The organism is Aquimarina sp. MMG016, assembly GCF_018100805.1.
Taxonomy (GTDB): domain Bacteria; phylum Bacteroidota; class Bacteroidia; order Flavobacteriales; family Flavobacteriaceae; genus Aquimarina.
Genome location: NZ_JAGJEA010000001.1, coordinates 115,343 through 173,013, shown reverse-complemented (window position 1 = coordinate 173,013; position 57,671 = coordinate 115,343). Strand labels below are relative to the sequence as shown.

The window sequence follows — 57,671 nt, the reverse complement described above, 5'->3', positions numbered from 1 at the left end:
GGAAAGGCTTTTGAAGAAGGAAAATTAGACCTGAAGGATCTTTACGCGATTGCTCAAGAGAATGGCGAGTTATCATTACAAAGTGGAAAACAAGAACTTTTTGAAAATATAATTAATCAATATATATAATAATAGAATATGAATTCAATATTAGAAGCAGGGGATTGGTGGATTTTAGGATTATACTTTGCAGCGCTTATTGGAGTTGCGGTATGGGTAGTTCTGAAAAAAAACAAAAATACCGAAGATTACTTTTTAGCAGGTAGAAACGTAGGATGGTTTGTTATTGGTGCCTCTATCTTTGCTTCTAATATTGGCTCAGAACATGTGGTAGGATTAGCAGGAACCGGAGCAGAATCAGGAATGCCAATGGCCCATTATGAGTTGCATGCCTGGATTGTTTTGGTACTGGGATGGTTATTTCTTCCTTTTTATATGCGAAGTAAGGTGTTCACCATGCCTGAATTTCTGGAGAAACGATTCGATAGTAGATCAAGATGGTTTCTATCTGTTTTTTCGTTGGTAGGATATGTGATTACCAAAGTCTCCGTTACAATCTATGCTGGAGGAATTGTAGTTTCAGAATTAATCGGGATACCATTTTGGTATGGGGCAATAGGAATTGTAGTATTCACAGGTATTTATACTGTAATAGGTGGAATGAAAGCTGTGATTTACACAGAAACATTACAAACCATTATTCTTATTGCAGGTTCAGTTATTATTACAGTTTTAGGATTGCAGGAAGTTGGTGGCTGGGGTACATTAAAAGAAACCGTAGGATCTGATCATTTTAATATGTGGAGACCAATCAGTGATCCCGATTTTCCCTGGACAGGCTTACTGTTTGGAGGTACAATAGTTGGGATATGGTATTGGTGTACGGATCAGTATATCGTTCAGCGTACATTAGCGGCAAATAATATTAAAATAGGAAGGAGAGGAGCGATATTTGGTGCGTACCTTAAGATTTTACCAATTTTTATATTCTTAATTCCAGGTATTATAGCATTTGCTTTAGCTAAACAAGGAGTGTTAACATACGAAAAAGCAGATGAAGTATTTCCTATTTTAGTAAAAACACTTCTGCCAGTAGGGCTTAAAGGATTAGTAGCAGGAGGATTGATGGCTGCATTAATGAGTTCCCTGGCCTCAGTATTTAATTCGTGTTCTACAATTTTTACGATTGATATTTATAAGAAATTGAAACCTTATACTGCTGAAAAGAGATTACTCAACGTGGGAAAACTAGCTACAGTAATCATGGTAATAATGGGGATTATCTGGATACCTATTATGGAAAGAATTGGTGGAGGAGTTTTATACCAATATTTACAGAGTGTACAATCTTACATCGCACCTCCAATTACCGCAGTATTTCTTTTAGGTGTATTATGGAAGAGAGTAAATGCTAAAGCAGCCATAGTAACCTTGTTTTCTGGTTTGGTCATAGCTGCATTCAGAATTACAGCAGAAATATTTAAAGATAATTTATCAGGAATAGCATATCAATTTGCTACCATAAACTTTGCGCATATGGCGATTTTTATGTTTATAATTTCTGTGATGATATGTATTACTGTCAGTTTGGTAACCAATCCACCAAGTTATACTGCAATTAGTGGATTGTCTTTCGGTACGTTAACAAAAGAACATAAAATAGAGAATAAAGAAAGTATTTCACTATCAGATATTATACTATCAGTTGTATTGGTATTAGTAGTGATTACAATCCTATCATATTTTGTAGGATGATAACAAAAGGCAGTATAAAGTTTAAGGGATAAATACATGAAATTTTTTATAGATACCGCAAATTTAGATCAGATTAAAGAAGCTCAATCATTAGGGGTTTTGGATGGAGTTACAACAAACCCATCATTAATGGCCAAAGAAGGTGTGAGTGGTAAAGAAAATATATTAAATCATTATCGTAATATATGTGATATCGTAGATGGAGATGTTTCTGCAGAGGTCATAGGGACTGCATTCGATGAAATGATAAAAGAAGGTGAGGAATTAGCAGCATTACATCCTCAGATCATCGTAAAAGTACCCATGATCAAAGATGGTATTAAAGCTATAAAATATTTTACGGATAAGGGTATAAAAACAAATTGCACCTTGGTTTTTTCTGCTGGTCAAGCATTATTAGCTGCAAAAGCAGGAGCGACTTATGTTTCTCCATTTATTGGGCGATTAGATGATATATCCACAGATGGTCTAGTATTGATTCAGGAAATCAGACAGGTTTATGATAATTATGGTTTTCAGACAGAAATCCTGGCAGCCTCAGTAAGACATACAATGCACGTGGTGAATTGTGCAAAAATTGGAGCAGATGTAATGACGGGACCTCTTTCGGCAATAGAAGGATTATTAAAGCACCCATTAACGGATAATGGGTTGAAGAAATTTTTAGAAGATGCACGAATGATGCAAGTATAATATTGCAAACAAAAGGTATGGACAATCATTTAATAGCTGAAGAATTTTGGAAAAAAGGTTTTGTCGTTTTCGAAAACTTTTTTGAGGATACTTTGATGGATAAGTATAACAATAAAATACTCAATCATTATGGTGTGAACCCTGATTGGGAACATACGGATGAGTTTATCTCCAAATCTGCTGTTGAAGTGATTCCTTGGTTTCCGTATAGAGAAGGGAAACCATATTTTGATGAAATTGATAAGGATAAACATTTTAATGATATTACTGATCTAATTCTGAAAGATGGTTGGAAAAACTTATACTGTATGATGATGTTTTCTAAAGGAGGAAGTATTGGTCAGGCTTGGCATCAAGATTGTCGACCAGATAACAAAACAAAATATAATCTCAATAGACTAGTCTATACTCATGATATTACTGAAGAAACCGGTGGGGAAATAGTAATTTTTCCTGAAACACATAAAGCAGGAATGTTACCAGCTGGGATCCCTAATGAAGACATTGAAGGGCAGTTAGTATTTCGACCTAAAAAAGGAACGGTAATATTCCTTCATGGACATTGCTGGCATAAAGTGATGCCTGTAAAAAAAGATAGGATTTCATCCAATTTTAGAGCAGTGCCAAAAGGCACACCAGAAGATATAACAGACATCTGTGTGTATCGAAATATGCTGTATAAATTTTCGAGTAGTGAGGTCATAAAAGAACGTAGCTAAATGTTTAGATATTTTATTTCCTTAATAACTGTTTGCATATTTTCTATTTCTTGTGTTAAAGCTCAGAAAAGAAAGGATATTGTCATTAATACACCTTCTAAAGTAGCGGTTAAAGAAATCGATGGTCAGTATAATTTTTATGTAAATGATAAAAAATTAGAATTAAAAGGAGTAGGTATTAATTATGCTGATGGTCATGATTTTGAAGCCTTGCATCATGCAGGTGGAAATGCTTTTAGAACTTGGACTGTAAAAAATGCTGAGGAAGAGCTAACTGCGGCCAAAAAATATAATTTCATGGTAGCTATGGGCATCAGTATCGGAAAAGAATTATATGGTTTTGACTACAATGATACTGAAGCTGTTGCTCAACAATTCGAAAAAGTAAAAAAAATCATTAAAAAATATAAGAATCATCCTAATGTATTGTGTTGGGTAGTTGGTAATGAGTTGAATTTGTTGTTCAATGAAGACGGATCATTAAAGCTTGTGAACCCTAAGGTATATGATGCGATGGCAGATATTGTGGATTATATACATCAGGAAGATCCAAATCATCCGGTAACATTAACATTTGCAGGAGTGATCGATGAACATCTAAAATCAGCTTTAGAGCGTTGTCCGCAGATGGATATAGTATCAGTTCAGGTTTATGGTGATTTAGAAAATGTGGAGGAGCGTATGAATAATACAGGCATTCAAAAACCATATATGGTTACCGAATTTGGACCCAGGGGATTTTGGGAAATGCCAAAAACATCTTGGAATAGAGAAATTGAAGAAGTTAGTGGGCCCAAGGCTGATGGTATTTTACATCGAATACAAAAAGGTCTTTTAAATAATAAGTCGGGGAAATGTCTAGGAGGTTTTGCCTTCGAGTGGGGTCAAAAACAAGAACGTACACCAACCTGGTACGGGATGTTTCATAAAGACGGAAGTAAAACAGAAACCATAGACAACCTAACCAAACTATGGACTGGAAAGCATCCCGAAAACCGGGCCCCTAGAGTAGATTCTTTATTGCTGGATGGTAAAAAAGCAATCGAGAATGTATCCTTAATGCCAAACCAAAAGTATACAGCACAAGTTTTTGCTTCAGAACCGGATAATGATACATTGGTGTATAAATGGGTAATTTCTAAAGAAGTAATCACTAGAAGTCAAGGGGGAGAAATGGAAATAGAGCCTCCATCGGTTACTGTAGAGGTTTTAGATAAGCAAAAAGGAGGTTTTACGTTTGTAACTCCCTCAGAGGGAGAATACCGAATTTTTGTATACATATATGATAATAAAGGCAAAGCAGGAGGAGGAAATATTCCATTTTTGGTTAAAAATTAATTAGGTTAATGAAGGAATTAAGAAAAATACATTGGGGGATCATTGGTTTAGGCAACATTGCACATCAGTTTGCAAAAGATCTTGCATTGGTTTCTGATTCCAAATTGCTAGCAGTGGGTTCCAGAACTTTAGAAAAATCCCAAAACTTTGCAAAGCAATATGAAGCTTCAAAAGCTTACGGATCATATGATGAGTTAATGGCGGATACAGATATTGATATTATATATATTGCTACTCCACACGATTCTCATGCAGATTTGACCATAAGGTGTTTGGAACACGGAAAACATGTACTGTGTGAAAAACCAATAGCACTTAACTATAAAGAAGCCATACGAATGGTAGAGGCTTCCAGAGCAAATAACAAGTTTTTTATGGAAGCCTGTTGGACACGTTTTAATCCGTCTGTACGGCAGACCCTGCTAAAGATTAACAATCGGGAAATAGGAGAGGTTAAATATATTAATGCTGATTTTGCTTTTAATGTAGGCACTCCTCAAGGAAGAATAATAGACATAAAAACCGGAGGGGGTTCACTTTTAGATATGGGGGTATATCCATTATTTTTGGCCTATGTTATTTTAGGATCACCTGATAAAGTGCTAGCTTCTGCTAATTTTTATGAATCAGGAGCGGATAAACAAACCTCCATGATTTTACAGTATCAAAATGCTCAGGCAGTTTTACATAGCAGCTTTGTATCTTCATCTAATATGGTAGCCACGATCAGTGGAACCGAAGGAAGAATTTGTCTGAATTCCATTTGGCATGAAACACAATCCTATTCAGTTATTAAAAATAATCATAAAGTAGATTATCAATTTCCTACTAAAGGAAAAGGATTTACATATGAAATTGAAGAATGTCATCAATGCATTAGAGATCAAAAAACAGAAAGCGAAATTTGGTCACACCAAAACAGCCTTGATCTAATTAAAATTGTGGATGAGGTTAGAAATCAAACAGGATTAAAATTTCCGAAGGAAAATAGAATATAATTTAGATTAGTATATGAGAAAATCAGTATTTGTAGCATTTGTAGTTTCCTTAGGCGGTTTTTTATTTGGCTTTGATGCAGGTATTATTTCTGGAGTGATGTCTTATGCAGGTCCAGAGTTTAACCTTGATGATATGCAGGTGGGCTGGGCAGTAAGCTCGCCTTCTTTTATGGCAATGTTTGCTATGATATTTGCTGGTTCATTAAGTGATTATGTGGGTAGGAAACGAATACTGATAGTTGTTGCCTTTTTATATGCTTTATCAGCAGTTTTATCGGCATACGCTTCATCCTATGAAATGTTATATATAGCCCGAATGATAGGCGGATTGGCCTTTGGTGCGGCTCTTATTTTGGCACCTTTATATATCGCAGAAATTTCTACAGCCGAAAACAGAGGAAAGCTAGTTTCTATACAGCAATTAAACATTGTACTTGGGTTTTTTGCCGCTTTTTTAAGTAACTATTATTTTAATAGCGCTAATTCTTCGGGAGAAAGCACGTTCCTAAATGATGAAAATGTTTGGAGATGGATGCTGGGTGTTGAGTTAATTCCGGCTATTCTTTATTTTATACTTATGTTTTTTGTTCCAAAGGGTCCCAGGTGGTTGTATTTAAAGGGAAAAACCTCAGAAGCAGAAAAAGTACTCATTGGTTTACATGGCAAAGCCAGAGCAGAGATCGAAATAAGTTCAATTAAAAGTTTTAATGAAGAACAAAAGAATAAACCAAAAGTTACACTAAAAGAATTTCTGAAACCGGCTTTACGTTTTATAGCTATTGTAGGATTAGTAATAGGTGTTTTGCAACAGGTAACAGGAATCAACGCTATATATTTTTATGCCACTTCTATATTTAAGCAAACAGGAATTGGAACTGATGCCTCATTTGCTTCAGGAGTATTGTTAAGTTTGACGACAGTTCTTTTTACCATAGTAGCAATCTTTTTAATTGATAAAATAGGAAGGAGACCACTAATGTTGATAGGTATGGCAGGTATTGCAGTTAGCCTATTGCTATGTGCCTACGGATTTAATCAGGCAACTTATGAATTAACTTCAGAAGAAATTGTACAATTTGAAATTGCAGATAAAACAAAGTTAGAAACACTTTCAGGAAAGATTTATGACAATGATCTGGATTTTAAAAATGATATGAAATCCGCTCTTGGAGCGCAGACGTATGCTAAAAATGAAGGTGCCATTTTGGAAGCTGCTACTTCAATGAATGCTACATTAGTGCTGATTGGTATTTTAGGATTCATAGCATGTTTTGCATTTTCATTAGGGCCTGTAATGTGGGTAATGTTGTCAGAGTTATATCCTAATAAATATAAAGGGTTGGCCATTGGAGTAATAGGCTTTATAAATGGGCTTGCGAGTTGGTTTGTACAGCAGGTATTTCCTTGGGAGTTATCGAATTTAGGGAATGCTATGAGTTTCTTCATATTTGGAGCAATTGCACTGGTAGGTTTCTTTGTGTTACTAAAAGTATTACCGGAAACCAAAGGAAAATCATTAGAACAGTTAGAAAAAGATGTCATTACAAGCGAATGAGTATGATTCAGAACCCAATATTAAAAGGTTTTAACCCTGATCCATCGATTATTAGGGTTGGAGAAGACTATTATATTGCTACTTCTACGTTTGAGTGGTTTCCAGGAGTGCAAATACATCACTCAAGAGACCTCAAGAACTGGAAGGTTATTGCTCAACCTCTTAATCGATTATCTCAGCTAGATATGAAAGGTAATCCGGATTCTTGCGGAGTCTGGGCACCGTGCTTATCTTATGATAATGGAACCTTTTACTTGGTATATTCTAATGTCAGGTCTTTTGATGGAGTATGGAAAGACACACCCAATTATCTGGTGACATCAGATGATATTACCGGAGAATGGTCAGAACCGATTTATTTAAGTTCCAGGGGATTTGATGGGTCTATGTTTCATGATAGTGATGGGAAAAAGTACTTTTTGAATATGCTTGTTGACCACCGAAAAGGTAAATTCTTTGGAGGCATCGAATTACAAGAGTATGATGTTGATCGAAAGCAGTTAGTAGGAGAAGTACACTATTTACATTCGGGGACATCATTAGGTTGTACTGAAGGGCCGCATATTTTTAAAAGAGACGATTATTATTATTTATTACTTGCTGAAGGCGGTACAGAATATGGTCATGCAGAGTCCATAGCCAGATCAAAGTCCTTATTAGGACCATACGAGTTACACCCTGATACCTCTATTATTAGTTGTTCTGATGCTCCATCACACGGACTTCAGAAATCAGGGCATGGAGATTTCGTAGAAACATCGGATGGACAATGGTATTTTGTGTTTTTAGTGGGTAGGCCTCTAACAGAGCGAGGAAGATGTATTCTAGGCAGGGAAACCGCTATTGAAGAAATAGAATGGAAAGCCAATGGTTGGCCGTACCTTAAAAGTGGATCAAAGTTACCACGGTTAGAAGTTCCAGGATTAGACGTAGAGGATTTTACATTTAAAAAACCTGATGAGCGAAATGATTTTGATGCAGAAGCGTTAAGCTTGGATTTTCAGTCTTTACGGATTCCTAAAGAAGAAAGCTGGATAAGTCTAAAAGAAAGAAAAGGATTTCTTAGGCTTAAAGGAAAAGAGAGTCTTAGTTCCACACATAAACAAGCTTTAGTTGCCAGGCGAGTGCAACATTTTAAGGTTGAAGCATCAACTTCAATTGAGTTTGATCCAAAAGATATTCTCGAAATGGCAGGATTGGTATTTTATTACAATACAGGTCATTATCATTATCTACATGTAACCTCTAATTACAAAGGAACAACAAAGTTATTGAGAATCATTTCATCAGACTATTTTGAGATGTCCGAACAGGTTCAGGAAGTTGATATAACAGGTCAAGATAGTATTGTTTTGAAAGGAATTTTAGATCAAAATATATTACAGTTCTATTATAGTGTTGATAGAGGAGATAAATTCTATACGATAGGAGAAATGCTAGATGCTAGTATTTTATCAGATGATTATGTGAGAGATCGTGATGAGCGATATAGGCCAGCATTTACAGGAATGTTTGTAGGAATGTGTTGTCAGGATTTGGCATATAACAGAAAACATGCAGATTTTGATTGGTTTGAATATAAGGAGATAGACTAAAAAAGATAGATGATTATGTATAAAAAGATAATCTTAGGATTGACATTTCTAAGTGTTTTAGGTTGTAAAAATAAAGTAACACCAAAAATCACTTCTGTTCAAGAAATTAAAAAAGAAGAAGTAGAAACACCAAAAAGAAAACTAGCCAAGTTTGAACCTGAAGAAGGAAAAGTGATACTTTTTGTAGGTCAGGAGCTTGAGGCTGTTGGTGGATTAGAGAAATATAATGATGGGTATTTAGATCATTTTGATAGACCTGCTGGTTGGACTACATATACTAATATAAATCCGGGAGAAGATTCCTTTGGAAGAATTCAAGAAGGTCTGGATGGTATATGGGAAACCCATGATTGGGGTGATAACGATTATAATGTAAGTCTACAATTGGCGGATGATGATTATAAAGATATGGCTTTGGCAATTGGGCTTCAGTTTGTAAATCATGAAGAAAAAGTGGCTGATGGAACACATGATAAATACATCAATAAACTAGCAGATTTTTTACTGACTTTAGGAAGAAGGCCTGTATTTCTTCGTATCGCTTATGAGTTCGATGGAGAACCCTGGAATCATTATGATCAGGAAAGTACTATAAAAGCATACAAGAGAATGGTAGATATGATTAGAGCTAAAGGAGTAACTAATACAGCTTTTGTCTGGCAATCCACAGGGTTTATGTCTCCAGAGGAAGGGCAACTAGAATCTTGGTATCCTGGTGATGATTATGTGGATTGGTTAGGTTTTTCATTTTTTAACCGTTGGGAAGACCAAAAAATGATTGAATTTGCGCGTAAAAAAGGAAAACCTGTATTTATAGCTGAAGCTTCTCCAACCATCTCTGATGTGGATGCCAAAACAACAGGAAATACCATAGAAACACAGCTAAGTAACCCTGAACAGGCTGAGGAAGCTTGGCAAAAGTGGTTTATTCCTTTCTTTAAAACTATTGATGAAAACCAAGATGTTGTAAAAGCTGTTCACTATATCAATTGTCATTGGGATTCACATCCTATGTGGTTTGATAATCCAACTTTTAAGAAAATTGATGCAAGATTACAGTTAAGTGATTCTATAAGTGATCGCTGGAAAAAGATTACATCAGATCCTAAATATATTAAGTCTTCTCCTGATTTGTATGATAAATTATGGAGAGAAGCTAAATAAAGAAAAGTATTTTGAAGACATTTAAACGAAAAGTAAAACAAAAATCCTTTGGTTTTCATCACCAAAAAGAATTAATCATACTATATCTGAAAAATGATAACGGGGCAAGATTATGCATCACCAATTTTGCTGCAACAGTTATGAGCCTAGAAATTCCTAAGAAGAATGGTGATCTTCTTAATGTTGTAGTTGGATTTGATTCGTTGCAAGATTATATAGAAAAATCTAAAACTAAGGAATCTAAGTTTTTAGGAGCTTCTATAGGAAGATATGCAGGTAGAATTTCTAATGAAAAGATTAATATTAACAATGTAGATTATCCACTTTACCATGAAGACGGGGTACATTTACATGGAGGTAGAAAAGGTTTTGATGAAAGAGTATGGGATATTGATTATATCGACGAGGATGAATTATTAGTTTCCCTTTCCTATCTAAGTGAGCATATGGAAGAAGGATACCCTGGGAACCTTAGGGTTAAGGTAACGTATCAATTGACTACTGCGAATGAGTTAAAAATTACTTATCAAGCAGTTTCTGATGAAGATACCGTGGTGAATCTTACAAATCATACATATTATAACCTTAATGGCAAAAATACAATTACAGATCATACTCTTCATCTAAATTGTACAGACTACCTTGAGGTAAATGAAAAACAACTACCAACAGGAAAGATATTACCTGTTAAAGGGACAAAGTATGATTATTTAGATCCCCAAAAGCTAATTAAACTTAGTGAATCAGGAATTATAGATGATACTCTAATTATTAATTCTGAAAAAAATAACAAAGCAGCCGCTATTACTTCTATGGAAAGTGGTATCAAGATGGAAGTTCATACTAATCAACCAGCAATAGTTATATATACTCCAGAAAAATTTCCGGATTGTAATTATAGAAAAGGTGCAGAGTATAACAGATTTCCTGCAATATGTTTCGAAACTCAGAATTACCCTGACGCACCTAATCAGACTCATTTTCCATCCGCTCTTTTAAAAGCTGGAGAATTGTATGAGAATAAAACTATAATTAAGTTCTGTTACCTGGATTAATATGGTAACGATATAGTAGTTTCTCTTTCTATAAGATTTGTCTTTATAACTTTAGTGGTATGCGAAGTTTCAGATTCTTCCTGCTCAATTCTTTCTATGAGCATTTTTGTAGCTGTCTCTCCTAAATAGATTCCGTGTTGACTAATAGTAGTAATAGCAGGAGTTACATATCTTGGTAAAACACCATTGGTAAAACCAATTATAGAAATATCTTCAGGAACGTTATATCCCTGGGATTTTACCATAGTCAATGTACTTATAGCAGAATCTTCTTCTAGACATAACATCGCATCTACCTTTCTTGATCCCAATAAAATTTTTAGTGATGTGTCTATATCATTAAACCCATTAACTTTTAGAATTAATGCATCGTCAATAGGTATATCGGCTTCTTTTAAAGCTTTCTTATAACCTTCTAAACGTAGTTTACCAACGCTTAAATTATGTATTGTAGAAACTATAGCTATATTTTTACAACCGCTTTCAATGAAATGATTAGTTGCATTATAAGCTCCTTCTTTATCATTAACGATGACTTTATCACATTCAATTTCTTCTGTTACTCGATCAAACATAACCATAGGAATTCCTTGATTAATTGCATTCTGAAAATGACTGAAGTTTTGCTTAATTTGAGTCTCTTCTGCTATAGAAAGAATAAATCCATCCAGCACAGAATTTTTAAGAAGTTCCATAGCACTTACTTCTTTTTCGTGAGATTCGTTAGAAATACAAGTAATAAGGTTGTAACCTTTTTCGGTAGCCACTTTTTCTATACCAACAAATACTTTAGTAAAAAAATGGTTCAGGATGTTAGGAATAATAACTCCAATAGTTTTGGTTTTTCTATTCTGTAGATTTAAAGCAATACTATTAGGTTTGTAATGATGTTCTTTGGCATATTTCTGAATTTTCTCTTTAGTTTTAATACTGATTTCATAACTATCATTTAATGCTTTAGAAACCGTGGCAATAGAAACGCCAAATTCATTAGCTATATCTTTTAAAGTTATTCTTTTCTTTTTTTTCATGCCAAAATATAATTTGAAGAAAAGGGTTTGATAGACAATGTTTATCAAACCCTTTTGCAAATTTCAGGGCAAATTATACCCAATAAATAATTACTTCACTTACTGTAAATTATTATTTATTTGAGTTATATCTCTGGGATGCTGCGTTTACACCAGGTTGCCAAGTTCTAGTAAAGTTTGCCATATTGTCTTGAACTAGCTGAGGTAAGTCTCCTGCATATTTATCTAGTGCACCATCACCTAGGTATAATCCAACATATGCTAATACATCATCTGTAGCAAGTCCACCATTGATGGTAAAGATTGGTTCAAGGTTTAAAATTTGACGAGGGTCAGAACCTTTAGCTTGACTAGCTTCATTTCTTGTTAAAATACCATCATTATTAGTGTCAAGTAAATTTGTGAATTCAATAGCAAATTCATCACCTGTTTTACCATTAATATTAATATTTATGAATAGTGCTTTCATATATATAAGGAAATCACTTTTTGTCATCGTAGGGTTAATAGATGGAACATTTCCTTGATAACCACATTGAGCAATAAATTGATCGTCAATATTGATACCTAAATTTCTTTCAATATCTAGAACAGCTTCTTTTGTGTTACAAGGGTTACTAACAACTCCTTTAGAACTTACAAATAGGCCATCACTGTTCATACATCCACTCCCGTTAGCGACAACAGTTACACAAGCCAAATTGTTGGGGTTGTAGTTGTAATCACCACAAGGTGTTCCTCCACCGTCGTTTCCACCGCCATTATCATCTCCGCCATCATTTCCGTTGCCGTTTCCATCTTCATTACAACCACCGGATTGAGCCTGATTAGCATCTGCCCAACACTGACCACATGCAGAATAAGGGTGAGAAGAAGGACAATTGTTATTTTGATTCCCTCCATTATCGTTTCCTCCACCAGTATTACCACCTGTATCACCACAACCACCAGATTGAGCTTGGTTAGCATCAGCCCAACATCTTCCACAGGCTTCATATGGGTGAGAGCTAGGGCAACTGGCTTTTCCTTCGGAATTAATAACTTTAGATACTGATGTATCTAGTAAAATTTCTTCATTTTCGCAAGAAACTACCATTGAGACTAATAATAGTAGCGCTGAGAAAACGGTTAGATTAAGTACACGTTTCATTTCTATCAATTTTTAATGTTTACTAAAAAATTCGTTTATTTTTGGCCGTAATAGTTTATGACTATAACGTTTGAGCTAATTTCAATAAAAAACTTCTGCAATTAACAATTAATAATACTTTAGCAGTTCTTTGTCGCTACACTTTTACCACGCATTTTGGTTAAAACGCAGTTTTACAGCATTTTTTTTAAATTAAAAACTGTTTTTTTGCTAAAAACATACGATAAATGAGATCAGTGTCAAATAGTTTAGTATCATTGTTCCTTCTTACATTCTTGTTAAATTGTAACTCTGAAACGAACGTAAAAAAGTATTCTGAAGTACAATTAGGGTTAAAAAAATATGTCAGTACAGGAGGAGAAGTTAGCGGAAAGCTGATTTGTCCTAAAACCGTAAATGATGTTATTGTAAAATTGAATAGCTTGGATCCAGTTGCTAAAGTTGGAGAACCAGAGATGACTATTAAAGGGGTAAAGAAGTTTATTGACGAAAATAATATTATAACAATTACTGAATTACTAAATAATCTTCCTGAGCATTATAGAAATAATTTTTCTTTAGTAGAGACTACTAAAGGAGAAGGGCAGTCAAATTTAAAGTTTCCTAGAATTGTTTTATTTGGTCCAGATGGTAAGTTTTTAGCAAATATTAGTACTAAAGCAGATGATCCTAAATATGATCTATTAGATGTTGCGGAGTTAGATGATGAAACCGGTGTTTGGGAGTTCTCACAATTCGATTTCACTGATAAAAAACCTAAACTTCATACTAACCCAGAATCTTGTATTAGATGTCACGGAGATAAGCCTAGGCCTGTCTGGGGCACAAATATGGATTGGCCGGGAGTTTTTGGAGATAATGAGGCAGCAGGGCCTAATGGTGAAGCTTTGTCCTATAAACACGTATTAAGAATGAGAGAGATCATAGAGGGTAAAACATTTTCTGATCGATTCGATTTTCTTACTTGGACTGATCAAGAGTTAAAGTCTGGGGGTATTCGACGTATTGCTAATAATGCTTTTGGAGCTGAGTTACTCATTTCTAATATGGCCATAGGTACTGCTACTGCAAAAGGAGTTTTTATACGAATGAAAAAAGAAAATCCAAAAAAATATCTAGCCATTAGAGAAGAATTGTTACTGCTAGGGTATGAATATATGGTTAATGGTATTTTAAGTGATCAAGAAAAAGAAGATTTAGAAATATTGATTAGCAGTTATGGAAGTTCAGGGAATGATATTGATAGTATGTTACGAGTTTTAGGAATAGATACAAAAGAGGCTTTTTCTCTAAGTACTCTGGCTAAAGAAGAAAAACCAAAAACAGACTGGAGTCTGGGAGCTGGAGATTTGTATGAATTGGTATTGCTTCAGGTATTAAATGATCTGGCTCAAGAAGATGCAGAGGTAAATACAATATTAGAATCGACACCTAATACTCCCCAAATTTTTGGATGCGAAAACCTGGGTGAGAATATAAAGGAAGTAGTAGAATTTAAAATGTTACATATGTTCTATCTATCTGGTAGTGCGAGATATGAAGTTAACAAGGTCTATTATCCTCAGGATGTTGAAAATATTAAAGAAAAGGTATTTATACCAGTTTATGAAAAGCTATTACCTTATCTAAAGAAGAAGGCTAATATCGACCATAACTCTTAAAAAGATTTCTTCATTACATTATAATTGAAAAGGGCCTTGAAATAATATCAAGACCCCTTTCGTGCAGATTAATATAAACCATAAAACACTTTTAAAATAGCATAGTTGAGTTTGGCTTTCTTTTTAGTTAATAATTAATCGTTCTACGCTTTTGGACTTCCCCTTATTTAATGTGGTTATTAAATACATTCCTTTTTCAACTTCATTGATATCTATTTTGATTTCTTCATCAGAAGAATCCATCGGGATAGATTTAATAATCCTTCCGTTAAGGTCACTAATCAATATTCTAGAAACATTTTCACTTTTTATAGTAAACATTCCTGATGAAGGGTTAGGGTATATTGATATTTCCGCAACATTGTTTTTAATCAATTGGTTACTTGCAGAGAATCGCGATTGTAATAATTGACTGTTAAGATTACTACTACCGTGTAACCATACGGGTTTGCTAACTTCTGTGTTCCAGTTATTGGCAATTGTAGTATTTACATGAACACCGGCTCGACCCCAATATCCATTTGCCCTATTTCCTTGTCCGAATAATGCGGTATCATCTTCCCAATTAGCGTTAATATAATGTACTTGTCTGATAACATCCTTATTATTGTATATATACTCAAAGAAAGGAGCAAACCACTCATTCCAGATCTGACCTGCAGACATGCTTATACAACCTTGAGCAGCAGTGCCATCCCATACATTAGAAATGTTACAATCGGTTGTGTTTACAAGATCATAGCCTTGCGGTGTAGATTCTGCAATATACACCGGTTTGTTTTTGCTTCGTGCAAAGGATACTACCTCATTAGCTTTTTCTCTTTGAGTGGGAATTCCGGGTAATACGGTCGTGCCTTCATCAGGAGTTACGAACCAAGATATCCCCATCCAGTCTACATAATCATCGCCTGGATACCAGCTTTGTATATCTCCAAAATTACCTTCTCCAAACTGAATATCTAATACATCATCAATAGGAGAAGCTGAAGATTGCCATACATAAGCAACATTGGTTACACCTTCTGCTCTCATAACATCAACTACACGTTTATAAGCATTGATATAATTACTTCTGTTTTCATAACCAACATTCCAGTTACCATCGAATTCGTATGCTATTCTGAGATAAATGGCTCTGTCGCTATATTTTTTGCAGAAGGAAGCTAATCTTTTAATATGATTATCCCACTGCCCTTGTCCTACTTGCGCAAGACAACCTTGACACCAGTAGTTAACTCCATCAGCAGTAGCTTCTCCTTCTGTCATACTTAACCCAATAGATAAACTAGAGTTTGGGTATGCTAAGATAGAACTACGAGCATTTAGCGGACCTGCTCCCCAATCTACATCAATCGTAGAACCATTACCATGTGTTGCTGTTCCTCCATTAGCAGTTTCTCCAAGAGCACCATATTGCGGAAACTGGGTGTCCAATAAACTATAAAAAGCAATATAGGTAGTTGTTCCACCCATTTCTGGGAATCCACGATCTCGCACACCACCATCATTATAATCTTTTACTGTTTTAAGATCCTGTCCTAGAGTTAGTAAAATTTTATCGTTAGGAGGAAGAAGTTTAGCACTAAGGTTGCTACTTGGTGCACAAGGTTGACAACTACCACCACAATCTACCCCTGTTTCATCTCCATTCTGAATGCCATCATTACAAGTTGGAGTACTGGTATTATCTATAATTCTTACATTTCTAAAATAACTAGTATTACCAGATCCATTATCAAAATCATTTACCAATACCAGATACATATCATCGCCTGTATAATAATCACCAATAGGAATACTGAATGATACATAACCGCTAGGAGTATAGTTATCAAAATCACGATTACCCCAGTTTTGTGTTCCATACACTTGGAATATCTGAGATGAGGTTAATGAGTTATCACTATCAAAGCCTATTCCGTGTATTTCACCTTGAGAAGTGCTTTGAAATTCAAATTCTAAAATGGTGTTTGCAGTAATAGTATATTTTGTATTTGTTCTTCTCCAGGTATTATCTGTAAGAACTGCGGTAGTTCCTCCATCTCGAATAGAAATATTAGCTGCATTATCTTGATTAGAAAAAGAAGAAGTGTCAGTTTGTTCAAAATTTATACACTCTGAGCATCCTCCGGTATCACAGCTGTTAGTACAAGACCCACCACAATCTACACCAGTTTCATCCCCATTTTGGATACCATCATCGCAAGTCGGAGGAGTAATGCAAGGTTCGCAGTCACCACCACAATCTATTCCTGTTTCGTCTCCGTTTTGTATACCATCGTCGCAAGTTGGCGAGGGGTCATTACAGGTTTCTGTGCAACCTGCTGATTGAGCCTGAGCTTCATCAACCCAGCATCTATCACAAGCAAAAAATGTAAAACCATCAGGGCAATTTCCAGAACAGTCAGTGCCACCTCCACCGTTACCGGCATTTATAGTTACTACTCCGAGATCTTGGGGACATTCATTATTACCCCATCGTACATATAGTTGGTAAGTTCCAGGTGATAAATTAGACACTGTAGTCGATCCACTATTGTCAGGGACGTTATATGGGTATGTAGAGCCTCCATCAATACTAAATTCTATATTTGTTCGGTTTGCAGTATTTGGAAAACTAAAGGTTATACTGCCATCATTTGCTCCCTGGGAACTTTCGTTAGTTTTGCTTACTGTTGCGGTTGGGATATCATCTCCTGTACATATCCCGGGGTTAGTAGTTCCAGTTGTTATAAAATTTAGATAATCCACGTTTAGTGCTACATCTCCATTTTTGTTAACTACTTTAAATGAAGCTCCAGAAGGAATATTTATATTAATTGTTGCTGTGGTATATGATCCTACCCAACTACCGTTTGATGTGAAATTAAGGTCTCCTACATCTTGTCCATTAACTTCAATTGAAATTTTTCCGGAGTTTTGAGAGGTGTAAATTAATTCTACCTTTTCAGCTTTAGGGCTACTAGAAATAGTAAACCCATTTCCGGTACCATCTAAATATGCAACTCCATTTCCACCACTGGCGGCTCCATCACTATAATATTGTGCTTGACCAGAAAGGGTTCCGGCCTCAGCCTCAATTTTTACAGTTACATCACCATCAGGTGTTGGACAAGGAGCACAGGTTCCACCACAATCAACCCCTGTCTCATTACCATTTTGGATGCCATCGTTACAAGTTGGAGTTGTTGTGCATGGCGAACAGCTGCCCCCGCAATCTACTCCGGTTTCATCGCCATTTTGTATGCCGTCATTACAAGTTGGAGTAGGAGGTCCACTAGTGATCCCAAGGTCATTTAAAAGATTAGGCCCACCGTGAAGAAAATTCCCATTGTTGATATAATTATTCCAGCTGTTAGAAATTGTATTATTGGCTTCAATTCTGGTGTCTCCCCAGAAACCGTTACCAGCATCTGGCCATCTCCACTGAGGTTGAGATTGCCAATCAGCATTAATATAAGCTACAGACCGAATTACATCTCTGTTATCATCGATAAAGGGAATAAGCTGATCTCTGAAGAATTGATTCCATATCCCTTGACCACCTATCTGTTGTGGTGATCCAGGGTTGTCAAATGGATGGAATGTTCCTTGATCAAATTCATGATACTGTGCAGAAACTTCTGCCATCATTATAGGTTTGTTTCTAGTTCTGGCAAAATTTAATATGTAATCTAAGTTGTTTCCGTTAAAATTAGCATCATAAAAGAAAAAAGAGAGTCCTACATAGTCAACGTATTGATTTCCGGGATAATAATTGTCTATTCCGTTAGCAGGAGTAGCCCCCCAAGTTGCAGATTGCCATACGTAAGCTACGTTGCTCACCTGCTCTTGATTCAGATAATCAACAATATATCGATATGCGTTTTTGTATTTATTAGCATCATAATTGTTCCAAGGCCCATCAAATTCATATCCGATTCTTAGATAAATTGGCCGAGGAGCATTTTTTTTGGCAAAAGCAGCAAATTTATCCAGTTCATTGTCGTGTTGACCATTTACAATTTCGGTTAGACCGTTTGGATGATCTTCACCCTGGCCATCAGCTTCTTCTACCATCCATAACCCAATGGCAAGTACAGAATTAGGAAACCTATCCAATGCAGCTTGGGAACCTATATCTCCAGCACCATAATTAGTAATGCTATTAAGTCCTGCCATAGAGTATATATCTGTGTACATGGTTACTCCAGCTGGTGTTGGAAACCTTCCGCTATTTACATAACCAGCTACAGAACCTAGATCCTGACCTATGATCAACATAGTTTTGCCATTAGTAGGAGCAAATTTTCCTGGGATGGTACTTTGTGAGGATAAATTTGCGTACCCAAATAGTAGAAAACTAGATAAAAGTAGTACGCTTTTTAGTTTGGTAGGCCTAAACATAATATTGAGTTTTAATTGGTATTAATTCAGATAAATGATCGATTTTTTGACGACACAATAAAATTATGGCTCATTTATTAGAAACTAAATAAATAGAATACTTTAGAAACACCAGTTGACTACATTTTTACTACGCAAAAATGCATTTTTAATGTTTTAGATTTGAATTAGAAGTTTTTTGTTTAGAAACGTATAATATAATCGGTAAGATTTATGGAGGTGTCTAGATTCATTTTTTTTCTTAATCTAAAGCGTAAGGATTCGACTCCTCTATAAGAAATTCCCATTAGCGGTGCAATTTCTTTGCTAGAAAGATTTAATTTTAGATATGCACAAAGCCTAAGTTCTCTATGATTTAAATCAGGATATTCGTCTTTTATTCTTTCTAGGGAATTATCGTGGATTTGATTAAAATGAGTTTCAAAATGTTTCCAATTACTATCACCATTAATTTGATCCTCCAGAGATTTTATAACACTTCTTAGATGCTTTCTGATTTCTCCGTTAGAGTCTGGATAAATTTCATCCAGAGATTTTTTCATTTGTAACAACTGGTTGTCCATCTGTACCATTTGCATGGCTGAAGAAGCTAATTCTTTGTTTCTGGATTCTAGATTTTCTTTAAGAAGCTTATTGTGTTTTTTTATTTTATCATTTTTGGCTTTCAAACGTTTTTCTTCAAATTTGATTTCCTGAAGTTCAATTTCCTTTTGATGAGCAATTTTTAGTTTTTCAATACCTTTTCTTCGTTGTTCATTTTTAATTCGTAAAATGGAATAAATTATCAATATAGTCAGGATTCCATACACAAAATACATGGGAAAAGATTTATACCAAGGAGGACTAATCTGAAATTTATATGAAGCTTCTTTACCAATTTTATTATAAATGTTTTTTGCTCTAACCTTAAAAGTATATGACCCAGCTGGCAAGAAATTATATTCTTTTTGCACTTCTGTTCCCCAATTACTCCAGTCTTCATCAAGTCCTTCGAGATAGGTTTGGTATTGTACCGAATTAGGGGATTCATAAAATAGAGAAGCAAATGAAAAACTTAATTTGTTCAAGTGAAAAGGGATTGGTTTCGGTACTGAATCTTTTCGGATGCCAGTAGCATAATTTTCTACATTACCATAAACAATGGAGTCTTTGATTTTGATATTTCTGAGTAAAGTATTGAATTCCTTATTACTATTAGAATTAAAGTCTTTACGGTATACAATCAATCCGTTTTTTGAAGTAAACCCCAAGTCTCCATTGTTAAATTCTATAAATTTTTCAAAAGCAGGTATGAGTTGAGTTTTTAATCTTTGGAATGGTACTCTTTGGATTGAATGGGAACCATTTGCTTTAAAGTCAATAATTCCGATATCATCATCTCTGTCATACCCTTGAACAAAAAGCACCTTGTTATCTGCAATATTTTGTAATCTTCTGACAAGGTTATGATTGGTGAGTATACTGGTGTATTTACTATTAACTACCATTGAATCTGTTTTTTGATTATAGTTATATACTCCTAATTGTGTACCAAATAATTGAATGTCATCTATATTCAACAGACTAATAAATAGATTGCTAGGAAACCCTTTCTGTTGATCATAAAGAGTAGTTTTTGTTACTTCGGTATAGTCTGAGTTGATTTCTAACCTGTAAACACCTTTATAGCCGTGAGATATCCATATGTTATTATTTTTATCAATAGTAACTTCACGTGCAGTTTCATCAAAACCCTTAATTTTATTTCTTACGTTCCAAGTTTCATCTTCTTTTTCATAGATGATAATTCCATTATATGTACCCTGAAGTAAAAGATTTTCTTGACTAGGAAGCTTTATAAAATTCCATCCACCACTAACCTGACTAATAGGAGTGGCTTTATTATTTTTTATAACGAAAGATCCATTGTGAGACCCAATAAACAATTCATCATCTATAATTGATAAGTTCCATATTTGGCCTTCAATACCTTCTACTCGTTTAAACTTATCTTCATAGTTTGATATTGGCCATTTATTATAATAAAGTCCATTAGATGTAGCTACATACACCGTGTCTTTAATTTTTTTAGTATCATAAGTAGTTCCATAAATACCATCATTTTCTGATAAGGTATAGAATGGTGATTTTAGTTCTATATAACTAATACTTCCTTCTAATGTTACCCATAGGTTTTCGGATTCATCTAAAAATAAATCGATAACATTATTACTTAACAACTCATTGTCTCTATTTAGTTTTTGTAATACCTTGCCTTTTTTATCAATGAATAATAGTCCATTATTAGTCGTCCCTACACAATAGACTCCATTAGGTAATACTATTGCAGATGATATATTGGTGTTCAGGAAATCAAAATTTTCTCTATTTCCCCATGGTTGGAGCGTATTGTTTTCTAATACATGAATTCCATTTTTATGAGTGAAAACTAAAAAGGAGTTTTTATTATATGGAAGAATACGTTCTATGGTATACGTCGAAGAAAATATTCTTGATGTTTGATCATCAATAATTATACTTATACTATTCGAATTATCAATAAAGTAAACAGTGTTATTAATTTTGGTGGCATATTTAGCCCCTTTGTCATTATGGATACATTTTATGGTGTTTTTGGAGATATCATATTTGATAAAGAAATTATCAGTACAGAAGTAAATATTATTTTGAATTTCAAAAACTCCCCATACTTGCGAAAAATCCATACATGATTCGGGTAATATGGAGTTTAAAGAGTTGTAATAAATCTGATCAAAGTTGTTTTTTTGAGTATAACCTATCTCATTATTACTCCCTATATATATCCTAGAGCCATAGGATAATAAAGAATTGATAGATGAGCGATTCTGTGGTTGTAGTAATATTTTCCAGGAATTACCAGTATATTCCAATAAACCATACTCGTTAGCAAAGTATAGTAAACCTTGCGTATCCTGAGTAATATCAAATGTTTTTGGAGCTGCTTTTCCAATATCATTATTAGAATAATTTCGTACTTCAGAAACCTTTTTCCATTGTTCCTGAGTTAAAACAGATGATAAAGGAAAAATTAGAAAATAAAATACAATCTTAAAATATCGTGCTTTTATGTTTGAGGATAATGACATGTTTATCTATAATACTTATGGGTTATCAAGCTGGGGTTTATAAACAGATTTTTAAGAGATAAACTTTTGTTTTGAGTGATTTCTAATATTAGATAATAATAATTTTTAAACCTTGTTTTTTATTAAAATAATATGAATTTAACAAAAAATTAGTGAATTGTAAAAATGATAGGATAAAGTTTATCTAAGTCCAAAAGGCAATAATATCTTGTTTAATTCTTTAAAACTTAAGCATGATCTAGTATTCAGTATAGTTAGAATGGCACGAAAACGTTTTAGTGATTTAACAAAATAAACTAAAATCTATGATTCTAAGATCAGTATTAAAACCTGATGATGATTTGTTTATTATGTTTTTATCGGTAAAAGAATACTTTAATCGAAGATTAACCTTTTTAATAAATTACATTTTGTTCTTTAATAAGGATGGAATCATAATTTCAGTCATATTCTTTTAATGTTTTATTTGATAGATATTTTGTTATGAAAGAAGGTCTGGATGTTTCTGATATAAAATTGATTATACATAATCTAGTTACTTTTATCGTAACTGAAGGAAAAGATTATGTTGACGATAGTAAGAAACGTGATTATGTTTTAGCATATATCCAGGTTTTGTATAAAACGATAAACAGTATAGACGAAGAGGAGAAAATTTCTATAATAGAACATATTGTAGATGATATTTCTAAGTATTTGCGCTAAAGAAAGTAAAACATTTTAAATGTGAATAGTTCTTCGATCAATTAGAAGGACTATTTTTTTTGCTATAATAACTTTTATATATTAACCGTTTATATTCCAAATCTATTTAAAAGTGAATGAGCAAGAACATATTGATCGTCTGAAAAGGGAAAATAAGCTTCTACAAGACCAACTAGATAAGATAAATAAAGGGAAACAGAAAAAAAGAAAGTTTCGCTGGTGGTTATTAAAAAAATCCAGTACTCCAATTCTGGGCAATCGTCTTAAAAGAAGTATTAATAGTGCTATTACTGAGTATAAAGAATATAAGACGGTGTCTGTAGATACAGTATCTGATGTGTCTTCAAATATTATTTGGAGAATTACCCGTATTGGGTTGTTTGCGTTTTTCTTTGCGGTATTACCATCTACGATACTTGTTGTTCAAACATTATTACTAAAGAATCAAAATGATTTAGTAACCAATCAAAGTGATTTGGTAGAATCACAGCGTAGATCATCATTGGTTTTTGTAATGGATAATGTTTTAGGAGATCTAAATGAAGAACTGAAGTATAAAGGCGTTAATTCTAAGAATAACATAAGTAATACATTACAAGCAAGGATAGTAAGTCTTTCTCTCGCAATGAAACCATATAGATATAGTGAAGAGGGTAAGCTTATTAAAAAGAAGATTAGTCCTGAACGAGGTCAATTATTATATAGTTTAGTTAAGAGCGACCTAGGGGAACAATCTTTGAGTGACGTTTTTTATGCAGGAGATTTTGAATACAGCGATTTAAAAGGAGTAACCTTGGGAAGAGGATTGTACTTAAAGTACGCTCGTTTAAATCACTCAGACCTTACCGAAGCTAATATACCTGCAGTAAATCTAGAGAGTAGCGAGCTTAGAGAAGCTGAAATGCATAAGGTTAATCTTTCGGATGCCAATCTAAAAAGGTCTAGATTAATTAGAGCTAACTTAAATAACGCTGAGTTAGCTGGAGCCGATTTAACTAATGCTAATTTATCGGGTGCAGATTTATCCGATGCAGATCTTTCTGAAGCAAAACTTTGGGGTACCAAATTAATTGATACAGATCTTTCTGATGTGATATTAGATAATGCTATTGTACATCGACAAGATTGGATTGCTTATGTAGCAGATTCTCTGGACCTAAAAGGTTCCGGTAGAATAGAAGACACCTATAGGGTCAAAAAACAAGGTAAACAGCAGTTCATTTTGGTGGCTAGGTAGTACTTATCTTTTTTTGGCCAAAAATTAATCCATGGATTTTTGTTACTAACCAATTTCCAGCCGGGAAATAGATCGCAAAAAACAAAGCCATTCCTAAACTAAAGTTTTGAGGATTAAAAAATTGATCAAGAATATTATTTGGATAGACATATGATGATTGTATCCAATACCCTAAAAACTCCAAAATTCCCATCGCAACTAGTCCGTAGGCATATTGATCAAAGAAATTGTATTCTCTAAGCATTATCGAAATAGGAACCATATAGAGAATATAACAAGTGATAACCTGCCACCAATAGGTAAATCTAGCGATTTCCATTTCGGCACCAAATTGATTCATACCGAGCCCCCACAGAAAATAAATTATAACATATGTAATAATCAAGGTTTTTGGAGTCTCTTTGAGTTTGCTTAGGTTTGTTAATACAATTTCTTTCATTTATGCGGCTATTTTAACAATCATACGAAACCAAGGCTTCTTAATAATTTCATATTTTGAGATATTACTTTTTTGTATGATATTTTTTAATTCGTCATCAGTAAAAGCTCTTTGAATCGCTATTAACCCATCTTTTTTTGCTATTTCCGATATCGGTAATGTAAAGCTGGATATTCTAAAAAGATAGTATGGTATTTTACTCCTTCTTAATTCACTAAAAATAACATGTTTTATCTTTTCTGATTTTAATTTATCCAAAAAAATATGTAAACCCTGATTCGTAAAGTGATACATAAAATGACTGCTGATGATTAGGTCACATTGCGGTATCATAAAATCATTGCTTAGTATATTTTTTGTAATAAAATTAATATGTTTTGGATCCGGATTATTTTGGGAAGCATATGCGATGCTGTTAGGATTACCATCTATACCTGTAAAAGTTACATTTATATTATGTTTTTTTAGTTTTGATGAAATCTTATAAATACAATCTCCACCACCACATCCTAGATCTACAATATGAATATGTTTATTATTAGGCTGTGCTTTGCAATATTTTAGTACGGCTTTACTAAGTTGCCTGTGATTTCCAAAAATAGAATTAATTAATTTTAGACTTGATAAGGTGTTTTGTAGAACTTTTCCTGAAAGGGATAAATTGTCAAGTTGTTCTAGAGTATGAAGACGAATTTCCGGGTTCAAAATGCTTTATAAATTAACTTTTCAAGTGTTCTTAGTCTTTGTAATAATAATAACTTTACAACAAATAAGGAAATTAGATAGTCAATTATGAATATTAACGAAGTTATAAGAAAGAGAAGATCGGTTTTTCCAGCACAATATAATGGTAAACCTATTGCTAAGGAATTTATCAAAGTGTTATTAGAAAATGCGAATTATGCCCCTACTCATAAATTAACCGAACCTTGGAGATTTAAGGTTATTCAGGGAGAAGCTAAAGATAAATTAGGAAAGTTTTTATCGGATACTTATACAGATATTACTTCTGATGAAAAGTTTTCTCCTTTCAAGTATAAAAAAATAATTGATAATTGTAAATCTGCTAGTGCAATTATTGCGATATGTATGCAACGTGACCTAAAGGAACGTATTCCTGAGTGGGAGGAAATAGCTTCTACTGCAATGGCAGTTCAGAATATGTGGCTTACCTGCACAGCAAATCAAATTGGATGTTATTGGAGTAGTCCTAACTTGATTAATTATATGGATGACTTTTTTGAATTTGATGAGGGAGAGCGATGTTTAGGGTTTTTCTATTTAGGAACCTATACTCTTGATGAAGAAATACCTGATTCTAAACGTAGCTCTATTGACGAAAAGGTAGCATGGATGCAATAAAAAATAAAAACCATACGCCAAGGACGTATGGTTTTGTTTAAGTCTGTTATGACTTGATAATTCCTATGGATATTACTGCTGAGTCATTTTAGCAGTTAATTCCTGAATTTTCTTAGACTTCTCAGTCATATATTCAGTCCATTTTTGAGCATCTTCTCCAGTTAATTTTCCTGAAATCTCCTGAGCTTTAGTTGCTAGCTCTTGACCTTTTGTGCTAAGTCCAGCAAATGCAGTCATATCTTTACTTTCTACGATTTTTTCGTATTCAGTAAGATACTCTTCGTATGCATTTACATACTCTTGGACAGCAGAGTCACTAAAGTTAGGTATACCGTTTTCGGCAACTTCTTCTACTTTTTTAGCAACTTCTTCTGCTTTTTCAGCTACTTTCTCAGCAACTTCTTCTACTTCTTCAGCAGTTTCTTCAGTCTTTTCTGAAGCTTGTTTACAAGAAATAACCGTTAAAAACATTAGAGCTAGAGCTCCTAAAAAAAACTTTTTCATAATTGATAGATTAGTTATTGGATATTAAAACGTTAAAATACATACTTTATTTCATAATTGTATTTTTTCTATAAGATATTTCCAATAACGTTTTGGAAGGTGTTGTTTATGAAGTTTAATGTTTTTTCTAGACTTAATATTTACATTATGATAATAAGCGCTCCATAGTTTTTGAAAGTCTTTTTCATTCTCGGCATATATACCTGAACTAACTTTGGTAAAGTTTTCAATAACTATAACTTCTACTGTTTTTAGATCATAATAGATACCATAATTTCGTTTTACATCATAGATTAGCCATTTTTGATCTGCATATCTGTCCTTAAAATGACTTATAATAAGGGGTAATACATTAAAATCAGGTTCTACTGTAGCCACATATAAATTGTCTGTAGTTAGTTGAAAACGTACAAATGCTTCCATTCTATGTTTTTCTCGACCCACCATTCGACCTACTTGGCTAATTTTTAGAATATCTTTATTACTAAAATCTATATTCCTGTTCGTTTCTTTGGTAAAAATGGTTTGCATATAGCTTAAAAGAGTGTTTTCTACACCTTTGATTTCGCTTAAAAATGCTTTAAAAAGCTCTCTTTGCTGATTAGAAGAGGTTTTTAGTTTAAATCCTTTCCATACACGTTGTGCCTTGTGTTTTTCTGTGATAACAAGTTCTGTTGTAGAAAATAATTGATTGTCTTTTTGAGATTCTTTTTTAATGTTAGGGTATGATATTTTTAGATCATATACCATAAAAACGCAGCATAAAAACCCATCAAAACTTCCATCATATAATAAAACGGTTTGAGGATTCATAAATGTTGAATTTTAAGAAAAAAGACTTAGTTGGTTACTGAAATACTTTTTGTATTTGCTATTGGAAGTCTTTAATATTTTGTTCTTTAAATGAATAGGGGATATGTCTTTTTTATAAAAATCTTTAGAATTACAAGTAATGAAATATTGAGCTCTATTTAGTGATATGCCTATTGCTTTAAGGTGAGTCCAATCTAGATTTCTGAATTTTCTTGCATTCAGTATTTTATAGACTGATTGCATTCCGATACCGGGAACTCGAGCAATTGTTCTTTTATCAGCCTTATTAATATCAATAGGGAATAAATGAGGGTTCCGTAATGCCCAACTCAGCTTTGGATCAATATCTAAATCAAGATTCTTATGTGAGTCATTCAATATTTCGTTAACAGAAAATCCGTAAAAACGAAGTAACCAATCTGTTTGATATAATCTGTTCTCTCGTAACATTGGCACTTCTGTGCCTAGAGAAGGGAGACGATTATCTGATAATACAGGTACATAACCTGAATAATATACTCTTCGCATATTAAACTTTTTATAATAATATGTTGCTGAATACATGATATCCCGATCACTTTCTCCTGTTGCTCCAATAATCATTTGAGTACTTTGCCCAGCTGGAGCATATCTAGGTGTACTTTTGATAATTTTCTTTTCTGATGTATACCGTATGATTTCGTTTTTAACCTTTTCCATAGGTTTGATGAAATCTTCATGTTTTTTATCTGGAGCTAAGAGTTTTAGACCTGAAACAGTGGGAATTTCGATATTTACACTTAAGCGATCTGCATATAACCCAGCCTGTCTCATCAGTTCATCACTAGCACCAGGAATAGATTTTAGATGGATATAACCATTAAAATTTTCTTCTAAACGAAGCTTTTTAGCAACGGCAACAAGCCGTTCCATGGTAAAGTCTGCATTTTTAAATATTCCTGAACTTAAGAATAATCCCTCAATATAATTTCTACGATAAAAGTTAATAGTAAGATCTACAACCTCCTGAATTTTAAAAGCAGCTCGTTTAATATCATTACTTTTTCTAGTAACACAATAAGCACAATCATAAATACAATGGTTAGTAAGTAGAATTTTTAACAAAGAAACACATCGGCCATCTTCTGTATAGCTGTGACAAATACCCATACCGGTATTGTTACCAAGTCCTTTATTGGGATTTGATCTCTTACCTCCGCTGCTAGCGCAAGAGACATCATATTTTGCAGCATCAGCAAGAATAGAAAGTTTTTCTCTAATTCGATCAAACGACATAAGGGTGTTCAACTGAAGTTTTGATATGATTTTTAACAGCTCTAATGATTTCTTCGATATCTGTTAAAACTTGGTAGTCTGTGAACCTGAAAACAACAATCCCTAATGAATGAATGTGAAGCTTTTTTGGCAAGTCTTTACTATATACATCAGAAAATTCGTGTGCATATCCATCGATCTCTATAGCAATTTTATGTTTAGAGCAGTAAAAGTTAAAATTGTAATTCCCAATTTTCTGGTTTTGAAGAAACACAAAACCTTTTTCTATTAGTTTTTGTTGTAGAATTTGAACTGTAGAAATAGAATTGTCAAGAGAGTGTTTAATTACTTTTTCGGGGATAGGTTGATGCAAAATGATTGTTGAAGACATATTTTGGCTGATTTTGATTAGTAATTTTTCCAAATTTATGGAAATATTCCATTAAAATAAAAATCAACAACTGTTAAAATTGGAAATATTCCAAAAAAATGTATCTTTGTTAGGTAATTATCCCAAACAATCGTTAAATAATTATTATCTATCTATGATTAAAAATTAAATTGGAATTATATGGATAATTTAACTGACCAAACCATTAAGCGATTTAAACAAATTCGCGAAGAGAACCATTATACCCAATCTGATTTTGCAGAAGTTTTGCAGATTAAGAACTCGACTGCAGATATTGAGAGAGGGAAGACAAAGATTTCCGGTAAAGTTGTTACTCGATTATTACAGGAATTTAGCATCAATCCACTATGGCTATTTGGCGAAAGTGAACAAAAGAATATAGAGCTTCATAACGGTAATGTAGCCCCAAAAGTTGTTACAGTAAATTCTGAGAACAATGAGAATATAATTTTGGTTAACGTTAAGGCTGCTGCAGGATACCCACATAATGTACAAGATTTAGATTGGTACCAGCAGTTACCGGCGTTTGATATTCCTTTGCCGGAATATAGAAATGCAACGTATAGAGGTTTTCAGGTAGAAGGAGATAGTATGTTGCCTGTACTAGAGCCACAAGAGTGGGTTATAGGGAAGGCTGTTAATAATCTTTCTGAAGTGAATAGCAATACTATTTGTGTAGTAGTACTAGAGGATAGTGTAGTGGTAAAAAAAATCAGAAAGAATGAAGATGCCTCTGTTATTACACTAATCTCTCTGAATTCTGAATATTTACCATTCAATATCAATGCTCATCAAATTGTTGAACTATGGGAGGTGAATAGTAAGCTAAGTTTTAATATTGATGCTAATTCTGATATGACAAGTATCAAGCAATTACAGGAAGCTATGCAGGCTTTGACTTCTGAAGTAAGAAGTTTAAAAAACTAATCTATAAAACCTGATTTTCTTGCATGATCAATTGCTTCTACTGAAGTATTGACTAATAAAATAGGTGTTGTAGTAAAGGAATCTATAATTCTTTTGATACGTTTTTCTTTTCTGCGATGCTGAACATTTCTTAAATATATAGCTAAAATTTGATCTGGATATTGACTTGCGATTTTGGTGTATATGTCTGCGTCTTTTTCTCCACTATCTCCGATTAAAATAAATTTTAGATTAGGATACATTTCTAATAGACTTAAGATCTCAGATTGCTTATGAGGAAGTTTGGGTTTTGGTGTTTTGTCAAATGGTGTTCTAAAATCCCTCAATAGAATAGGACCTTTTGGAAAGCTATGTTTTTTTAGAAAAGCATTTAAGTAGTCATAAAGATTCCAGGGGCTGTTGCTAACATAAAAAAAAGGGTTTATAGGCATACCATTTTTACCCAAATGTAATTTCTTATAAAAGTCTACTGTGCCTTCAATAGGAAGGCGTTTGTCATAATTTTTAAAAAGTGTATTCGCAACTACTCGCCATTTTAGAACAGAAGCTACACCGGTATGTAATATGGTATCGTCTATATCACTTATGATACCAAATTCAGCCTGATTTGATGGGATTAGCATTTGACTTGGAAAAAGGTTTTGTTGACTTATCTTTTGAGATATTTGATTTTCTTTGTATGAAATGGTATAAGATAACCAACCTTCATAATCTACGAATTCATTAAGGTTGGGGATTTCCAGGTCAAACTGATAATATCCCTCTTGATCAGTAGTGGTTTCGAATTTTCTTCCATCGGATAATTGTAATTCTATTTCCGCTTTACGAATTTCATCACTTTCTAATTGTTTGTAGATATTTCTTAGGGTTTTAAAAGTCCCCTGATTTGTACTAAAATCTACATTTTCATCTTCCAGAGCTCTTCCTGTAGCACGAAAAAGTGTTTTGGTGCCATAACCAAGATATGCATTGATTCGTAAAGCTTTTTTCCTGAACATGAATTGTTATTATTTCTTAAAAATATAAAACCTCGCTCGAAAGAGCGAGGTCATATACTAAAAAATAGTGATTTTTTTATTGAATAGAAGCTTTGATGGCTTCAATCTCTGCTTTTACGTCTGCTTCTGAACCTTTTAATTCTTTAACCACTTGTTTCGTTTTTCCGTTTTCAGAGGTTTCTATGGTTACTGTCGCAGTAGCGATTTCATTTTTCTTACTCATCTTAACTTCTATTTTTCTTTCAGAAGTTTTTTCAGCAGATTGTACAACTTCTATCTCGTTCGAAGCTACAGCTGTTTCTTCAGTATGCCCGCCTAAAATTGGAGCAATTACTAAACCTATCAAACAGGTAAGTTTAATCAAAATATTCATAGATGGCCCTGAAGTGTCTTTAAAAGGATCTCCAACGGTGTCCCCTGTTACTGCAGCCTTATGAGCATCAGAACCTTTATATGTCATTTCTCCATTAATCTCTACCCCGGCTTCAAATGATTTTTTAGCATTATCCCAAGCACCACCAGCATTATTTTGAAAAATAGCCCATAATACACCACTCACAGTAACTCCGGCCATATATCCTCCTAACATTTCGGCAATTGCTAATGTGCTCATTCCAAATAATAATGGAACGAATGCTATGACTAATGGAAACCCAATAGTTAATAATCCTGGTAGCATCATTTCTTTTAAAGATGCTTCAGTAGAGATGGCAACACATTTGTCATATTCTGGTTTTCCGGTACCCTCCATAATTCCTGCAATATCCTTAAACTGGCGACGAACTTCTTGTACCATTTCCATAGCAGCCTTTCCTACAGCATTCATTGCTAAAGCAGAAAATACAACTGGCACCATACCTCCAACAAATAACATTGCTAATACAGGCGCTTTAAAAATATTAATCCCATCAATTCCTGTAAAAGTTACATATGCTGCAAATAAGGCTAAAGATGTTAATGCTGCTGATGCTATAGCAAACCCTTTTCCTGTTGCTGCTGTTGTATTACCAACAGAATCTAAAATATCTGTGCGTTCTCTAACGATAGGTTCTTGCTCACTCATTTCTGCAATTCCACCTGCGTTATCTGAAATAGGTCCAAAAGCATCAATTGCTAGCTGCATTGCTGTAGTAGCCATCATTGCAGAAGCTGATAGTGCAACTCCATAAAAACCTGCAAAAGCATAAGATGCCCAAATAGCACCTGCAAATAATAATACAGAAGGGAATGTAGAAATCATACCAGTCGCTAAACCAGCAATAATGTTGGTTCCGGCACCTGTGCTCGATTGTTGTACAATTTTTAGAATAGGTGACTTACCTAATCCGGTATAATATTCAGTTACAGAAGAGATCACAGCTCCTACTACCAAACCGACTAGAGTTGCATAGAAAACACGTATAGCAGATATTTCTATTAAACCTTCACCAAAGAATTCCATTTTCATAGTCTCAGGAAGCATCCATTTACATAGCGCAAAACAAGCTGCTGCTACTAGGATGATTGATGTCCAGTTACCAATATTAAGTGCTCCCATTACTTGAGCTTCTTTAGCATCGTTGCTTTTAATTTTTACCAACATTGTACCAATGACTGAGATGATGATCCCTGCACCAGCAATAGCCATGGGTAATAAAATAGGCCCAATACCTCCAAAAGCATCAGAGATAGCACCCCCCATATCTTTAATTACATAATTTCCTAACACCATAGCTGCAAGTACTGTAGCTACATAAGAACCAAATAAATCTGCTCCCATACCTGCAACATCACCTACATTATCCCCTACGTTATCTGCAATAGTTGCAGGATTACGTGGGTCATCTTCTGGAATACCTGCTTCTACTTTTCCTACTAAATCTGCTCCTACATCTGCAGCTTTAGTATAAATACCTCCACCAACACGAGCAAATAGTGCAATTGACTCAGCTCCTAAAGAGAAACCAGCTAGTGTTTCAAGTACAATAGTCATATCCATTGTGCTAGTCCATTCTCCACCCATAAAGAAGTAAAAAAAGAATATAAAGAATGCTGTTAGGCCTAGTACGGCCAAACCAGCCACTCCAAGTCCCATTACTGTACCTCCACCAAAAGAGATTTTAAGTGCGTTTGGTAAACTAGTACGAGCTGCTTGTGTAGTTCTAACATTAGTTTTGGTAGCAATTTTCATTCCTATGTTTCCAGCAAAAGCAGAGAATACAGCTCCAAAAATAAAGGCTATTACAATTAGCCAGTGGGTCGTAGGAACCACAAAGGAGACTATAGCAAGTAAGATGCTTACTATTACAACAAATATCGCAAGTAATTTATATTCTGCGCTTAAGAAAGCTAAGGCACCTTCATAAATATGATCCGAAATTTCTTTCATTTTGCCATCACCGGCATCTTGTTTCATTACCCAAGATTTTTTAATAAGCATATAAACTAGCCCTAGTAATGCCAAAGCAATTGGCATATAAATCATATTTGATTCCATTAAAAGTGTTTTAAGTTAATTAGCTGCTAAAAGTAGTAAATTCATCTAAATATAAAAAGCGCAATATTTTTGAATAAATATTGCGCTTTTTTAAGATTTTTAGAACTTAATTTAGTATATACTAAATAATCCTTTAGGTTTATCTTCTAATTCATCAAATCGCTTTACACAAGCTTTGATAATTTCTTTAGCTTCATCAATATTACCCCATCCACCAACGTCAACTTTCTTTTCTTCTAAATCTTTATAAACTTGGAAGAAATGTTCTATTTCTTTAATTAGATGTGGATTCATCTCTTTTAAGTCAGCTAATCTATTAGCTATTGGATCGGCTACAGGAACACAAATAATTTTTTCATCAGGCCCTTTTTCATCTGCCATATGGAATACTCCAATTGGTTTTACCTCTATCACACAACCAGGAAAAGTAGGTTCTGTAACCAACACTAATACATCTAACGGGTCTCCATCAAGTGCTAGGGTTTCTGGAATAAAACCGTAGTCTGCGGGATACATCATAGACGAAAAAATCATACGATCATAACGTATTTTTTTAATGTCAAAATCGTATTCGTATTTATTTCTACTCCCTTTAGGTATTTCTATTAGTACGTCAAAGCTGTCTTTAGTAGCTGCACTCATAATTTGTTTTCTTTTTAATGGGCGGCAAAGATAGGTATTACAAGGGGTTAGTAAAAATTTATCAAAGGAAATTATTAGATTTTCACTTAATTCTTAATTTCTAGATAAACTATAACGTTTTCAGGGAAACGATACTTACAAAAAGATAAAGTTTTTTTAAAAATAGAACCCAAAAGATCCGGTTACTCCAAAATCTCTAGCATCAGGATTATCAAAATAGTTTCCTCTAAAGTGAAAATCTATTCTGAAAATCTTGAAGATGTTTCCAACACCTAGACTATACTCCCAATATATTTCTTCATTCGGAGTTAGAAGCAGCTCTTCAGATGGAGCACTTAGTATTCTGTTTGCATCAGATAATTCACCCCACGCTCCTCTGATACCAACCAATTCTCTTAAATTTAATTTCCGCAGTAATGGTATTCTTGAAAATATCCTTCCATTGAAGTTGTGTTCCAAATGTAATGTGGCATAGGTATCAGTTACAAATTCATAGAAATTAAGTAAGGGGAAGGTGTTGTAAATAGATAAATAAGTTTGATTACCAGGGATAACACTTAATAATCCGAGTGGGACATCACCAAATGTTTTTCCTAATTCCAGAGTACTGTTTAATCTTCCAAAACCACCAATATTCCATGGTTGCTGATATAAGAATTGTACTTTTTGATACTCAAAATCACTCTCTATAATATCTTTTAAACCTACACTATAATTAAGGAATAAAGTAGCGAAATCACCATCATTCACGGTTATTTTATCTACACCATAGCCTGTGGTCTTTCTTCCGGGAAAATAAGCAATAGAAGTTGCTATTTCTGTTTGTTTTATTTTTTGTTTTAGTTCTCCGGTTTCAGGATCAATAAAATCTAAACTAAATCGAGATCGATCCGCAGGTTTTAATGTTCTAAATGATCCTGTAACTCCTACTGTTAGATTTTTTCGGGGCTCTAATTGCATAGAGAGCGCAGAAAGATTGATTGATGTTAAGCGGTCATTATCTCCTGTGGCAATAATAGAAGAGGATGCAAGACTTCGACCTTCTACATCATTGGTATTCGTTAGGCTGGCTCCAAGCTGTTCTACATCTCTTCGGTTTCCAGCAGAAACAATAAGTCTAGATTTTCTATCCACTAAATATTTTCCTGATAGCCCATATTTAAACTTATTATCTTTAAAACCGTAAGCTCCATACCCTTCAATTCGCCATCTATCATTAGCAGTAAAATACGTTCTTCCACCAGCTCGTAGTCTCCATCCTTCAATATCATTAAAACCAACAGTAGAAAATAATGGTCCGAAATCAAAACCATTAAATTCTATATATCCTGTAGCTAATATGGTGCCTATGTTGTAAAGGCGTTTAAAGGCTTTTACCGTTCTTAAAGTATCCAGTAATTTATAAACCTTTTTCTCGTCTTTATTTAATTCTTCCATTCGTGCATTTTCCCAAAAAGCATCGGCACGATTATAGATATCCTGATCATAAGGGTCTACCTGACTTTGGTAGAATTTTTTACTCTTTTTGATATCAAATTTATAGTTGTCATATAAGGTAGTACGTTTTCCATATACCCCACGAGATTTTTCTTTTTTGCTAAATGCAAAATCAGATTGAAAATAATCTTTAGTGATTAAGAATATAGAATCATTCAATACATCAAACTCTTGTTCAATATATAAGTCTTTTACCCAGTTGATGTTAGCGCTTTTAGTTACTTCTAGATTGATATCTTTGATTGCCCAAGTAGAATCATTTACCCAAAAATCTCCTTTAAAAGTAAGTTCATTCTTTCTTCGGGGATAATAGACAATATTATAACACCATTTGTTGTCGATATAAGCACTATCTGTAAGCACATAATTATATACGTCAATACCTGTACGCGATAATGGGCTAGTGAAACTTTTGTCAAAGAATTTTAGATAATTATTATAAATATCATAGTCAGAATACAAATCCTTTATAAAGGCTATTAGTGTTTGATTATCACTAAAACCTGCATTTTTGTTACCTGTTAATACTTCTTTAAGCTCATTAGCTTCATTGTCACCATACACTTTAGAAATGGCTTCATTAAGGAATATAGGAAGGTATGTCTTTCCTGTAATTCTGGAAGTGTCTATATCTTCAAAAATAAATTCCATACCATTAAAAATCCTGCTATTTACCAAAGCACTATCAATGGTATTCAAGTCAAATTCTAGTTTTTCGTACTTATCATATTGATATTGCTTGAATTTTTTTACCCCGTTTTGTCGTCGGTTTTTCCAGATTTTCCTAAGTATATCAATGGCTGGATTATTCTTTTTAGAAGTTTTACCTTTAAATATAACGACTTCATCTAATGCAGCAGCTTCTTCTTCAAGAATAACCTCCATGTTATAAGTAACACGTTTGGTAAGATTAACGGTTTTAGTTTCAAAACCTATAAAAGAAACTTTAATACCATTATGGTTTTGATCAGATTCCATATAGAATCTACCATTTTCATCGGTAATTGTACCGACTGTAGAATTTACAAAAATGATATTTGCAAATGGTATGGGTTGTTTATTGCTATCGTATACTTGACCTCCTGCTTTGGTTTGCGCAAAAATTGATATATTTCCTAAAATAAATAAAACTCCTAAAACCCAATATCTCATCTAATAATTTTATAAATGTATAATAATTGATGTAAAGCTCATATGGTTCATGCAATTTTCAGACCACTTTTTTCTTTTTGAAAATTAAATCTGCAAATTAATGAAACGCAAAGAAATAGGCTTCATTATTATTTATACATTACTTTTTTGACAGCTTTAACAACATCTACACTATTAGGAAGCCACTCTTCTAATAATACCGGAGAATATGGAGTGGGGGTGTCTGCAGTATTAATTTTAATGATGGGGGCATCTATATAGTCAAAAATGTTTGACTGAACCTGATATGTGATTTCTGAAGCGATATTGGCAAGTGGCCAAGCCTCTTCTAATATGATAAGTCGATTTGTTTTTTTAACCGAAGTAAAAATAGCTTCAAGATCAAGCGGGCGAACCGTTCTAAGATCAATGATCTCACAAGAAATATTTTCTTTGGCTAATTCATCTGCAGCTTTATATGCCTCTTTGATTATTTTTCCAAAGGAAACAATAGTAACATCATTACCTTCTCTTTTAGTTTCGGCTACACCTAATGGTATAGTGAATTCTCCTTCAGGAACTTCACCTTTGTCACCATACATTTGCTCACTCTCCATAAAAATTACTGGATCGTTATCTCGTATAGCAGATTTTAGTAACCCTTTTGCATCCTTAGGATTAGAAGGGATGACTACTTTAAGACCAGGTGTGTTTGCAAACCAATTCTCAAAAGCCTGAGAGTGTGTCGCTCCTAATTGACCTGCAGAAGCCGTTGGACCTCTGAAAACAATTGGGATATTAAATTGACCTCCACTCATCTGCCTCATTTTTGCCGCATTATTGATGATTTGATCAATTCCTACCAAAGAGAAGTTAAAAGTCATAAACTCTATGATTGGTCTATTGCCATTCATGGCACTTCCTACACCTATTCCAGAAAACCCCAATTCAGATATAGGAGTATCCAGAACACGATCCGGGCCAAACTCATCTAGCATTCCTTTACTAGCTTTATATGCTCCATTATATTCTGCTACTTCTTCACCCATTAAATATATGGATTCATCTCTTCGCATTTCTTCACTCATTGCTTCGCAAATCGCTTCTCTGAATTGTAGTGTCTTCATTGATATAAATTATTTTGTGCTACACGAAAGGCAAAAGTAGCAATTAATAGTCTTTACTGATGGTTGAAAATTGAAAAATTTATTATGCGTGCATAGTAAATTTGACTTTTTATTTGTACCTTCGCATTTATTATTAAATTCTCAAAAAATACCTATATAAAATGAAGATATTAGTTTGTATTAGCCATGTGCCAGACACTACTTCCAAAATTAATTTTACGGATGGGGATACTAAATTTGACACTAATGGAGTACAGTTTGTGATCAATCCTAATGATGAATTTGGGTTAACACGAGCAATGTGGTTTAAAGAAAAACAAGGAGCATCTGTAGATGTTGTCAATGTTGGTGGAGCAGAAACCGAACCTACACTTAGAAAAGCGCTTGCTATTGGTGCGGATAATGCTATTAGAGTAAATGCAGAAGCAACTGATGGTTTTTTTGTAGCTAAGCAATTAGCAAAAGTTGCTCAGGATGGAGGATATGATTTAGTAATTGCAGGGAGAGAGTCTATTGATTATAATGGAGGTATGGTGCCGGGAATGTTGGCAGCTTTGATAGAGGCTAATTTTATTAATACATGTATAGGACTTGAAATTGAAGGTGATACAGCTACTGCAATTCGTGAAATAGATGGAGGAAAGGAAACTTCTACAGCTAAATTACCTCTTGTAATTGGTGGGCAGAAAGGATTAGTAGAGGAGAGTGATCTTCGTATTCCTAATATGCGAGGAATTATGATGGCTCGTAAAAAACCGCTTAGTGTTGTAGAGCCTGTAGATACAACAGCAGAGACTAAGGCAGTACAATTTGAGAAACCAGCTCCAAAAGGAGATGTGAAATTAGTTTCTCCGGATAATGTACAGGAACTTATAGATTTATTACATAACGAAGCAAAAGCTATTTAAAAAAATATAAAAAAATATGTCAGTTTTAGTATATACAGAAAGTGAAGGAGGGAAATTTAAAAAAGGAGCCTTCGAAGTAGCGTCTTATGCCAAAGGAATTGCCGATATGCTTGGTACATCTGTTACTGCGGTAAGTGTTAACGGTGGCGATAGTAATGAACTGGGAGCCTATGGAGTGGATAAAGTACTAGAGGTTAAGAATGATAAATTAAATACTTTTAATGCAAAAGCTTATGCGGATGTTGTAAAACAAGCAGCAGAAAAAGAAGGTGCAAAAGTGGTAATTGTAAGTTCTAGTGCCGATAGTAAGTTTATGGCGCCTTTATTAGCAGTGCATCTTAATGCTGGGTATGCAACCAACGTTGTAGCATTACCACAAAGTGCTTCACCATTTACTGTAAAACGTACAGCATTTACAAATAAAGCATTTAATATTACTGAAATTTCTACAGATATAAAAGTAATAGGATTATCTAATAATGCTTTTGGACTTAAAGAAAATTCTGGAGCCGCTTCTGCTGAAGCGTTTGAGCCATCTCTTTCTGATGCTGATTTTGGAGTTAACGTAACCTCTGTAGATAAGGCAACAGATAAGGTGTCCATTGCAGATGCTGATATTGTTGTTTCTGGAGGTAGAGGTCTTAAAGGACCAGAAAATTGGGGGATGATTGAAGATCTTGCAGAGGTACTTGGTGCAGCTACAGCTTGTTCTAAACCAGTTAGTGATATGGGGTGGAGACCACATGGTGAGCATGTAGGGCAAACAGGTAAGCCAGTAGCAACAAATCTTTATATCGCTATAGGGGTTTCTGGAGCTATTCAGCACCTAGCGGGAATTAACGCTAGTAAAGTTAAAGTAGTCATTAACAATGATCCTGAAGCGCCTTTTTTTAAAGCCGCAGACTACGGAATCGTTGGAGATGCCTTTGAAGTTGTTCCTAAACTTATTGAAAAATTAAAGGAATTTAAGGCGAATAACGCATAATTTTCATAAATTGTGCCCAATCAAGGGCTGTTTGAACCTAGGAAAAAGTCCGATTGTTCAAACAGCCTTTTTTTATTGAAAAAATATGAGTTTAGTTCGTCTGAACATAAAAGGAATATCGTATAGTCAAACCCAAAATGGAGCATACGCACTAATTTTAAGTGAGGTAGATGGGGAAAGAAAATTACCAATTGTAATAGGTGCTTTTGAAGCGCAATCTATTGCAATTGCTCTAGAAAAAGAAATCAAACCTCCAAGACCATTAACTCATGATCTTTTCAAGAACTTTGCAGATCGGTTTGATATTGTGGTGAAGCAAGTAATTATTCATAAGTTGGTTGATGGTGTATTCTATTCCAGTATTATTTGTGAAAGAGATAATATAGAAGAAATCATCGATGCTAGAACTAGTGATGCTATTGCGTTAGCTTTACGTTTTCAAGCACCTATTTTTACGTATAAAAATATTTTGGATCAAGCAGGAATCTATCTAAAAGTAAATCCTAAAAAGGAAGACGAAGATGATCCTGAAAGCTTATTGGTAGATGAATTGGTCTCAGAGGATTTAGAAATGGTCGGAAAAGAGACAAGTTACAAGGATTTATCTCTTGAAGAGCTCAATCGCATGCTTGATCAAGCTGTTGCAAATGAAGATTATGAACTTGCAGCAAGAATTAGAGATGAGATTTCTAAAAGAGAATAACCTTCCTCATCCTATGATTTACTTACCTTATTTTTAATGATTTTTAGTTTTATGAAGAAAGGATTACTTACCTCACTGTTCGCAATATTCTTGGTTGCAACGATATCTGCACAGTCCATAGAAAAGAATTGGATGTTAGAAGAGGTTAAAGGAGAATCTCAAGGGATTTTTGATGCAGGAGAAGATGATTATTTGCATTTAGACAAAGGAATATTTTCATATTCTTTTGATAATAATAAGAGGGTGTTAAAAGGTGATTATATTAAGCAAAATAATGTCCTGATTTTTTTTCCTGAGATAGCGGAAGATTCTTTAATTAAATATAAAATTAATAAGATAACAGATTCAACTTTGGTGCTGACTAAAAAAGGAATCTCTTATGAGTTAAAGGCGAGTAAAAATGCTGCAGAGACTGTTGTCGTTAAAACAGAAACTAATAAAGAATTAATTCCTAATCAAGGATTTTCTTTTAATAGTTTGTGGAGAGGAGTGTTAGGAATGATTGTACTTTTGATTATAGCTTATTTATTTAGTAGTAATCGAAAAGGGATTAATTGGAAAACAGTTGGGTTAGGTATTGGGTTTCAATTAATAATTGCCATTGGAGTTTTAAGAGTGCCGTTTATTCAAACCATATTTGAATGGGTTGGAAGCCTATTTGTTAGTGTTTTAGATTTCACTAGAGCAGGAAGTAAATTTTTGTTTGAAGGTTTGGTTGTAGATATGGATACCTTTGGTTTTATATTTGCTTTTCAAGTATTGCCAACTATTATATTCTTTTCAGCCTTAACCTCTTTATTATTTTATTTAGGTATTATTCAAAAAGTAGTAAAAGGTTTGGCTTGGCTGTTAACGAAAGCACTAAAGATATCTGGAGCAGAAAGTTTAAGTGTAGCAGGGAATATATTTTTAGGGCAAACAGAAGCACCTCTATTAATTAAAGCGTATCTAGAAAAGATGAATAAGTCTGAAATGCTATTGGTTATGATCGGTGGCATGGCAACTGTTGCGGGAGCTGTATTGGCAGCTTATATAGGGTTTTTAGGAGGAGATGATCCTGTTTTGAGACTACAATTTGCAAAACACCTATTAGCTGCATCAGTTATGGCAGCTCCAGGAGCAATTGTTATTTCTAAAATACTATTTCCTCAAACAGAAGAAATTAATACAGACGTATATGTTTCTTCAGAAAAAATAGGATCTAATATTTTAGATGCTATAGCAAACGGAACAACCGAAGGCTTAAAACTAGCTGTAAATGTTGGCGCTATGTTATTAGTGTTTGTGGCTTTTATTGCTATGCTGAACGGTATATTAAGTTGGGTTGGAGATATTACTTCTATAAACACTTGGATAGTATCAAACACAGCTTATCCAAGCTTATCTCTTGAGCTTATTTTAGGCTATCTTTTTGCTCCATTAATGTGGTTGATTGGAGTCGCCAAAGAAGACATAGCTTTAATGGGTCAACTTCTAGGAATTAAGCTTGCAGCTAGTGAGTTTGTTGGTTATATACAATTAGCAGATTTAAAGAATGTAGCAAATACAACACATTTAACTTATAACAAATCTGTTATCATGGCTACATACATGCTTTGCGGTTTTGCTAATTTTGCATCTATCGGAATTCAAATTGGAGGAATAGGTTCGTTAGCGCCCGGTCAGAGAAAAACACTTTCTGAATTTGGTATGAAAGCTTTACTCGGAGGTACAATAGCCTCTCTTTTATCTGCTACTATAGCAGGAATGATAATAGGGTAGCTATTTTTTTACTAATAATATAATTTAATAAAATGGTTTATAACTATTTTATAATCTTTAGTTTATAACAGATCTCAAAACCTATTTTTTGTATATTTGACTTTAGCATAATTTTTTGTTAACAAACAGTCAAAATAAATTTGTCAGAGAAATATGAAGCAATATCTTGATCTGGTGCGTCATGTGCTAGAAAATGGAAATGAAAAGGAAGATAGAACAGGTACAGGTACAAAAAGTGTGTTTGGATATCAAATGCGGTTTGACCTAAGTGAAGGTTTTCCCATGGTTACTACAAAAAAACTTCACCTTAAGTCAATTGTTCATGAATTACTTTGGTTTTTAAAAGGAGATACTAATATCAAGTATTTACAGGATAATGGTGTTAGAATCTGGAATGAATGGGCAGATGAAAATGGAGATCTTGGCCCTGTATATGGTTATCAATGGCGTAATTGGAATGGTGATGAAATAGATCAGATAAAAGAAGTTGTAGAGGCGTTAAAAAACAATCCGGATAGTCGTCGTATGATGGTTTCTGCCTGGAACCCAAGTGTATTACCAGATACGTCAAAATCGTTTTCGGATAATGTAGCTAATGGAAAAGCAGCACTTCCTCCTTGTCATGCTTTTTTTCAATTTTATGTTGCAGATGGTAAATTATCTTGCCAATTATATCAGCGTAGCGCAGATATATTTCTGGGGGTTCCATTTAATATAGCATCTTATGCTCTGTTTACAATGATGATGGCTCAGGTGTGTGGATATGAAGCAGGAGATTTTATTCATACATTTGGTGATGCACATATCTATAATAACCATATAGAACAGTTGAATTTACAGTTGTCCAGAACTCCTAAAAAATTACCGAGAATTATATTGAATCCAGAGGTAAAGGATATTTTTGGCTTCGTTTTTGATGATTTCAGGTTAGAGGACTACGATCCGCACCCACATATTAAGGGTATGGTGGCAGTCTGACTTAAATTTAATACGATACTATGAAGAAACTATTACTAATCTTTACAATAATGATTTCCATACCTTCTTTTGCTCAGGGTGATATAATTCTGGCTAAGGAAAATGCGAATGATAAAGGTATTACGCCAATATGGCCAAAATGTGATAGATCAAGATTTTCACCTGCTAAATGTTTTGATAACAAACTAAGAGATCATATTGTAAGAAATTTCCAATATCCTGATGTAGCGGTAAGTCAAGGATTAAGCGGAACAGTTACCGTTGAATTTATAATTAATAAAAAGGGTAAAGTCGAGGTTCTTGAAGTTACAGGAGGGCATAGATATCTTCAGAGAGAAGCAATTAGGATTATTAGGGCAATACCAAAGATGGAACCTGGTAAATGGGGTAAGAAACCCATAGCAATAGCATATACTGTTCCTATTACATTCGAAAAGCCAAGATAGATAACATTATTTAACATTGGATTAACTTCGTTTAAAGTTAATAAAATATAAAAATTAGTAAATTTGAGTGTATTCGTAAACCGATTACACTTTTTTTTTATGATCATTACTGATAATTTAATTGCTTCATTTTTACAAACACGCTCTCATACTGAAGAAATTTGCGCTCCTCTAGAAACAGAAGATTATGTAGTTCAACCCGTGGTTGATGTTTCTCCTCCTAAATGGCATTTAGGACATACTACCTGGTTTTTTGAAGAATTTATTTTGGATAAGTATGCAAAAGGTTATCAAAGATTCCATCCCGAGTATGCTTTTGTGTTTAATAGCTATTATGAAAGTATTGGTAAACGAGTGGTGAGAACAAATCGAGGAAACCTTTCTCGTCCAACCGTTAGTCAAGTGTATGAATATAGGGATTATGTAACATCTCATTTACAATCTTTTCTAGAAGAAAACGAAAATAATGAAATATGGAAATTAGTCGAGATTGGTATTCATCATGAAAAACAACATCAAGAATTATTACTGACAGATATTAAATTCATATTGGGTAATAATCCACTTCTTCCTAAATATAATGACACCTTCTCAGAAAATCCTGTTTTTGGAAAAACTACAGAATATATAATTATTGAAGAAGGTATATATAAGATTGGGTATTCAGGAAATGATTTTTGCTATGATAATGAATTAGGTGTGCATAAAGTATTTCTTCAAGAATATGCTATTGCTAATGCAATGGTAACCAATGAAGAATATCTTGAGTTTATTAATGATGGAGGTTATAGCGACAACTTACTTTGGCATGCAGAAGCTTGGGATTGGATTAATAACGAGAAGATTAGTGCTCCTTTATATTGGCATTTGGTTGATGGAGAATATTATCAATATACTATGCAGGGATTAAAGCCTTTGCTTTCGCATGCTCCTGTTACGCATATATCATATTATGAAGCCTTTGCTTTTGCGCAATGGAAAGGAGAACGTTTACCAACTGAATTCGAATGGGAAGCTGCAAACCAATTTTTTGATTGGGGAAAGCGATGGGAATGGACAGAAAGTGCATATCTTCCTTATCCTAATTATGAGAAGGCTCCAGGTGCACTCGGCGAGTATAATGGTAAATTTATGGTAAACCAAAAAGTACTTCGTGGAGGATCAGTAGCCACACCTCAAAATCATACAAGACCAACATATCGTAATTTTTTTCACCCTAACCTTAGATGGCAATTTACAGGATTGCGATTGGTGAAAGATATATAACTCTATTTTTAGATGAATTGTAAAGACCAAAAAGTTTCTGTGTCCACTTTTGAAAAAGAAGTGTGCGAAGGACTATCTGCATTCCCAAAATATTTATCGTCCAAATTTTTCTATGATGAGGTAGGAGATGAACTTTTTCAGCAAATCATGGAATTACCAGAATATTACCTTACTCGAGCAGAGTATGAAATATTTGAAACTCAAAAATCTGAAATCATTAGAGGCTTTGATTCGGATAATGAAGGTTTTGATCTTATTGAACTTGGCGCTGGTGACGGGAAAAAAACTAAGATTTTACTCAGAGAGTTGTTAGATAAAAATCACGATTTTACGTATAACCCAATTGATATTAGTGAGAACGCCATTGAAGGATTAGTAAAGAATCTGGATCTGGAAATGCCTAAGGTTATAGTGCAAGGTCAGATAGGAGAGTATTTTGAAGTTTTAGATCGATTGAAGCATATCAGTGATCGCAAAAAGGTGATTATGGTATTAGGTTCTAATATTGGTAATTTATTACACCCTAGGGCTATTCAATTCCTAAAGAAATTATGTAATGCCATAAATCCCGGAGATTTACTTTTTATGGGATTTGATCAAAAGAAACACCCTCAGAAAGTTTTGGATGCTTATAACGACAAAACTGGTGTAACGGCAGCTTTTAATAAAAATATTCTGGCAAGAATCAATAAAGAGCTTGATGCTAATTTTGATTTAGACAAATTTATGCATTGGGAAACGTATGATCCAGAAAGTGGAACCGCCAAAAGTTATTTGGTAAGTAAAGAGAAACAAACAGTAGATATCAATAGTTTATCTTTAGAAGTTCATTTTGAAGCCTGGGAAAGCATCCATACTGAGATTTCTCAAAAATATGATGATGATATTGTTAAATGGCTGACAGAAGAATCCGGATTAGAAGTTGTACAATCTTTTACAAATGAAAATCAAGAGTATAAGGATTATTTAATTACAAAGGCTACTAAGTAGTTACAAAGTAAAAACTTTAAAAAAAGAACAGATGAAAGCAATATGGAATGGGCAAGTAATAGCTGAAAGTAATGATACTAAAGTGATTGAAAACAATCACTATTTTCCTCCTGAAACTATTAAAAAAGAATTTTTTAAATCTACTGACACGCACACCAATTGTCCTTGGAAAGGTGTTGCGTCATATTATACTGTAGAAGTGAATGGTAAAGAAAATAAAGATGCAGCTTGGTACTACCCGGAAACGAGTGATTTGGCAAAACAAATCAAGGGTTATGTTGCCTTTTGGAAAGGTGTTGAGGTTGTAGACTAAAATCCTGCAACCTCAACATTTTCTATTACTTTTTATAAAACCAATAAACTGTTATCAGCAGCTGCATAGTCATTCCACTGATATCCGTCAGCTTCAGACTCATTGGTCCATTCACCGTCCACTACGTATTTAAATTCGAATTTATTATCTTTTGGTAGATCAACGGTTCCTTTAAAAGTTCCGTTTTTTAGTTTTTTTAATACTGTAGCCTCTGTACTCCACTCATTAAATTCTCCGGCTACGCTAACACTATTTGCTTCTTTTGCTGGAACTGTAAAAGTAACTTTACAAACAGGTTTTGATTTTAAGTATTGCTTGGTAATTGCCATAATTTAGTTTAAAATTAATTATTGGTTAACAAAATTCAAAACTAAATTACTACAAAACATTAAATCTGAAAAGCGTGAAATGTCGGATTATCAGTAATTTAATCAACATTTAACAAATAGATATTAACGATAACGATGTAGTGCAGAAAGTAATTTTTCAACATCTTCTTTTGTGTTATAAAAATGAAGACTAATCCGAATTCCAGAACCTCTTACTGAAGTGGTAATATCATTTTCTGAAAGGTAGTTGAATAATTTTTGATCACCTTTTATATTAAAAATTGAACTATTATTTTGTCTTTGTACAACATCTTCTTCAAGTAGATCTAACTTGCAAAGTTCCGTTTTAGCATAATCAGCTAATTTTATTATTTTTTCTTCAATCGTTGATAGCCCAATTTTGGATAAAAAATTTAAAGAAAATTCCAAACTTCCAAAGTTGAAGGTGTCTAGATGTCCACACTCAAATCTTGCTTGTAAACTAGTGTATGAAGGATCATAATCTGCTTCATTTGCAGCGTTTTTATACGAATTAGGTGTGATCTGATCTAGTATTTGATCTTTAAATAATATAAAACCATTACCATAACCTCCTAATAACCATTTGTATCCGCTACATCCAAGAATATCAATTCCTGAACTGTCAAAATCAAATACTCTTGTACCACAAAATTGAGTTGCATCGGCAATTATTAAGAGATTAGGATTTTTAGATTTTAATTTTCGAAGGAAATCTAGATCTATCACTATACCATTTACATATTGAACCAAACTTAAAGCGAGTATATTAGGTTTGTGTTTTATGATAGCTTCTTCAATATTTTGTTCTAAAGTAGCATTGACTTTTGCATAGCAAACGGCATAACCTTTATTAGCAAATGCAAAGTTTACCGATGGATAATCCTCGTCTAATAAAAGTACTTTTTTATTTTTTTCAATACCATTTAATATAGTATTTAAACCTAATGAAAAATTAGGAGTTAATACGGTGTTGTTTTGTTTACTACCAAAGAATGCTGAGATAGTCTTGCGTATACTATTTAGAAATGCCTGTTGCTTATTCCTAAATAAGCTACCTCCAATTAAAAAATCAAGATCGTGCTCTTGTCTGAAATCTAATAAAGAATTGTATAATAATCCGGATGAAGCAGTGTTAAGGTATGTGTTCTTGGTTAAAATCGGGAATTCTTTTCTTAAATTCTTCATATGTTATATTTGGCTTTTTTACAAAACCTTTATATTTACTCGGATATAATAATTAGACATTACTAAGGTACTATTAATATGTTTTCAAAGAGAAAAGATACTCCTCAAATCGATCCCTTACAAAGGGAATTATATGAGCATGCCCGAAAGAGAGTTATCCAGAAGAAGCGTTTATTCAATCACTTCATTGTCTTTGTTGTGGGGTCTATCTTTTTCGTAGTTCTTAATTTGATATTTGGATTAGGTGCAGAGGTTACTTTTTTTGGTGCTAAATGGTCTTTTATAGCTATTATTTGTTGGGGGTTTTTATTTGTATTGCATTTTTGTAATGTATGGCTGTTTCATTCTTTTATGGGTCAGGAATGGACAGATCGACAGATGGAACGCCTGATTGTAAAGCAGAAAGAGGAAATTGCATTAATTCAAAGAGATGTCGATCTAATGTATCCAAAAGAAGAATTAATCAAAAAGAAAGAAGAATTTATCAAAGCAAAGCAGCCAGTCACTATAGAAGAAAAGAAAAAACCTAAGCAGATAATTACTATGATTGCCGCTGCTGGAGAGAATAATGCTTTAGGAAAAGATAATGATCTGGTATGGCATTTGCCAGATGATTTTAAACGATTTAAGCAATTAACTACAGGTCACCATATTATTATGGGTAGAAAGACGTTTGAATCTTTTCCAAAACTATTACCCAATAGAGTTCATATTGTGATTTCACGTAATAAAGACTATCAAGCAGAAGGTGTAATTGTGGTGCAAACTATGGAAGAAGCTTTAGAGAAATCAAAAAGCGATACTAATCCCTTTATCATAGGTGGAGGTGAAATTTATACATTGGGGTTAGAATATGCTAATTGTATTGAGCTAACCAGAGTTCATGGGGAATTTGAAGCAGATGCATTTTTTCCAGAGTTTGATGCTGAGGTGTGGGAGTTAGTTAAGGAGGAATTTCATGATAAAGATGAAAAGCATCAATATCCTTTTACGTATTTGACTTATAAGAAGAAGTAATGATTTCTTCTGAACTCATAAAACACTTCGAAACACTTCTTTCAGAAAAAATTATATCTACAGCGCCATTATCGGGTGGAGATATTAATGAAGTATATATATTGGTAACGTCTACACAGAAGGTAGTTGTTAAAATCAATAGCGCTTCTCAATTTCAAGGAATGTTCCAGGCTGAGGCCATCGGGCTAAGAGAACTCAAAGATTCTAAAACTTTTATTATTCCAGAAGTACTGCATTATGGAGAATTGGATGACGTATCTTTTTTGTTATTGGAATATATAGATTCAGGAATGCAAAGTAATGACTTTTGGAAAGTATTTGGACAACAATTGGCAGCTTTACATCAAAATAGTAGGCCATATTTTGGTTTAGAAACCGATAATTATATCGGAAGCTTACCACAATATAATACAAAGCAGGCTTCTGCTTCAGAGTTTTATATTACTCAGAGATTAATACCACAATTTAAGCTGGCAATTCAGAACGGATTCTCATTTTCTGATGTAGATGTTTTTTATAGAAATATTGAAAATGAAATCCCTAATGAAAAGTCAAGTTTAGTACACGGAGATTTGTGGAACGGTAATTTTATGGTTGATGCTTCAGGAAAACCTTCTTTGATTGATCCGGCAGTTGCATATGCTCCTCGGGAAATGGACATTGGGATGATGCATTTGTTTGGTGGTTTTGATAATGAATTGTTTGAGGTGTATCATGAAGTTTTTCCGCTTGACGGAAATTGGAAAAATCGATTGCCGATATGGCAACTATATTATTTATTAGTACATCTTAATATATTCGGAAGTTCTTATTATAAAAGAGTGAAGAGTGTATTAGATCTTTACTCATAACAAAATCTTTACAACTTTGATTCTTTGTGACTTTATAACTAAGAATCACTACTTTTGTTAAAATTTTAAACACACAGTACATGAACGCATATGTATTTCCAGGTCAGGGGGCTCAATTCTCAGGAATGGGGCTGGATCTATATGAAAACTCAGAAATTGCTAAAGAGTTGTTTCATAAAGCTAATGAAATTTTAGGTTTTGAGATCACTAAAATTATGTTTGAAGGTTCTGCGGATGAGCTGAAAGAAACCAAAGTTACACAACCTGCTATATTTTTACATTCGGTAATATTAAGTAAAGTATTAGGTGATAGTTTTAAGCCTGATATGGTTGCAGGACATTCTTTGGGAGAATTTTCTGCTTTGGTAGCTAATGGGACATTAAACTTTGAAGATGCACTTCGCTTAGTATCTAAAAGAGCTTTGGCTATGCAACATGCATGTGAATTGAAACCTTCTACGATGGCGGCGGTTTTAGGATTAGAGGATGCGGTTGTTGAGCAAGTTTGTAAAGAGATTGATGGAGTAGTGGTAGCTGCAAACTATAACTGCCCCGGACAACTAGTGATTTCTGGAGAAGTAGAGGCTATTGAAAAAGCTTGTGAAGTAATGAAAGAAAAAGGTGCTCGTAGAGCATTAGTCTTACCAGTAGGAGGGGCGTTTCATTCTCCTTTAATGGAACCTGCAAGAGAAGAGTTGGCCGCAGCAATTGAAGCAACGACTTTTAATACTCCAAGTTGTCCAATATATCAGAATGTAACTACCACAGCAGTCACAGATCCAGAGGAGATTAAAAAGAATCTGATTGCTCAGTTAACGGCTCCAGTAAAATGGACACAGAGTGTGCAAAATATGATTAAAGATGGAGCGACATCATTTACAGAAGTTGGCCCTGGAAAAGTGTTGTCCGGATTAGTGAAAAAAGTAGATCGTTCTATGGAAACGATTTCTGCTTCTATCTAGAATACATTATCTTATAACATAAAAAACCTCATAGGTCTAACTTATGAGGTTTTTACTTTTTTTCTCAAAGTTATTATTCTTTAACTCTCAATTCACCTTTCATGAATTTATCGATATAGGTAGCTATTTCTTCACCTTTTTCTTCTTGTAAAAAGTGCCCTGCATCTTTGATTGTAATTTTTTGTTGCTTATTACTCGATGGAATTAGTCGGTAAAAGAATTTTTCAAGTCCGCCTAATACTTTGTCTTTATCAGAGAACATAATCAATGCAGGTTTATTCCAAGTTGAAAGTACATCTCTAGCTTTTTGAATAGGTTTGACCGCTGGATCATTTGGGGTCGATGGAACCAATAACGGAAAAGCAACAGCTCCGCCTTTATGTTTTTTGTTGGGAAACGGAGCGTTGTATGCATCAATTATGTCTTTTGATAGTTTTTTATAAGAAGCATATTGTACAATACCTCCAACAGGTAACGAAGGGTGATATTTTGCAAACATTCTCCATAACTTAAAAGGAAATGACATTTTCTTTCCCGTAGGAAGAAAAGTATTTAAAATCACCACTCTTTTAAACAAATCAGGATATTCTGCCAATAACGGTAGGCCCAATAATCCTCCCCAATCTTGCACTATAAGTGTAATATCTTTGAGCTCAAGCTTATGAATAAAATTGTCTAAAGATCTAAAATGAAGATCAAATGAGTAGTTTTTTCGTCCCACAATTTTATCCGATTTGCCAAATCCAATGAAGTCCGGAGCTATAAATCTATAATCTTTAAGGATAGGTATAAATTTTCTGTAAAGATAGGACCAGGTAGGTTCGCCATGAAGTGCTAAAATTGTTTCTCCTTTTCCTTCATCGATATAATGCATTTGCATCCCTTCAAAATCTATAAAATTCTCTTTGTATGGAAAATCTTTAATGAACTCAAAACGATTGAGGTCAGGTTTTACAATCTGCATAACTTTGAACTATTAATTTTTGTAAATATGATAACTTATGATGAACTATAAATGATAGTTCAACTAGTTTTGTTTATCATTATTAGCGTAGATAAGGTCTAAAAAAGAACTTTCTATCTGCCATTATTTTCAGTTTGCTCAGCCTTAAACTGTGTTTCTAAATAGATTTGTTTCCATTTCCCATCTATATAACTGCCGACTTTAAAATTATAAGTGTTTTCATTTACATATTCCCACATATCCGTAACCAAAGATTCACCATATTGATATTGGTAAATGATATTTTTACCTTCAGCTTTGATAGTACCTTCGGTAACACCTCCAAAAATATCAAACTCCCAGAATTTAATGGTTTTGGTTTCTGCATCGTATTTCCGGATTCCATGATTACGAAAATCATACTCAGTTTGTTCTTTATTGGTAAAGCCTTTGGATTTTGCAATAACCAAAGTATGATTTAATTCATATAAAAAGATGATTTCTTGCTTAAACTTGCTGTCATCACCCCATTTGCCTTCGGCTTTCCATAATTTACCAGTAAGGGGTTCGAATATTGAAAGATCTGATTCTTGACTCCAGGATGAAAAAGAGATTAAAGTCAGTAGTATATATATGGCATATGTTTTCATATAATAACTTTTTAAGATTATGATTTGAACAACCATAGTATGGCAGTGGGGAAGTGTTTTTTCCAAAATGCCTCATTATGTTCTCCTTCAGGATCAATAAGAACGCTAATGTTTTTTTTAGGATGGGTAGCGGTAACAATCTGGTCATACATTTTTTGGGTATTGGTATGCATGTTAGGACCTTCTTTTTTGCCAACAAGCAAATATAATCGACTGTCATGAGGTACAGGGTTATCTTTTGTAAAACTGAATACTTCTTCTGAAAACCAGTAAGATGGGGAGAAGATTCCAGCTTTGCCGAATATCTCAGGATATTTATAAATGGCATAGTGCGAAATTAATCCCCCCATAGAACTACCCAGTATAGCGGTATGATCCTTATCTGTCAATGTTCTATAGTTTGAATCAATATAAGGTTTGATGGTTTTAACAATAAAATCCATATAGGCTTCACCCTCAGGGTTGCCAAACTCTTTGTTCTTCCAGGGACTTAATTCATTCATTCGTTTTTCTCCGCCATTGTCAATGCCTATGACAATAAGTTCTAAATTTTGGGTTTTTGCAAGCTTGTTTAAACTCTCATCTATTCCCCATTCTCCTGCATAGGCAGTTGCGTCGTCAAACAAGTTTTGGGCGTCGTGCATATAAAGTACAGGATATTTAGAGTCCGATTTTTCATAATTAGGTGGCAGATAAATCCTGATTTGACGTGAACGATCTAATCCCGGCATTTCGAATTCTTTTTCTAATACAGTAACATTGGGTTGTGCTGTAGCTTCTTTCTTTGTTGTTTTTTTTGTTTCAACTGTTGAAGCAGCTTCTGTTTTTTCTTTTTGTGGTTTGCAGCTTAATATTGTGATAGATAAAACGATTAATAGGAAGTGTCTGATTTTCATTTAATTTAATTTTGATTGAAGACTTTATTTTATAAGGTAATTTAATCTTTATTTTTAAAAACTAGATCAGTGTTCACGTTATGATTTTTAAAAACGACTAGTAACATTTTGTTAGCTTTATCCCAAAACTGACCAGACTCTTCTTGCTCAAGTTCTGTGATAGACGAAACTACTTTTAGCTCTTTGTTATTTGACACTAAATTCTTAGGTGATTCGATTCCATGAAAAAATAACTTATAGCTTTTCTTTGAAATTGCTCCTTCATAACTTCCTCTGACTTTATGTATCACAAGTTTATTGTCGATTTCGGAGTATTGGATATTAGTTTTCCTATGTTCGCCTTTTGTTCTATATTTTTCACTTACACTATCATCTTCATATAATGTAAATTCAGAATCTTTACCAGTATATATATGAATACTTAATTCAGATGGGTCTAAAGTAAATGTGCTCTGAGCATAGTTGTATTTAGGGATTATAGATCCTTCTTTTACAAATAGTGGCAACTCTCCAAAAATTGCTTTGTGTTGAATAACTTGACCACCACCTGTAATATTATCTGTCCAGTAATTATACCATTTTTGACCAGGTGGTAACCATATATCTAGAATAGAATTATTAGGTGAATATGATGGTGCTACCAAAAGTTCATTTCCCCACATATACTGTAAATCGTATTTCCACGCTTCGGGTGTGTTTTGATAATCGATTACCATAGCTCTTGACATTGGAGTTCCTGTTTGGTGAGCATGATATGCATATGTATAAATATAGGGTATCATTTCATATCTCATTTTTCCGTATTTGAGTGCTGCATTTTGACCTGTTTTTGATCTGTCTAGTGGCCAACGTTTATTTTCTCCCATACCGTGGGGTCTCCAGATTGGTGTAAAACTGCCAAAAGCCATAGCCCATTGCACATAAAAACTATCGTCCGGTCCAGGAGGTCTAAAACCTCCTGCATCATGATTAAAATATGGAAAACCTGCTAAACCAGATGTTTGTAATGATCTTATGGTGGATTTCATCCAATCCCAATCACATTTGATATCGCCTATCCAATGTGTTGCATACCGCTGTGCTCCGGCAGACATAGATCTTACCCATACATAAGGTCTTTTTGATTCACCAATTCCGGGAGTTGTTGTATTATTTTTGTTGTCCCACCCTTCTTGTACTATAGCTTTAGAAATAAAATATGGGTAATAGTTTTCATTTTCTGCCCAACTTCTTCCATTGGCACAGATAATACTATCGTTTAATTCCCATAAATCATCAGTTTCATCAATCCATAAAGCATCTCCAGGATATCCTAATTTAGGATCAAATGTCTTTTTCCAAAATAATCCCCATATCCACTTACGAGTTTCCGGATTAGAATAATCCGGGGCGCTATTACCATAATGTTCAGTATACTTTTCTGCTTCCGGAATGTTGTATCTTTGTTTCCACCCTTCACATAAGGCAGCATTATTTCTGTTGAAATCAAGGGTTACAGTGACATTGTTTTCTTTACACCAGGTTGCAAATGCCTTAGGATCCGGAGTTCGATTAGGATCCCACTCGAACCAAGAGTCAGACCAAGCACCTGAACCAGCTCGCCATCTATTATCATTGACTAAATGATCCAGAGGGAATCCGGCATTGCGATGTGCTGTGATTTTATTTTTCCACCATTCAACTCCATTGTGTTTTGGATCTCCTTTATCCGAAAGTTGTAGTCCAAATATCGAGCGCTGAGGTAATCTAGGTCTACCGGTCAATTGTGTATAACTGTTCAGTATGCCTTTGAATTCTGGTCCAAAAACGAAGAAATAATCCATTTGTCCTTGAAACCCTTTGGTGTCAATATTGAATTGATATTCATTATCTTTTCCAAAATTAAAGTCGTGTTGAAATGTGCTGTTTAAAAAAATACCATACCCTTTATTAGATAGATAAAAAGGCACTGTCAATACACCTTGTGGAGCTCCCCAATCTACCAGCCCATCTCCATAATTGCAACTAACCCTTTTCCCCTTCAGGTCAATCGACTCGACTCTCCCAAATGATTGATACCCCATCCCACAAAAGTGTTCTATGTTATCCAGTTTAAAATCATTAGATATCTTGTTTTCTTTCCAGGAAATTCCATTTTTCTCGGATAGTAGTTCTCGATTTGACTGGTTGTCAATAATTTTAAACTTCATCGGAGATTTCCGCAATTCGATCAGAAGTTTCTTTTTTGATCCAACGTTGATTAGGAATAGATTGTCCTTTTCTTCTATTTCATAAGTACCTTTACGATTATGATACTCTACCATTTCATAATGATCATCAGGAAAAAAGGATTCATCTTTTTTTACCCATTGAATTCTAATGATATCATTAGCATAAAATTGAAATCTTAATTTAACACCAGTATCTGACTCAAACGTTAATTCGTGATTACTTTTCTCATAAGTTTTAAAATCTCCGCTTTGAGCTTTTGATTCATTAGTTAATGAGCAGGTAATAAATGAAATTATTAATAAAAGGTGCTTGGTCTTCATTTGGATTTTTTGATAAAGTAATTTTTATTAAGAATATTGGTATATTTTTATTCTTTTTTTATTTCATACCAAAGTTCTACCATTCCATCTTTATATGCAGTTACGTCTTTTAAGTGTAACCTCTGTTCTTGTCCAATGTAGTCAAAGAAAAGTGTTCCGTCACCTAGAATAATTGGCATGATAGATATTATTATATCATCTGCCAAGCCTAAGCGGATAAAATCCTTGGTAACCTTGGCACCTCCTACTAACCAAATATTCTTGTAGTCTGGTTTTAGCTTGTTATTTATTAGATTATGAAGATTACCGGAATACAGTACGACACTTTCTCTATCTACATGTAAGCTTCTATCCGTTAATACAATTACCGGAACGTTACCATAGGGCCATCCAAGTTGCAATGCATGTTCATATGTCTGAGATCCCATGACATAACAATCTATTTTTTTGAGAAACTCATTTATATCTTCTTCTGATAGAGTGACTCCTTTCTCATAGTTATCTGCTGATTGAAGCCAGGAAACACTTCCATCTTTTTTAGCTATAAAGCCGTCAAGACTTGATACCATATGAATTGTTACTTTGGCTGGAGCTTTCGTCATTTCTCAATGGGTGATAATAGCTGTGTGTTAATCCTCTAAGTCTACCTCTTATATATTTTCCCTTCTTTCATTACAAACACTACGTTTTCCATAGTATTAATCTTTTGCGTGGGGTCATCATTTACTGCAACAATATCAGCTATGAAGCCAGGCGAGATTTGTCCTAGCTCATCTTGTATATTTAGGATTTTAGCGTTAGTAGTCGTGGCACTTTGAATGGTAGCCATAGGTGGCATCCCTGCTTCAACCATAAACCCAAATTCTTTTCCGTTTTGACCGTGTTTAAATACTCCTGCATCGGTTCCAAAAGCAATGCCCACCCCTTTTTTATAGGCTTTACCAAAAGTGTTCTGGATTTTAGGACCAATATCCAATGCTTTAGGCACAATAATAGCTGGATAATATCCATCAATTTTGGCTTTATCCGTTACTTCTTTTCCTGCAGTGATGGTTGGTACTAAATAGGCATCGTGTTGCTTCATCAGATCCATAGTTTTTTCGCTCATCAATGTTCCGTGCTCTATTGTTTTTACACCTCCCAGGATTGCACGTTGCATTCCTTCGTCTCCATGGGCATGTGCAGCAACATGAAAACCATAGTCTTTGGCAGTTTCACAAATAGCTTTGATCTCCTCTACTGTAAATTGTGGGTTAGATCCACTTTTAGCAACACTAAGTACTCCACCGGTTGCAGTAATTTTAATTAGATCAGCACCATTTTTATAACGTTGTCTTACCGCTTTTTTGGCATCTTCCACGCTATTTACAACGCCTTCTTTTGGCCCAGGGTCTCCTATTAATGATTTTTTACCTCCATTTGTGGGATCTGCATGTCCTCCGGTAGTTGCGAGGGATTTACCAGCTGTAAAAACTCTTGGGCCATCAATCTTACCTTGTGCGATTGCTTTTTTTAAAGATATATTTACTCCACTTCCTCCTAGATCTCTTACTGTAGTGAATCCGGCCATGAGTGTTTTTTTTGCAAAACCGACTGCATCAAAAGCCAGATCAGCTTCATTATCAGTATATTTTTTTAGATAGGCCTTCGGATTAGTTTCACCCTCAAGGTGAACGTGCATATCAATTAACCCTGGCATTACAGTTTTGTCCTTAAGATCGATCGTGATATCATCTTTTTTACCATCGACGTAACCGTTTTCGATTTTCAGAATTTTATTTTCGGTTACCACCACAGTTTTTTCTGTAAGAACCTTTCCGTTTTTGGTATCAATTAATTTTCCGCAATGTAGATATGTGTCTTGTGCAAATAGAGTAGTGCTTATCAATGCGAAAAGCAGCGCGTAAAAGAATTTCATCATGATTTGTGTAAATGTTTAGGCTAAATATAGCCTAATTGGGTGAGTTGTTCAAGTTTCCCTTCTAAAAAGGAAGTTACTTTAATAATTCCTCCAAACCTTCTTCAATATACTCTGGTATGGCATTTACTTCTATAATCTCATCAGATAAATGTTTTTTCTTTTCCTGAAGCTGAATAATTTTTTCTTCAATACTATTTTTAGTGATAAATCGAGTAACCATCACGTTATTGGTTTGACCAATACGATGCGAACGGGCGATGGCCTGTTTCTCAATAAATGGGTTC

Annotated in this window: 51 protein-coding genes (2 of these 51 running past the window's edge); 27 read left to right on the top strand and 24 right to left on the bottom strand. The window is 34.0% G+C overall.

The genetic code is table 11. The features are described from left to right. The 10 genes in view from xylA to J8M14_RS00675 are tightly spaced (at most 36 nt apart) and all read left to right on the top strand, a layout consistent with a single transcriptional unit that may run on beyond the window. A protein-coding gene (gene xylA, locus J8M14_RS00720) for a xylose isomerase (protein WP_211072429.1) crosses the window boundary here: on the top strand, nucleotides 1-129 show its end. Its footprint begins 1,197 nt before the window's first position; the window shows 129 of its 1,326 coding nt (coding positions 1,198-1,326); its start codon lies beyond the left edge, outside the window; it ends in the stop codon at nucleotides 127-129. A 9-nt stretch (nucleotides 130-138) separates the two neighbouring features. Continuing rightward, nucleotides 139-1,755, top strand: coding sequence for a sodium:solute symporter (locus J8M14_RS00715; RefSeq protein ID WP_211072428.1), 1,617 nt, complete (start codon nucleotides 139-141; stop codon nucleotides 1,753-1,755). A 36-nt stretch (nucleotides 1,756-1,791) separates the two neighbouring features. Continuing rightward, nucleotides 1,792-2,448, top strand: a complete 657-nt coding sequence (fsa, locus tag J8M14_RS00710) for a fructose-6-phosphate aldolase (protein ID WP_211072427.1) — start codon at nucleotides 1,792-1,794, stop codon at nucleotides 2,446-2,448. A gap of 17 nt (nucleotides 2,449-2,465) precedes the next feature. Continuing rightward, nucleotides 2,466-3,167 carry a 2OG-Fe(II) oxygenase gene (locus J8M14_RS00705; RefSeq protein WP_211072426.1) on the top strand — a complete coding sequence of 234 codons (702 nt, stop codon included), beginning with the start codon at nucleotides 2,466-2,468 and terminating at the stop codon, nucleotides 3,165-3,167. Beyond that, nucleotides 3,168-4,505, top strand: coding sequence for a glycoside hydrolase family 2 TIM barrel-domain containing protein (locus J8M14_RS00700; protein ID WP_211072425.1), 1,338 nt, complete (start codon nucleotides 3,168-3,170; stop codon nucleotides 4,503-4,505). It begins immediately after the preceding gene. A gap of 8 nt (nucleotides 4,506-4,513) precedes the next feature. Beyond that, nucleotides 4,514-5,503 carry a Gfo/Idh/MocA family oxidoreductase gene (locus tag J8M14_RS00695; RefSeq protein WP_211072424.1) on the top strand — a complete coding sequence of 330 codons (990 nt, stop codon included), beginning with the start codon at nucleotides 4,514-4,516 and terminating at the stop codon, nucleotides 5,501-5,503. 13 nt (nucleotides 5,504-5,516) lie between these two features. Continuing rightward, entirely contained in the window at nucleotides 5,517-7,058 is a 1,542-nt protein-coding gene (locus J8M14_RS00690; RefSeq protein ID WP_211072423.1) for a sugar porter family MFS transporter, read from the top strand. Between the two features lie 2 nt (nucleotides 7,059-7,060). Then, a complete protein-coding gene (locus tag J8M14_RS00685) occupies nucleotides 7,061-8,653 on the top strand; it encodes a glycoside hydrolase family 43 protein (protein WP_247672516.1) in 1,593 nt (530 codons plus the stop codon). A gap of 15 nt (nucleotides 8,654-8,668) precedes the next feature. Then, on the top strand, nucleotides 8,669-9,817 hold the full coding sequence (locus tag J8M14_RS00680) for a glycosyl hydrolase (protein ID WP_211072421.1): 1,149 nt from the start codon (nucleotides 8,669-8,671) through the stop codon (nucleotides 9,815-9,817). Between the two features lie 11 nt (nucleotides 9,818-9,828). After that, nucleotides 9,829-10,872: an aldose epimerase family protein gene (locus J8M14_RS00675; RefSeq protein WP_211072420.1), complete on the top strand. Its 1,044-nt coding sequence runs from the start codon at nucleotides 9,829-9,831 to the stop codon at nucleotides 10,870-10,872. On the opposite strand, the gene J8M14_RS00670 is transcribed toward J8M14_RS00675, so the two are convergent. Together J8M14_RS00670 and J8M14_RS00665 are read right to left on the bottom strand one after the other, a co-directional pair. After that, nucleotides 10,869-11,903, bottom strand: coding sequence for a LacI family DNA-binding transcriptional regulator (locus J8M14_RS00670; RefSeq protein ID WP_211072419.1), 1,035 nt, complete (start codon nucleotides 11,901-11,903; stop codon nucleotides 10,869-10,871). The two genes, J8M14_RS00675 and J8M14_RS00670, sit on opposite strands and share 4 nt — an antisense overlap. A gap of 112 nt (nucleotides 11,904-12,015) precedes the next feature. Further along, on the bottom strand, nucleotides 12,016-13,053 hold the full coding sequence (locus tag J8M14_RS00665; RefSeq protein ID WP_211072418.1) for a hypothetical protein: 1,038 nt from the start codon (nucleotides 13,051-13,053) through the stop codon (nucleotides 12,016-12,018). A gap of 227 nt (nucleotides 13,054-13,280) precedes the next feature. Here J8M14_RS00665 and J8M14_RS00660 point away from each other — a divergent pair, with 227 nt between their 5' ends. Continuing rightward, nucleotides 13,281-14,714 (top strand): hypothetical protein, encoded by a 1,434-nt coding sequence (locus J8M14_RS00660; protein WP_211072417.1) that lies wholly within the window; start codon nucleotides 13,281-13,283, stop codon nucleotides 14,712-14,714. Nucleotides 14,715-14,837: 123 nt separating this feature from the next. On the opposite strand, the gene J8M14_RS00655 is transcribed toward J8M14_RS00660, so the two are convergent. Together J8M14_RS00655 and J8M14_RS00650 are read right to left on the bottom strand one after the other, a co-directional pair. Next, nucleotides 14,838-19,100, bottom strand: a complete 4,263-nt coding sequence (locus J8M14_RS00655; RefSeq protein ID WP_211072416.1) for a glycosyl hydrolase — start codon at nucleotides 19,098-19,100, stop codon at nucleotides 14,838-14,840. Nucleotides 19,101-19,282: 182 nt separating this feature from the next. Next, nucleotides 19,283-22,207: a triple tyrosine motif-containing protein gene (locus J8M14_RS00650; protein WP_211072415.1), complete on the bottom strand. Its 2,925-nt coding sequence runs from the start codon at nucleotides 22,205-22,207 to the stop codon at nucleotides 19,283-19,285. A gap of 483 nt (nucleotides 22,208-22,690) precedes the next feature. Between J8M14_RS00650 and J8M14_RS00645 the strand changes: the two genes are divergently transcribed. Both J8M14_RS00645 and J8M14_RS23350 read left to right on the top strand, forming a co-directional pair. Beyond that, entirely contained in the window at nucleotides 22,691-22,912 is a 222-nt protein-coding gene (locus J8M14_RS00645) for a hypothetical protein (protein ID WP_211072414.1), read from the top strand. Nucleotides 22,913-23,024: 112 nt separating this feature from the next. After that, nucleotides 23,025-24,149: a pentapeptide repeat-containing protein gene (locus tag J8M14_RS23350; protein ID WP_211072413.1), complete on the top strand. Its 1,125-nt coding sequence runs from the start codon at nucleotides 23,025-23,027 to the stop codon at nucleotides 24,147-24,149. On the opposite strand, the gene J8M14_RS00635 is transcribed toward J8M14_RS23350, so the two are convergent. Together J8M14_RS00635 and J8M14_RS00630 are read right to left on the bottom strand one after the other, a co-directional pair. Continuing rightward, nucleotides 24,142-24,588, bottom strand: coding sequence for a hypothetical protein (locus tag J8M14_RS00635; RefSeq protein WP_211072412.1), 447 nt, complete (start codon nucleotides 24,586-24,588; stop codon nucleotides 24,142-24,144). The two genes, J8M14_RS23350 and J8M14_RS00635, sit on opposite strands and share 8 nt — an antisense overlap. Continuing rightward, nucleotides 24,589-25,293: a methyltransferase domain-containing protein gene (locus J8M14_RS00630; RefSeq protein WP_211072411.1), complete on the bottom strand. Its 705-nt coding sequence runs from the start codon at nucleotides 25,291-25,293 to the stop codon at nucleotides 24,589-24,591. 87 nt (nucleotides 25,294-25,380) lie between these two features. Between J8M14_RS00630 and J8M14_RS00625 the strand changes: the two genes are divergently transcribed. Beyond that, nucleotides 25,381-25,950 carry a nitroreductase gene (locus J8M14_RS00625; RefSeq protein ID WP_211072410.1) on the top strand — a complete coding sequence of 190 codons (570 nt, stop codon included), beginning with the start codon at nucleotides 25,381-25,383 and terminating at the stop codon, nucleotides 25,948-25,950. Nucleotides 25,951-26,022: 72 nt separating this feature from the next. Here J8M14_RS00625 and J8M14_RS00620 read toward each other — a convergent pair whose 3' ends face one another. From J8M14_RS00620 to J8M14_RS00605, 4 genes are read right to left on the bottom strand one after another with little or no spacing between them, the layout of a single operon-like run. Beyond that, nucleotides 26,023-26,454 (bottom strand): hypothetical protein, encoded by a 432-nt coding sequence (locus J8M14_RS00620; protein WP_211072409.1) that lies wholly within the window; start codon nucleotides 26,452-26,454, stop codon nucleotides 26,023-26,025. A gap of 51 nt (nucleotides 26,455-26,505) precedes the next feature. After that, nucleotides 26,506-27,267 (bottom strand): TIGR03915 family putative DNA repair protein, encoded by a 762-nt coding sequence (locus J8M14_RS00615; protein WP_211072408.1) that lies wholly within the window; start codon nucleotides 27,265-27,267, stop codon nucleotides 26,506-26,508. Nucleotides 27,268-27,279: 12 nt separating this feature from the next. Beyond that, a complete protein-coding gene (locus J8M14_RS00610; RefSeq protein ID WP_211072963.1) occupies nucleotides 27,280-28,542 on the bottom strand; it encodes a putative DNA modification/repair radical SAM protein in 1,263 nt (420 codons plus the stop codon). Further along, on the bottom strand, nucleotides 28,532-28,912 hold the full coding sequence (locus tag J8M14_RS00605) for a DUF559 domain-containing protein (protein WP_211072407.1): 381 nt from the start codon (nucleotides 28,910-28,912) through the stop codon (nucleotides 28,532-28,534). The genes J8M14_RS00610 and J8M14_RS00605 overlap by 11 nt, the downstream gene beginning before the upstream one ends. A 180-nt stretch (nucleotides 28,913-29,092) precedes the next feature. Here J8M14_RS00605 and J8M14_RS00600 point away from each other — a divergent pair, with 180 nt between their 5' ends. After that, nucleotides 29,093-29,860, top strand: a complete 768-nt coding sequence (locus tag J8M14_RS00600; protein WP_211072406.1) for an XRE family transcriptional regulator — start codon at nucleotides 29,093-29,095, stop codon at nucleotides 29,858-29,860. Here J8M14_RS00600 and J8M14_RS00595 read toward each other — a convergent pair. The 5 genes from J8M14_RS00595 to J8M14_RS00575 all read right to left on the bottom strand — a co-directional run bounded on the left by J8M14_RS00595 (nucleotide 29,857) and on the right by J8M14_RS00575 (nucleotide 37,731). Next, nucleotides 29,857-30,858, bottom strand: coding sequence for a phosphatase domain-containing protein (locus tag J8M14_RS00595; protein ID WP_211072405.1), 1,002 nt, complete (start codon nucleotides 30,856-30,858; stop codon nucleotides 29,857-29,859). The genes J8M14_RS00600 and J8M14_RS00595 overlap by 4 nt on opposite strands. 76 nt (nucleotides 30,859-30,934) lie before the next feature. Continuing rightward, a complete protein-coding gene (locus J8M14_RS00590; RefSeq protein WP_211072404.1) occupies nucleotides 30,935-33,334 on the bottom strand; it encodes a sodium-translocating pyrophosphatase in 2,400 nt (799 codons plus the stop codon). A gap of 111 nt (nucleotides 33,335-33,445) precedes the next feature. Further along, complete coding sequence (locus J8M14_RS00585) at nucleotides 33,446-33,976, bottom strand: inorganic diphosphatase (RefSeq protein ID WP_211072403.1); 531 nt, start codon at nucleotides 33,974-33,976, stop codon at nucleotides 33,446-33,448. A gap of 156 nt (nucleotides 33,977-34,132) precedes the next feature. Further along, complete coding sequence (locus tag J8M14_RS00580; RefSeq protein ID WP_211072402.1) at nucleotides 34,133-36,625, bottom strand: DUF5686 and carboxypeptidase-like regulatory domain-containing protein; 2,493 nt, start codon at nucleotides 36,623-36,625, stop codon at nucleotides 34,133-34,135. Between the two features lie 128 nt (nucleotides 36,626-36,753). Then, nucleotides 36,754-37,731 (bottom strand): pyruvate dehydrogenase complex E1 component subunit beta, encoded by a 978-nt coding sequence (locus tag J8M14_RS00575; protein ID WP_211072401.1) that lies wholly within the window; start codon nucleotides 37,729-37,731, stop codon nucleotides 36,754-36,756. Nucleotides 37,732-37,892: 161 nt separating this feature from the next. On the opposite strand from J8M14_RS00575, the gene J8M14_RS00570 reads away from it, so the two are divergent. The 9 genes from J8M14_RS00570 to J8M14_RS00530 all read left to right on the top strand — a co-directional run bounded on the left by J8M14_RS00570 (nucleotide 37,893) and on the right by J8M14_RS00530 (nucleotide 46,081). Then, nucleotides 37,893-38,639 (top strand): electron transfer flavoprotein subunit beta/FixA family protein, encoded by a 747-nt coding sequence (locus tag J8M14_RS00570; protein ID WP_211072400.1) that lies wholly within the window; start codon nucleotides 37,893-37,895, stop codon nucleotides 38,637-38,639. Nucleotides 38,640-38,655: 16 nt separating this feature from the next. Continuing rightward, nucleotides 38,656-39,624 carry an electron transfer flavoprotein subunit alpha/FixB family protein gene (locus tag J8M14_RS00565; RefSeq protein ID WP_211072399.1) on the top strand — a complete coding sequence of 323 codons (969 nt, stop codon included), beginning with the start codon at nucleotides 38,656-38,658 and terminating at the stop codon, nucleotides 39,622-39,624. Nucleotides 39,625-39,709: 85 nt separating this feature from the next. After that, nucleotides 39,710-40,327: a bifunctional nuclease family protein gene (locus J8M14_RS00560; protein WP_211072398.1), complete on the top strand. Its 618-nt coding sequence runs from the start codon at nucleotides 39,710-39,712 to the stop codon at nucleotides 40,325-40,327. A 51-nt stretch (nucleotides 40,328-40,378) separates the two neighbouring features. After that, nucleotides 40,379-42,088, top strand: a complete 1,710-nt coding sequence (locus J8M14_RS00555) for a nucleoside transporter C-terminal domain-containing protein (protein ID WP_211072397.1) — start codon at nucleotides 40,379-40,381, stop codon at nucleotides 42,086-42,088. A 153-nt stretch (nucleotides 42,089-42,241) separates the two neighbouring features. Next, complete coding sequence (locus J8M14_RS00550; protein WP_211072396.1) at nucleotides 42,242-43,066, top strand: thymidylate synthase; 825 nt, start codon at nucleotides 42,242-42,244, stop codon at nucleotides 43,064-43,066. Nucleotides 43,067-43,086: 20 nt separating this feature from the next. Further along, nucleotides 43,087-43,512 (top strand): energy transducer TonB, encoded by a 426-nt coding sequence (locus J8M14_RS00545; protein ID WP_211072395.1) that lies wholly within the window; start codon nucleotides 43,087-43,089, stop codon nucleotides 43,510-43,512. A 99-nt stretch (nucleotides 43,513-43,611) separates the two neighbouring features. Further along, the gene (gene egtB / locus J8M14_RS00540) at nucleotides 43,612-44,778 is read left to right on the top strand and encodes an ergothioneine biosynthesis protein EgtB (protein ID WP_211072394.1); all 1,167 of its coding nucleotides are present in this window, start codon (nucleotides 43,612-43,614) and stop codon (nucleotides 44,776-44,778) included. A 12-nt stretch (nucleotides 44,779-44,790) separates the two neighbouring features. Next, nucleotides 44,791-45,768 (top strand): L-histidine N(alpha)-methyltransferase, encoded by a 978-nt coding sequence (locus tag J8M14_RS00535; protein ID WP_211072393.1) that lies wholly within the window; start codon nucleotides 44,791-44,793, stop codon nucleotides 45,766-45,768. 31 nt (nucleotides 45,769-45,799) lie between these two features. Further along, complete coding sequence (locus tag J8M14_RS00530; RefSeq protein WP_211072392.1) at nucleotides 45,800-46,081, top strand: DUF427 domain-containing protein; 282 nt, start codon at nucleotides 45,800-45,802, stop codon at nucleotides 46,079-46,081. Nucleotides 46,082-46,113: 32 nt separating this feature from the next. Here the strand turns inward: J8M14_RS00530 and J8M14_RS00525 are convergent, their stop codons facing one another. Both J8M14_RS00525 and J8M14_RS00520 read right to left on the bottom strand, forming a co-directional pair. Then, on the bottom strand, nucleotides 46,114-46,410 hold the full coding sequence (locus J8M14_RS00525) for an isoamylase early set domain-containing protein (RefSeq protein ID WP_211072391.1): 297 nt from the start codon (nucleotides 46,408-46,410) through the stop codon (nucleotides 46,114-46,116). Nucleotides 46,411-46,533: 123 nt separating this feature from the next. Next, on the bottom strand, nucleotides 46,534-47,616 hold the full coding sequence (locus J8M14_RS00520; RefSeq protein ID WP_211072390.1) for an aminotransferase class V-fold PLP-dependent enzyme: 1,083 nt from the start codon (nucleotides 47,614-47,616) through the stop codon (nucleotides 46,534-46,536). Nucleotides 47,617-47,694: 78 nt separating this feature from the next. Here J8M14_RS00520 and J8M14_RS00515 point away from each other — a divergent pair, with 78 nt between their 5' ends. The 3 genes from J8M14_RS00515 (at nucleotide 47,695) to fabD (ending at nucleotide 50,446) form a co-directional block, all read left to right on the top strand. After that, nucleotides 47,695-48,633, top strand: coding sequence for a dihydrofolate reductase (locus tag J8M14_RS00515; RefSeq protein WP_211072389.1), 939 nt, complete (start codon nucleotides 47,695-47,697; stop codon nucleotides 48,631-48,633). Next, nucleotides 48,633-49,484 (top strand): fructosamine kinase family protein, encoded by an 852-nt coding sequence (locus tag J8M14_RS00510; protein ID WP_211072388.1) that lies wholly within the window; start codon nucleotides 48,633-48,635, stop codon nucleotides 49,482-49,484. The genes J8M14_RS00515 and J8M14_RS00510 overlap by 1 nt, the downstream gene beginning before the upstream one ends. A gap of 80 nt (nucleotides 49,485-49,564) precedes the next feature. Continuing rightward, nucleotides 49,565-50,446, top strand: a complete 882-nt coding sequence (gene fabD, locus J8M14_RS00505) for an ACP S-malonyltransferase (protein ID WP_211072387.1) — start codon at nucleotides 49,565-49,567, stop codon at nucleotides 50,444-50,446. A gap of 73 nt (nucleotides 50,447-50,519) precedes the next feature. Here fabD and J8M14_RS00500 read toward each other — a convergent pair whose 3' ends face one another. The 7 genes from J8M14_RS00500 to J8M14_RS00470 form a co-directional block, all read right to left on the bottom strand. Next, nucleotides 50,520-51,410, bottom strand: coding sequence for a haloalkane dehalogenase (locus J8M14_RS00500; protein WP_211072386.1), 891 nt, complete (start codon nucleotides 51,408-51,410; stop codon nucleotides 50,520-50,522). Between the two features lie 113 nt (nucleotides 51,411-51,523). Then, nucleotides 51,524-52,039, bottom strand: a complete 516-nt coding sequence (locus J8M14_RS00495; protein WP_211072385.1) for a hypothetical protein — start codon at nucleotides 52,037-52,039, stop codon at nucleotides 51,524-51,526. A gap of 17 nt (nucleotides 52,040-52,056) precedes the next feature. After that, entirely contained in the window at nucleotides 52,057-52,935 is an 879-nt protein-coding gene (locus J8M14_RS00490) for an alpha/beta hydrolase-fold protein (RefSeq protein ID WP_211072384.1), read from the bottom strand. Between the two features lie 41 nt (nucleotides 52,936-52,976). After that, on the bottom strand, nucleotides 52,977-55,466 hold the full coding sequence (locus J8M14_RS00485; RefSeq protein ID WP_211072383.1) for a TIM-barrel domain-containing protein: 2,490 nt from the start codon (nucleotides 55,464-55,466) through the stop codon (nucleotides 52,977-52,979). A 47-nt stretch (nucleotides 55,467-55,513) separates the two neighbouring features. After that, entirely contained in the window at nucleotides 55,514-56,068 is a 555-nt protein-coding gene (locus J8M14_RS00480; protein ID WP_211072382.1) for a dihydrofolate reductase family protein, read from the bottom strand. 41 nt (nucleotides 56,069-56,109) lie between these two features. After that, entirely contained in the window at nucleotides 56,110-57,384 is a 1,275-nt protein-coding gene (locus J8M14_RS00475; RefSeq protein WP_211072961.1) for an amidohydrolase family protein, read from the bottom strand. Nucleotides 57,385-57,460: 76 nt separating this feature from the next. Further along, on the bottom strand, nucleotides 57,461-57,671 hold the 3' portion of the coding sequence (locus tag J8M14_RS00470; protein WP_211072381.1) for an SNF2-related protein. Its footprint extends 2,690 nt past the window's final position; 211 of the gene's 2,901 nt are visible here — the last part of the coding sequence; the start codon falls outside the window, past its right edge; the stop codon is at nucleotides 57,461-57,463.

What these genes read in the sequence shown, in the direction of transcription:
- J8M14_RS00635 (WP_211072412.1), bottom strand. Translation starts at nt 24,588, where the DNA reads ATGAAAGAAATTGTATTAACAAACCTAAGCAAACTCAAAGAGACTCCA.
- J8M14_RS00475 (WP_211072961.1), bottom strand. Translation starts at nt 57,384, where the DNA reads ATGAAATTCTTTTACGCGCTGCTTTTCGCATTGATAAGCACTACTCTA.
- J8M14_RS00500 (WP_211072386.1), bottom strand. Translation starts at nt 51,410, where the DNA reads ATGCAGATTGTAAAACCTGACCTCAATCGTTTTGAGTTCATTAAAGAT.
- J8M14_RS00660 (WP_211072417.1), top strand. Translation starts at nt 13,281, where the DNA reads ATGAGATCAGTGTCAAATAGTTTAGTATCATTGTTCCTTCTTACATTC.
- J8M14_RS00600 (WP_211072406.1), top strand. Translation starts at nt 29,093, where the DNA reads ATGGATAATTTAACTGACCAAACCATTAAGCGATTTAAACAAATTCGC.
- J8M14_RS00685 (WP_247672516.1), top strand. Translation starts at nt 7,061, where the DNA reads ATGATTCAGAACCCAATATTAAAAGGTTTTAACCCTGATCCATCGATT.
- J8M14_RS00655 (WP_211072416.1), bottom strand. Translation starts at nt 19,100, where the DNA reads ATGTTTAGGCCTACCAAACTAAAAAGCGTACTACTTTTATCTAGTTTT.
- J8M14_RS00545 (WP_211072395.1), top strand. Translation starts at nt 43,087, where the DNA reads ATGAAGAAACTATTACTAATCTTTACAATAATGATTTCCATACCTTCT.
- J8M14_RS00585 (WP_211072403.1), bottom strand. Translation starts at nt 33,976, where the DNA reads ATGAGTGCAGCTACTAAAGACAGCTTTGACGTACTAATAGAAATACCT.
- J8M14_RS00510 (WP_211072388.1), top strand. Translation starts at nt 48,633, where the DNA reads ATGATTTCTTCTGAACTCATAAAACACTTCGAAACACTTCTTTCAGAA.
- J8M14_RS00565 (WP_211072399.1), top strand. Translation starts at nt 38,656, where the DNA reads ATGTCAGTTTTAGTATATACAGAAAGTGAAGGAGGGAAATTTAAAAAA.
- J8M14_RS00605 (WP_211072407.1), bottom strand. Translation starts at nt 28,912, where the DNA reads ATGTCTTCAACAATCATTTTGCATCAACCTATCCCCGAAAAAGTAATT.
- fabD (WP_211072387.1), top strand. Translation starts at nt 49,565, where the DNA reads ATGAACGCATATGTATTTCCAGGTCAGGGGGCTCAATTCTCAGGAATG.
- J8M14_RS00590 (WP_211072404.1), bottom strand. Translation starts at nt 33,334, where the DNA reads ATGGAATCAAATATGATTTATATGCCAATTGCTTTGGCATTACTAGGG.
- J8M14_RS00715 (WP_211072428.1), top strand. Translation starts at nt 139, where the DNA reads ATGAATTCAATATTAGAAGCAGGGGATTGGTGGATTTTAGGATTATAC.
- J8M14_RS00480 (WP_211072382.1), bottom strand. Translation starts at nt 56,068, where the DNA reads ATGACGAAAGCTCCAGCCAAAGTAACAATTCATATGGTATCAAGTCTT.
- J8M14_RS00615 (WP_211072408.1), bottom strand. Translation starts at nt 27,267, where the DNA reads ATGAATCCTCAAACCGTTTTATTATATGATGGAAGTTTTGATGGGTTT.
- J8M14_RS00485 (WP_211072383.1), bottom strand. Translation starts at nt 55,466, where the DNA reads ATGAAGACCAAGCACCTTTTATTAATAATTTCATTTATTACCTGCTCA.
- J8M14_RS00670 (WP_211072419.1), bottom strand. Translation starts at nt 11,903, where the DNA reads ATGAAAAAAAAGAAAAGAATAACTTTAAAAGATATAGCTAATGAATTT.
- J8M14_RS00495 (WP_211072385.1), bottom strand. Translation starts at nt 52,039, where the DNA reads ATGAAAACATATGCCATATATATACTACTGACTTTAATCTCTTTTTCA.
- J8M14_RS00700 (WP_211072425.1), top strand. Translation starts at nt 3,168, where the DNA reads ATGTTTAGATATTTTATTTCCTTAATAACTGTTTGCATATTTTCTATT.
- J8M14_RS00515 (WP_211072389.1), top strand. Translation starts at nt 47,695, where the DNA reads ATGTTTTCAAAGAGAAAAGATACTCCTCAAATCGATCCCTTACAAAGG.
- J8M14_RS00530 (WP_211072392.1), top strand. Translation starts at nt 45,800, where the DNA reads ATGAAAGCAATATGGAATGGGCAAGTAATAGCTGAAAGTAATGATACT.
- J8M14_RS00520 (WP_211072390.1), bottom strand. Translation starts at nt 47,616, where the DNA reads ATGAAGAATTTAAGAAAAGAATTCCCGATTTTAACCAAGAACACATAC.
- J8M14_RS00705 (WP_211072426.1), top strand. Translation starts at nt 2,466, where the DNA reads ATGGACAATCATTTAATAGCTGAAGAATTTTGGAAAAAAGGTTTTGTC.
- J8M14_RS00535 (WP_211072393.1), top strand. Translation starts at nt 44,791, where the DNA reads ATGAATTGTAAAGACCAAAAAGTTTCTGTGTCCACTTTTGAAAAAGAA.
- egtB (WP_211072394.1), top strand. Translation starts at nt 43,612, where the DNA reads ATGATCATTACTGATAATTTAATTGCTTCATTTTTACAAACACGCTCT.
- J8M14_RS00580 (WP_211072402.1), bottom strand. Translation starts at nt 36,625, where the DNA reads ATGAGATATTGGGTTTTAGGAGTTTTATTTATTTTAGGAAATATATCA.
- J8M14_RS00575 (WP_211072401.1), bottom strand. Translation starts at nt 37,731, where the DNA reads ATGAAGACACTACAATTCAGAGAAGCGATTTGCGAAGCAATGAGTGAA.
- J8M14_RS00680 (WP_211072421.1), top strand. Translation starts at nt 8,669, where the DNA reads ATGTATAAAAAGATAATCTTAGGATTGACATTTCTAAGTGTTTTAGGT.
- J8M14_RS00570 (WP_211072400.1), top strand. Translation starts at nt 37,893, where the DNA reads ATGAAGATATTAGTTTGTATTAGCCATGTGCCAGACACTACTTCCAAA.
- fsa (WP_211072427.1), top strand. Translation starts at nt 1,792, where the DNA reads ATGAAATTTTTTATAGATACCGCAAATTTAGATCAGATTAAAGAAGCT.
- J8M14_RS00695 (WP_211072424.1), top strand. Translation starts at nt 4,514, where the DNA reads ATGAAGGAATTAAGAAAAATACATTGGGGGATCATTGGTTTAGGCAAC.
- J8M14_RS00665 (WP_211072418.1), bottom strand. Translation starts at nt 13,053, where the DNA reads ATGAAACGTGTACTTAATCTAACCGTTTTCTCAGCGCTACTATTATTA.
- J8M14_RS00610 (WP_211072963.1), bottom strand. Translation starts at nt 28,542, where the DNA reads ATGTCGTTTGATCGAATTAGAGAAAAACTTTCTATTCTTGCTGATGCT.
- J8M14_RS00555 (WP_211072397.1), top strand. Translation starts at nt 40,379, where the DNA reads ATGAAGAAAGGATTACTTACCTCACTGTTCGCAATATTCTTGGTTGCA.
- J8M14_RS00525 (WP_211072391.1), bottom strand. Translation starts at nt 46,410, where the DNA reads ATGGCAATTACCAAGCAATACTTAAAATCAAAACCTGTTTGTAAAGTT.
- J8M14_RS00650 (WP_211072415.1), bottom strand. Translation starts at nt 22,207, where the DNA reads ATGTCATTATCCTCAAACATAAAAGCACGATATTTTAAGATTGTATTT.
- J8M14_RS00625 (WP_211072410.1), top strand. Translation starts at nt 25,381, where the DNA reads ATGAATATTAACGAAGTTATAAGAAAGAGAAGATCGGTTTTTCCAGCA.
- J8M14_RS00645 (WP_211072414.1), top strand. Translation starts at nt 22,691, where the DNA reads ATGAAAGAAGGTCTGGATGTTTCTGATATAAAATTGATTATACATAAT.
- J8M14_RS00620 (WP_211072409.1), bottom strand. Translation starts at nt 26,454, where the DNA reads ATGAAAAAGTTTTTTTTAGGAGCTCTAGCTCTAATGTTTTTAACGGTT.
- J8M14_RS00690 (WP_211072423.1), top strand. Translation starts at nt 5,517, where the DNA reads ATGAGAAAATCAGTATTTGTAGCATTTGTAGTTTCCTTAGGCGGTTTT.
- J8M14_RS00550 (WP_211072396.1), top strand. Translation starts at nt 42,242, where the DNA reads ATGAAGCAATATCTTGATCTGGTGCGTCATGTGCTAGAAAATGGAAAT.
- J8M14_RS00560 (WP_211072398.1), top strand. Translation starts at nt 39,710, where the DNA reads ATGAGTTTAGTTCGTCTGAACATAAAAGGAATATCGTATAGTCAAACC.
- J8M14_RS00490 (WP_211072384.1), bottom strand. Translation starts at nt 52,935, where the DNA reads ATGAAAATCAGACACTTCCTATTAATCGTTTTATCTATCACAATATTA.
- J8M14_RS00595 (WP_211072405.1), bottom strand. Translation starts at nt 30,858, where the DNA reads ATGTTCAGGAAAAAAGCTTTACGAATCAATGCATATCTTGGTTATGGC.